Consider the following 57,095-nt stretch of genomic DNA (forward strand, 5'->3'; position numbering starts at 1 on the left):
GGCCAGGAATTCCTGGCCGGGGTTGTTTGCTTTGGGGCACGTCTGCCCACATCGCGGGCCAACTCTAGACTGGACGCGAAACCTTGGAGAGGGAGGCGGGGCGTTAGCCGTACCCCAGAATCTGCAAATCCCCCGACAGCAGGGGTTTTCCGCATCCAAAAGTGTTCTTAGATCTCGGAAAACTTAGGCTAAACGCTCGCGATGAGGCGTGGTCAGATCCAGCCGAGTGCCTTGGCTTCGCTATAAGCGGCTTTCCAGGCTTTCGCTGCAAATGTGGCCTCCGAGACGCTGATGTCTGGGGCAGTCAAGAGTTCACTGGACTCAAGCATTCGCCACTGAGGATTTCGTTGGTACGTCACAACATATGACGTTCCGGTCCGGGTCACACGAAGAGCGTTCTCGAGTACCTCTACGGCGATGTCGCCCATGGCGCACGCAATCCTTCTGACGCGATGAGGGTCGAAACCGACAGTTGCGTAGTGCATCTGCGCAGACAATGGGCTGGAAATCAAGCGCGCCTTTAGGCGTAGGCACCGCTACGAGAGGACTAATGTAGCTGGCCGTCTAACGCGTTGCCGGATGGCGAGTGTTCCACACCGATGCGAGCCCGGTCAAAGGTATTTCCTGTCGGAATCCTGTAGCCCCAGTCCCCTAAAGTCGATTAGAGATAGGGCGACCAAGGCGCTATGTTGATAGCCCCGTCCTATGGTCAGCACTGACAAGCATATAGGCACGCCAAAAGAATTTGAGGCCGAAAGTCGGAGAAGCGTCGAATGACTCATGTACTTAGAAGGCTCCCCCAAGCCAGACTACTGATAGCTGCGGCAGTGCTCTTATCCTTCACAGTCACCGCAGCGCCTGCCCTTGCGCAAGAAACCGGCGCCGGCAAGCCAAACATCCTCGTGATTTGGGGCGACGATATCGGGCAATCCAACATTAGTGCCTTCACAAACGGCCTGATGGGCTATCGGACACCGAACATCGACCGGATCGCCAATGAGGGGATGCTGTTCACGGATTACTACGGAGAGCAAAGCTGCACGGCGGGCCGCTCCTCGTTCATCACCGGCCAAAGCGTCTTCCGCACGGGCTTATCGAAGGTCGGCCTCCCAGGCGCGGAACTCGGCATGCAGGTGGAGGACCCAACAATTGCCAGCCTGCTGAAGGCTCAAGGCTATGCGACCGGGCAGTTTGGCAAGAACCATTTGGGCGACCGTGACGAACACCTTCCCACCAACCATGGTTTCGATGAGTTCCTGGGCAACCTCTATCATCTGAATGCAGAAGAAGAGCCGGAAAACGAGGACTACCCGAAGAACCCAAGCTTCCGCGAGAAATTCGGACCACGCGGGGTGATCCATTCATTCGCCCAGCCCGACGGCACGCAGAAGATTGAAGACACGGGCCCGCTTACCAAGAAGCGCATGGAGACGGTGGACGATGAAACATCGGATCGCGCGATCGAATTCATCAAGGAGCAGACGGAAGCTGGCAATCCTTGGTTCGTGTGGTGGAACGGAACCCGCATGCACTTCCGCACGCATGTTAAATCGGATTTGCGTGGCATTTCCGGTCAGGACGAATACTCCGACGGCATGGTCGAGCATGACATGCATGTCGGCAAGTTCCTCAAACTGCTCGATGAGCTAGGCATTGCTGACAACACCATCGTCTTCTACTCAACAGACAACGGGCCGCACTACAACACTTGGCCCGATGCTGCCGCGACACCGTTCCGCGGCGAGAAGAACACAAACTGGGAGGGCGGCTGGCGCGTGCCTGCGTTTGTTCGCTGGCCCGGCAAGATTGAGCCGGGCACCGTGACGAACGGCATTGCCCATCACATGGATTGGCTACCGACATTCCTCGCGGCGGCGGGCGAGCCGGACATTAAGGAGAAGCTTCTGAAGGGTGACGTCGAATCGCTTGGACGAACCTATCAGGTTCATCTGGACGGTTACAATATGCTGCCCATGCTGACGGGTGAGTCCGACGTCAGTCCCCGCAAGGAGATCTTTTACTTCTCCGATGACGGAGACATGACCGCTCTGCGGTATGAGGATTGGAAAATGATCTTCATGGAGCAGAAGTCGCCTGGCACGTTCCGGGTCTGGATGGAGCCCTTCGTCCCTCTTCGTGTGCCTCTGATATTCAACCTTCGCCGCGATCCATACGAGCGGGCATCAATCACGTCCAATACCTACTACGATTGGTTGATCGATCGCGCGTTCCTACTGGTGCCGGCGCAAGCCTATGTGGGCAATTTCCTTGAGACGTTCCAAGAGTACCCGCCGAGGCAGAAGCCGGCGAGCTTCAGTCTCGACCAGGTCATGGAAAAATTGTCCGCTCCAGGCGGCGCTCAGTAGCGACGGCTGTCAGACCAATGCTGTGTTGGCCAATGGATGGCGAGGGACGGTATCCCTCGCCATCCAAACACACTAGAGGATTGCCCTTGGCCTTTATTCGATTGTTGATTCTGCTTACGGCAATTCTTGCTCCCATCAATATGGCCCATGCGGCGGATGCGCTGCCGTCCTGGAACGACGGTCCCACCAAAAAAGCGATCATAACATTTGTGGAGAAGGTGACGGATAAGGGCAGTCCGGACTACGTCCCGCCTGCAGATCGCATTGCTGTGTTTGATAACGATGGGAATCTGTGGGCCGAGAAGCCCGTCTATTTTCAGTTGTTGTTTGCCATCGATAGGGTAAGGGCTTTGGCCCCAAAGCATCCGGAATGGCAAAATGAGCAACCGTTCAAGGCTGCGATCGAAGGGGACGTGAAGACGCTCTTGGCGTCGGGTAAGGAGGGTTTGCTAAAGCTGATTGCGGCGAGCCACGCCGGTATGTCGGCATCGGAGTTTCGAGAAACCGTTGCCGACTGGGTGGAGACAGCTAGACACCCGCGCTTCGATAAGAAGTACACGGAGCTTGTGTACCAGCCTATGTTGCAGTTGTTGGATTACCTGCGTTCCAACGGCTTTACGACCTATATCGTATCCGGGGGCGGTATCGAATTCCTGCGAACTTGGTCTGAGCGGGTCTACGGAATTCCGCCAGCGCAGGTCATCGGATCTAGTATCCAGACTGAGTATGACGTCGTCGATGGGCCGCCGATACTTTTTCGCCTACCGAAGACAAACTTCATCAACGACAAAGCTGGCAAGCCTATCGGAATCAATCAGCACATCGGAAAACGGCCGATCTTCGCCTCGGGCAACTCAGACGGCGATTTTGAGATGCTGGAATGGGTCACGTCGGGCGATGGCGCGCGCTTCGGTCTTATTCTTCATCACACAGACGTGGATCGGGAATACGCCTATGATCGCGAGTCGCACGTCGGGCGGCTCGACAAGGCGCTGGATGAAGCCGCTGATCGTGGCTGGACGGTTACCGACATGAAGAATGACTGGAAGGAGGTGTTTCCTGAAGTCAATTAGGGGGGCTAGGATATCGACACGTCCTAAGACTTCCTCAGAAAGATCCGTTGCTGAATGGTCCGGACTAGGCGATATAGCAGCGGTAGGGTTGGGCACCCGGGAACGGGTGGCCGAATATGGTGCCAGGCTGGTACTAAGTAACAAGGCGCCCCGGCGGCGCCACCCAAGGAGAGAGGATCTATGAAACGATTGAGCCACGTCTTGTGTGGTGCGGTGGTCATGCTGATGGCCGCGGGCACTGCCTCCGTCGCCAATGCTCAGGCATTGATGGTTTACAAGGAAGGTGCGTCCGACGCCCAAATCAGAAAGGATCGGGTCGCCTGCCACGAATGGGCTGTGCAGCAGACGAACTTCGATCCGACAGCAACCTTCAAAGCCCAACAAGCCGGAATCAGAACAAAGACGATTATGGAGGTCTCGACCGCACTGAACGAACAGGCCGGTGGAACAGATCCTCGTTGGACCGCAGGAGGCTTTGGCAATACGCGCACCTCCGCCGATGTGCGCAGGCTGAATGCTCTGTATGCGGACTATCTCAAGGCCGGGGCGCTATGCCTCGAAGGCCGCGGCTACGTTGTTACCCAATAGGAGCTCAGACTATGCGATCGATAATTTCAAAAGCGGGCCTCGGGCTCATTTGTCTGCTTGCGGCTCCGGCAACTGTTTCCGCCGCCGAGGGCACCTACTTGTGTGCCTTTACGGACGTTTACGAATGCACGGAGGTTGCGGGCTGTAAGCGTGTTTCGCTCGACTTCGCGAACCTGGCGCCGGTGCTAAAGTTGGACTTCGACAAGGATAGGATAACGTCGGACGACATCGGTAGCGAGCCGCGCGGAGTCGACCTGAAAAACGTACTGCAAAAGGGTGATATTATTCTCCTGCACGGCCTTGGTGACAACGACGAGTCGCCTCGCTCCTGGAGTGCAGCCATCTCGACGAAGACCGGAAAGATCCGCGGTGGTATCACGACGGGAGATGCGACTTTGTCGTTAACCGGAGACTGCGTGGATGGCTTTTAGCCCATGATAGTGTTGCTGGCGGTCATGCCGCTGACAACTGAAGCTTTTGATGTAATGGGCAGGTGCTCGCACCTGCCCGTTCTTCATCTGAGGGCCTTGTGATTGGGGGCCATGCCCAATCGAGAGAGCGGAGCTAGTTTGGACAGCCAACGTGAAACGCTCGGTTCGGATAAGCAGCCGCAAAATGCATCAAGGACTGCGGGCGCATCTCCGCTGCCGCAGCGTTCGAAGGTCTATTTGGTAGTTGGGTTCGCTGCGCTCGCGGCCACGCTCTTTCTCGCCGTGGGGCTCATCCTCAACGTCACTGGTTCACACCCGGCTGTACCGGCCGACCGTGCGGCGGACACCGGGGGCAAGTCTGCGACGGGACCAGGGCCAGCCACTCCACTAAGTTTTGTCGGCACCGAGACCTGTATCTCCTGCCACCAAGAAGTGGGAGAGAATTGGCAACCCTCGCAACATGCTCATGCGATGGCGCACGCCACGACTGACACGGTGCTCGCAGACTTCAACGACACGACTTTCGACTATTTCGGCATCACTTCTCGCTTCTTCAAAAAAGATGGCAAGTTTCTTGTCGAGACCGATGGTCCGGGTGGTGAGCTCGAGACCTTTGAGGTCAAGTACACGTTCGGTCTCGACCCGTTGCAGCAATATCTTATCGAGTTTCCCGATGGGCGCGTTCAGGCCCTGACGATTGCGTGGGATAGCCGGCCGGAAGAACAAGGGGGCCAGCGCTGGTTCCACCTCTATCCGTACGAGAAGATTGGTCATGACGATCCGCTTCATTGGACCAAGCTAAATCAAAACTGGAACTTCATGTGCGCCGAGTGCCATTCGACCGGCGTTGCCAAGGACTACGACCCGAAGACGAAACGCTATGACACGACCTGGAAAGAAATCACGGTTGGATGCGAGGCGTGTCACGGAGAAGGGTCCGCCCATGTCGCCTGGGCGGAGGGGGGCATGTCCCCAGCGGGCGACGACGCGCTGGGGCTTCTAGCTCGCTTCAACGAGCGAGAGGGAATTTCTTGGTCGCTAGATCCACAAACCAAGCAGCCCATCCGTAGTTCACCCCCTATGAGCGTCCGCAAGGAAGTCGAGATGTGCGGGCGCTGCCACGCGCGCCGGGGGATCCTGTCCGAAGCCTTCGTACCGGGCCGGCCACTGTCAGACAGTCACGACGTGTCGCTGATCTCGCAGGGCCTCTACCAGGCTGACGGACAAATGCTCGACGAAGTCTACAATTACGGTCAGTTTAAACAGTCCAAGATGTTTGAGGCAGGCGTCACATGCAGCGACTGTCACGAGCCGCACAGTGCCAAGCTGCTTGCGCCGGGCGCGAATGTCTGCATGCAGTGCCACGCCGGGACCTATCAAGATCCGAGCCACACACATCACCAAGGCGCCGATGCGCCCACGTGCATATCCTGTCATATGCCATCGCGTGAGTTCATGGTCATCGATACAAGGCACGACCATTCCTTCCGCGTGCCGCGGCCGGATCTGTCGATGACGCTAGGCGTCGACAATGCCTGCACAGATTGCCACACGGACAAAAGCGCTAAATGGGCGGCCGATGCCATCGAAGATTGGTACGGCCCGGAGCGTAAGGGTCATCAGAGATTTGGCCCGGCGTTCCACGCAGCGTGGACAGGCTCGCCCGACGCGGCTGCATTGCTAGCGGACGTCGCAAACGATGCCGCAACTCCGGCATTTGTGCGTGCGAGTGCTGTCGAAGCGCTGGCCGCTTATCCATCGCGGCAAACGGCGCGCATCGTTCGACAGGGACTGTCAGATCCTGACCCTCTCGTCCGGATCGCGTCGCTCGATCATTTGGAGGCGGCCCCCGGCGCGCAGCTCTGGCCGCTCATTGCGCAACTCTTGGACGATCCAGTGCGCGGTGTCCGTTCGAAGGTTGGCTTCCTGCTTGCTGGGACACCAGACGGAAATCTCTCAGCAAGCGATCGGAGCAGACTTGAGAAGGCCGAAGAGGAATTCGTGGCTGCGCAGCGACTCAATGCCGATCGGCCGGAATCACAGTCGCTTATGGCGCGATACCACCTTCGCAAGCGAGAACTCGATCAGGCTGAGGCCGCATATAAGACAGCTGTCGAACTCAGCCCCCATTTTGCGCCTGCTGCAGTAAATCTCGCAGATTTGTATCGCGCGCAAGGGCGCGATGAAGAGGGTGTCGATGTGCTTCGGGCTGCTTTGCGCTCTTCGCCGAATGATGGCGGGCTCCACCATGCTCTGGGCTTGGCCCTCGTTCGCCTAAACAAGACAGAAGAGGCTGTGACGGCTTTGGCGCGTGCGGCGGACTTGGAACCGGCGCGTGCGCGCTACCTCTATGTATATGCTGTTGGACTTGAGTCACTCGGAAAGCGCGCCGAAGCCATCGACGTTTTGAAATCGGGTCTGGAGCAGTACCCGAGCAATGTCGAGATATTGTCCATTCTCGTAAATCTTTCTCGTGATGACGGCGATCTGAAAGGCGCGTTGGACTATGCGCAGCGGCTTGCCAAAGCCGATCCCACAAATCCGCAGATCAAAACTCTCATCGAGGTGTTGACGAAGGAGCTGATGGAAGAGCAGGGCGCACGGTAGCGCTCAGGTCGACTGTGCCCCCATGATCATCCAAACGCCAAGAAGCACAACAAGCCCTGCACCGCCAATCTCCAAACCGCGTCCAAGCCACCGCCGGAGCCGCTCTGTCCGCGAAAAGAACGATAGGAGGCGCTCGCGGGAGACCGTCGCCAATACAGCCACGGCGGAAATGGTCAGCACCATCCCGGCCGCCATGGCGGCGGTGATCGCAAACCCTGCCGAAAGCAGACCGCGCGCTAGCGCGTAGCTCATGATGAAAGTCGTCAGCGGGCAGGGCACCAGACCCGTCACAAAAGCGAGGGTCCGGCCCTCTTGCGGGGGCGCCTTGTCCGCATCCAGCGTGGCCGCGCGTCCAACGGCCCGCCAGAGCAAATAAGCGCCGATGAGAACGACCAAGATACCGCTCGCGAGTTCCAACTGGGGTGTGCGCCCGCCATAGGCGAAGGCCCGTGAGAGAACAGCGAAGCCGGCAAGCACCAGCACTATGGCGATCCCAACATGGGTGAGCGCGAGGATGGCGCCATTCAGGATGCTGGACAGCAAGCTGTCTTTTTGACCGAGGTGATAGGAGAACAGAATGGTCTTGCCGTGGCCGGGCATCATCGCGTGAAGCACGCCAAAGAGCACCGCGGCGCCCATGGCGGCGATAAGCGCTGGAAAGCGCCCATCAGCGACATCGCTCAGTCCGCTCGCCATACCCTCGTAAAGCCAGCGCTGGAGGGCAATAAAGTCCTGCATCGTGCGGCTGTTTCACACAGGGGTGTGCGCGCAGCAAGTCACGTCCCCGTGGGACAACGCCAGCCCAGCAATACAGCTAAGAAAAATGGCCGACTAGCGGAAAAAGGGGCCAGAGCGCCACGCAGGCGTAGGTTGGCTGATCCCTGGGGCCGGAATGGCAATGGCATTGCCATAATCTGAGGCAAATTCCGAGGCTTCGCCGCTATTGGCAAAAGGCATTGCCAAGGAGCTGCCTTCGAACTGGGGCAAGGAATGCGTTGGCGAGAGGCCAAGATGCTCTGCCGTGCTTGTGGGAATCTCCGCGTTCTCGCCCTGGATCTCGAAAGCGCCAGCGCTGACGGGTGCAAGACCCAAGCTCGCCGAAGCTACGAGCGCAAAATAAGTAGCACGCATCTATCTTACCCCTCGTCTAGCGAGTCCCACCTCGCCAAGTCTGATCCAGAATCAGGACCGCTAACTTATTAATTCTAGCGCGATTTGCTCGTCGGCGCCAGATTCGCCCGCCAGTTCGGGCAATTTTTGAGTCAGAACCGTGACTCCGCCGTCACACGCCCCGGCACCAAAGAACCTAGGGGCACGGCGAAATTGCGGCGGGCTTCGTGAGCGGCTAAAGCATGGGCCATGGCGCGGCGTATCCTCTACATTGTTACGGAAGATTGGTATTTCCTATCGCACCGCCTGCCTATGGCGCGTGCGGCCCAATCGGCGGGTTTCGAGGTGCACGTGGCAGCCCGAATTCTTGATGGTGCGGCCGCAATTGAGGCAGAGGGCTTCGTCCCGCATCGATTGAGCTGGAACCGCGGCAGCATCTCAGCCTTTGACAGCCTATCGGCCGTGTTGCACTTACGCGGCCTCATGCGCGAGCTTGAGCCAGATATTGTTCACAACGTGGCTTTGAAGCCGGTCCTGCTGGGCACCATAGCGGGCTTCGGCCTCAATGAGACCGCGATCGTCAACAGTCTCACAGGCATGGGTGCGCTTTTCGTCCATGGCGGAGGCGCGAGCCAGGTCACACGAAAGCTTGTGGTAATGGCTCTAAGTCGGCTGTTGCGGCGAAACCGATCGATGGCAGTGGTGCAAAACCCAGAAGACCGAACCTTTGTTGCAAGTCTGGGTGTGCCCGAAGAGGCTATCAAAATCATCGCCGGCTCCGGTGTCGACATCGAGAAGTTCCAACCTCTCCCAGAGCCCGACGGTGTAGTCACGGCGGCCTTCGTCGGCCGGATGCTTCAGCACAAGGGCGTGCTGACATTGATCGATGCCTTCAGACAGGCAACCGACGGCATGTCCAGCGGCGAAACGCTGAGCCTGCATCTGCTGCTCGCGGGCGACTGCGATCCAGAGAATCCTGGGTCACTCGCGCCTGAACAGCTGCAAGAGCTTGCCTCTGCCTATGGCATTACTTGGCTAGGCCACGTGACGGACGTACGGGAGGTCTGGGAACGAGCACATTTTGCCGTGCAGCCTTCGCGCGGCGGTGAGGGTCTTCCCAAGAGCTTGCTGGAGGCCGCCGCGTGCGGCCGGCCCATGGTGGCCACGGACGTGCCCGGTTGCCGGGAAATCTCTATACCGGGAGAGACTGGTTTCTTGGTCCCTGTCGATGATGCGAGCGCGCTCGCGGAGGCTATGAGCAAGCTTGCGGCCGATCCAAGCCTTCGGCGTCGCTATGGGGCCGCGGCCCGGCGGCTCACCGAACAGAAGTTCTCCTCGCGAGCAATCGGTCAGGAGACGGCAGAACTCTATGCGAGTTTGATTGATCGCTAGGTCGCCTGGTCATGAGATAGGCGCATCATACGCTTGATGCCTTCCGCGCTTTCTATCTCGGGCTTCCAGCCCGTTGCCATAAGTTTCGATGGGTCGATCTCGAATGCTCCGCATACGCGTTCCCAGTCGTCTTCGCGTCCGAAAGATTTCATCAGTCGGCGGATGGCTCTGCTGGGCATCTTCACGAGCTGTGGCGGACGCCCAAGTCCTTCGCGCATGGCGCCGACGATCCCTGCGACGCTGATCGGGGCAGCATCGGCGACCAAGTAGGTCTCGTTGCGAGTCTGTTCGGATCGAAGAACATGGGTCACTGAAGAAATGAGGTTCTCGATCGCGACAAGGGACCGGCGATTGTCCAATCCGCCGAACGGTAGCGGCATCGGTGTCTTGGCTATGGTTGCGAGCGCGGCAATATTGCCTTTCACGCCAGGCCCGTAAACGACTGCAGGCCGAAGTACCGTAAAATCAACGCCGCTTGCAGCGAGTTGCCGTTCGGCCGCGAGCTTGGTGTAGCCGTAGATTTCCGTCGGCGAGGGCGTGTCGGCTTCGGTGATCGGGGTAGGCGACGAAAGCCCTGCCTGCGCGCGGACCGACGACATGAAAACGAAACGTTCGACATGTCCCTTTGCCTGCTCCGCAAGTTTGACCACAGAATCGGTGTTGATGCGGGAATAGACATGGTCTGGCAGCGCCCCCGGGGCGTGAGCAATGCCTGCGAGATGCACAACGTGCGTGACGCCGTCGAGTGTTTCGGACCAATCCGCCTTAGTCGATAGATCTGGCATCGCGACGGGTTCAATATTGGGGCCTGCCGCAAGACAGGAAAGATCGCGGGCGGCCGCTCGAACGAAATAGCCCTGTCTTGCCAATGCCGGTACGAGGCTCGAGCCAATGAACCCAGTGGCGCCCGTGACGAGAATTCGCATTTTTTTCTCAGCGTCCCCGCGCAAAACCGATCAGTACAAGCGCAACGCCGCCAGTGCCAAGCAAAAGCGCGAGCAAATCGGTAAAAAGAGACCGGCCCAGCGCCGCCGCGATCGCAAGAGCTGCGAGCCAACAGCACACTAGAAAGACGCGTGAACTGACCTCGGGTATACTGAATCCACCGGTCGTCGCTCTCTGGTAGAAGTGGGAGCGGTGAGCGTCCGTCACCTTGTCCCCGTCCCGCAAGCGTCGAAAGAACGTCAGCCCACTGTCGGCAACAGTGTAGAGGGCCAGCAAGACGGCGGAGACGAAATGCGCGTGTGCAACCCATATGAGCATTGTGGCCAAGAGCAGTCCGATGGGAAGGCTACCGGAGTCACCCAAGAAGATGCGGGCTGGATGCTTGTTGAAGATAGCGAAGCCGAGCATGGCGCCAAGCAGCGCAAGCGCCAAAAGGCCAATTCCCTCTGGGACGAACCCTAACCACCAGAGGATTGCTATGCCGAATGACATCGGGACGGCTTGAGCGACCGTCATCCAGTCTAGGCCGTCGAGAAAATTCACGACGTTCACGAAGCAAACGATGCCAAAGACTAGGAGCGCTCGTTCGGCACCGACGGGAAGCATGGTAGGCAAGACTCGAAAGTCCTGGGGCAAGGTGAGAACAATGCCAAGCGCCACGGCACCTTGGACCAGCAGCCGCCAGGCGATGGGTAGCGGCCGTGCATCGTCGAGCCCGCCGAGGATTGTGAGGACCGCGGCACCGACAAGAACCGGAACGAGCATCGGCTCCATTGGCAGCGTGCCGACGGCAAGCCCAAGACTCACCAGAAAGATCGCTCCCATCACGCCAAAGCCGGCTCCCTCTGGGGTCGCGCGGGCATGGGAAGAGCGTTCGTTTGGATGCGCCATTAAGTGGCGCAGCAGAAACGGCCTGAGTAAGAAAATGAGCGCTGCGCTCAAAATGGCGCTCGCGCCGACCACGACTGCGCTCAAAACAACGTTGGCGTCGTCCATAGGGTCAGTGCAGAGTTTGCGATTGCGGTTGCCATTCGTCGGTTCCGGGCGCTGTGGCGGCTGCAGCACTGCCTGGCGCGTAGCCTTCCACCGTGGCGCGCAGCATCGCCTGGACTTCAGTGAGATCGTTGCTCGCGATCGCCTTCTCGAACCGTTGCAGTGCGGCGACCAGGTCTTCATACGCAAGAACGGGTTCGGAGGTCTTGAAGATACGCGGGTGGTCAGTGCCCGTCGCGTCCTCGCCGATCAACAGCTCCTCAAAGAGTTTTTCGCCAGGGCGCAGTCCGATGTATCGAATCTCAACATCACCCTCCGGATGATCCTGATCCTTAACTTCAAGTCCCGATAAACGGATCATCGTGCGCGCTAGGTCGTCGACCTTGACCGGCGTTCCCATCTCCAGCACGAAAACCTCTCCCCCTTCGGCCATGGCCCCAGCCTGGATAACGAGCTGAGCGGCTTCGGGGATAGACATGAAGTATCGGATCACCTCGGGATGGGTGACGGTGACCGGTCCACCCGCTTTGATCTGGTTACGGAACAACCGAACGACGGAGCCGGATGAGTCAAGCACATTGCCAAAGCGTACCATTGTGAACGTCGTCTTGCTCGGATCCTCGGCGAGAGCTTGCAGAATAAGCTCAGCCAAGCGCTTGCTAGCCCCCATGACATTGGTGGGCCGAACGGCTTTGTCGCTTGAGATCAGTACAAACCGCTCCACGCCCGCATCTCGGGCGGCCTCGGCGACGACGAGTGTGCCGAACATATTGTTCCGCAAACCGACGGAAGGGTTCATTTCGACGATGGGCACATGCTTGTAAGCGGCAGCGTGATAGATGACCTCTACATCGTATTTGTCGATAATCCGGCGCACGAGGTCGCGGTCGAGCACCGAGCCAAGAACCTGAACGACCGTAGTCTGCTCGCCGGTGCTGCTAGAGCCGACCTGCATGCGTCGCTGCATCTCGCTAATTTCGAGCGATATATCGTACAGGGCCGGCTCCGAAACATCGAACAGCACGAGTTTCCTCGGTCGCAGCTGTAAGAGTTGCCTGGTGAGTTCAGAGCCGATAGAGCCGCCTGCGCCGGTGATGAGAACCGACTTGTCGCGAACTTGGGACGCCAAGAGAGCCGTATCCGGCGTCACTGGATCGCGGCCCAAGAGATCCTCCACATCGATTGGCCGCAAATCGCTCACCTCGACACGACCGGATGCGATCTCCTCCAGTGCAGGCAGTGTCTTTACTTCGACGGGATATTGTTCGAGCATTCTAAGTGCGACACGGCGCTCGCTGCGGAGAGCGGACGGTGCCGCAAGTAGGACCTCGTCGACATCTTCGTCCGCTATCACCTTGCCAACTTTTTCGGGCCGGATGACCTTGACCCCATGCACCACCTGGCCGGCCAGCGACGGGCTGGCGTCGATAAAGGCGACTGTGCGATGGGTGCCCACTTCGTTCAGCGCACGGAGAAGCTGAATGCCAGCGGAGCCTGCTCCGTAAATAATGACGTTCTTTTGGATGTCGGTTCGGATCGGCTGATACTGTGGCGCAGCCTTGAGCAGAGTGGAACCAGCCCATTGCCGGGTAAGGCGGATTAGTATTGCCGCGATCAAGGCGTAAATCACGACGACCGAACGCGGGTGATTCTTTACGCCGCTCAAGTAGACGATGAGCGCCCAAAGTACCGCGGCGATTATAACGGCGACGTAGATTTGCGTGGTGCCAGATGGGCCGATGAACCGAGTGACAAGTTTGTACAAGCCACGCCAATAAAAAACGAAGACGCCGATAACGGGCGCAGCGAGGAATAGCAGCAGGGTCTGCCAGGTTTCGGGGACATAGAAGCGGCCAAGCCGCAAGGAATAGGCTGCCCACAACGCAATGCCGAGCATCACGAAGTCATTTGCGATTAGGAGAATCCGCTTGAACCAGCGGGGGCGTTCGATGAGCCAAACGGCGAAGTTCATTGAACCCGTCCTGCGTCAGGCCCTCAAAAGCTTAGCCTAACGAGATGATACATGCCGGAAAATTGGACGAACCATAGCGGAAGCGCGATCTAAACGGAAGCAACGGGTTGAGGTCTTTCGATCTTGGGGCCAAGCTCCTTATGTAAGGAGGCCTAGCCGGCGGCGATTCGCGATGAGGTGTGCTGCATTTCAAGCATTGGTAGCAGGTGGCCTATGGCTCGCTCTATTGGCCGAAACGATCGCAGCGCCCGCCCAAACGGTCACGCTTGAGACGCCCGTAGCCTATGGAACGCATGTCCCGGGCCTTGGAACGCCTGCACGCGACCTGGCCCGGCTCCTGAGGGAGCGTTCTGACGGAGCCATACAGCTGGAATTGAAGGAACCCGGTGACGGCACGGCTCCATTCGAGATCTTGGGCAAGGTCTCAGACGGCAAAGTTGACGCTGGGTTCTCAACGGCCGGGTACTGGGCAGCAAAGCTGCCTGCGGCCAGCTTGTTCAGTGGCTATCCGTTCGGCCCTACGGCCAAAGAGTACCGAGATTGGTTCAACCGTGGCCATGGGCGTGCTCTCTATCAAGAAATGTACGATCAAGCCAAGGTCAAGGTTCATGTCATTCCGTGCGCATTCGGCGGCGCCGAGGCTGGCGGCTGGTTTGTGGATGAAATCACCTCCGTTGACGATCTGGACGGCCTGCGCATACGTATTTTTGGGCTGGGAGCTCGTGTGATGATGCGCCTGGGCGCCGTCCCGGTCTTGCTTCCAGGCAGCCAAATTGGAGAGGCTTTTTCAGAGGGGAAGATCGATGCTGCGGAGGCCTATACGCCAGCCGTGGATCGGGCTAACAGCCTTCAGGATTCTGCGAAGATTCTCTACCAGCCGGGTTGGATACAGCCCGCCACGGTCTTCGAATTCCTGATTAATAAGGATCGATGGGATTCTCTTGGTCCAGAGCGCCAGTCGCTTATCGAGCGGACCTGCGGCGAAATGCTTCAGAAGACATTGTCGGCAAGCACCAATCTCCAAGCGGCAGCGCTTACGGCGTTCGCCAATCAGGATAGTGTCAGAATCCTGAGCCTACCCGACGACGTTGAGGAAGCCTTGCGCGAGGGCTGGAAACAGGTGGCAGAGGAAGAGGGCGTTCGAGACTACCTGTTCAAGGAGGTACTTGAGGACATAGAGGCGTTTAGGTCGGGCGGCGTCGATGGCGAAAACGCAGTCAATCCGAAGGTCCGAAAGGCCGAGGAGGCGATACCACCCCCGCCGCCGCCTGGCGACGCCACGCCAGTGGGGCCCTGAGCGACTGGCCATGGACGGTTCCAGGCCCTGCCGCGTTTTGTTTGGGCCCATGCCTTGATACACTGCGAGCGCAGCTTGCTCTTCAGCCTCGGAAAATGCGAAGAGTTATGAGCATCCATCATCTCTGTTGCCCCTAGGCGGTTCGGAGCGTGCAGACATGTCCACTGTGACCCTTCCAGATCCCGATCGCGTCGTCATGGCTCGGCGGAACGAAGTGGTTAAACAACTCAAGAGATTGGCGCCCGAGGCGCTGATGATCGCCGATCTGGAAGGGCGGCGTACTTTTGAGTCTGATGCGCTCTCTGCTTATCGCCGGTTGCCGCTCGCGGTGGTTCTTCCTGCGAATACGGAGGAAGTCTCGGCAATCCTGCGCTTCTGCTATGAGAACCAGGTGAAAGTTGTGCCGCGCGGGGCGGGTACCTCGTTGTGCGGCGGCGCTACGCCGTTGGAAGACTCCATCGTTCTCTGCCTATCGCGTATGAGCAAAGTCCTGGAGATCGACACAGCCAACCGGGTCGCGCGCGTAGAGGCTGGCGTCACCAATCTTGCGATTACCCAGGCCGCCTCTGCCCAGGGCTTCTTCTATGCACCCGACCCGTCCAGCCAGATCGCCTGCACAGTCGGCGGCAACATCGCGACGAATTCCGGTGGAGCGCATTGCCTCAAATACGGAGTCACGGTCAACAACCTGCTCGCCGTGCGCATGGTTATGATTGATGGTGAGATCGTCGAATTCGGCGGGTCCCATCTTGATGCACCTAACTACGATTTTCTGCCCCTCATAACGGGCTCCGAAGGACAGCTGGGTGTCGTGACGGAGGCAACTGTCCGACTGCTTGCAGCGCCGGAGGGCGCGCGACCGGTGCTGATAGGCTTCGACTCCACCAGGGACGCCGCCTCCTGCGTTGCCGCGATTATCGGCTCAGGCATCCTCCCGGTGGCAATCGAATTCATGGACAGGCCGGCAATCCATGTTTGTGAACACTTTGTGCCTGCGGGCTACCCTCTCGATGCCGAAGCGGCGCTGATTGTCGAAGTTGAGGGGTCCGAAGATGAGATCGAGTATCTCTTGGAGAAGATCGAGGATATTGCGCAGGACCATAATCCGACCAGCATGAAGCGGAGCCAGTCCACTGAAGAGAGCGCTCTGATATGGAAGGGCCGCAAGGCGGCCTTCGGTGCGATCGGGCAAATCTCCGACTACATGTGTATGGACGGAGTCATTCCGCTGGCGGCGTTGCCGGAGGCCCTGGATGGCGTCAGCCTGATATGTCGTAAATACCGTTTCGACGTAGCCAATATCTTCCACGCAGGAGACGGCAATCTTCATCCCCTGATACTTTACGATGCCAACGACCCCGGTCAGCTTGAGCGGGCTGAGCTTTGTGGCGCTGAGATTTTGAAGCTTTGTGTCGAACTCGGCGGATGCCTCACAGGCGAACACGGTGTGGGCATCGAGAAGCGAGAGTTGATGTATGAACAGTATACAGACGAGGATATCGACCAGCAGGTTCGAATTAAGGAAGAACTGGACCCGGCCTGGCTTTTGAATCCGGGTAAAGTGTTTCCAATTCTCGGGCGCGATGCTGTGAAGCCGAGTCTGGAGCTGACTCGTCTTGACGCGGCTTCGGATGGCCTGCCTCCGGAGGATGACCTCTCGGACGACATACAGACTGTTGAAAGCGAGGGTCGGCTGTGACCGCCCATATGCGCCTTGGGTTCTATGCTCCGGAAACGGAGGATGAGCTGTCGCAGCTTGTAATCCAAGCCGCGGAATCGCGGACGCCGCTTGAGATTATGGGCAAAGGCACCAAGCGCGAGCTAGGTCACGTGGTTCGGGCGGGCGCGATCGTCAGCACCGAGAATATGAAGGGTATAAGCCTTTATGAGCCTACTGAGCTTGTCGTTGTAGCCAAGGCGGGCACGCCCTTGACCGAAATCGAGGCGGCTCTTGCAGAGAATGACCAGGAGCTTGCGTGTGAGCCTGTCGATCTCGCGCCGGTGCTCGGTTACAGCCCAGGCGATGGCACCTTTGGGGGCCTTGTTGCTTCGAACATTTCCGGCAGCCGCCGCATTCTGAAGGGTGCGGTACGCGATCACGTTCTTGGCCTTACGGCGGTGAACGGACGCGGCGAAATCGTAAAGTCAGGCGGCCGAGTCATGAAGAACGTCACCGGCTACGACGTGGCCCGCACACTTGTGGGATCCTGGGGCACGCTGGCCGTGATGTGCGAGATTGCCATGAAAGTACAACCTGCACAGAGAGATACGCGGACGCTTATCTTTTATGGGCTCGCAGACTACGCTGCCGTCGAAGCCCTCTGCCTGGCCATGGGAACGCCCTATGAGGTTTCAGGGACGGTGCATCTCCAGGGACCGCTGGCCGCAAGGTTGTCGGATACCGAGCTTGCAGGGAATGGCAGCGCTTTAACCGCTATACGAGTCGAAAGCTTTCCGGCCTCGGCGAGATACCGGACAAGCCGATTGCGCCAGGCTCTGCTGGCGTACGATCCGTCAGTCGAACTTGAGAGCGAACGCAGCCGGGCCTTTTGGAGAGACATTCGGTCTCTGAAAGTGTTTCAAGACACAAAATACCCGCTTTGGCGTGTCTCAACATCCCCCAGCAAAGCCGCGACGCTTGTGAGCAATCTCGCGCGCAAGATCGATGTTCGTGTTGCCTATGATTGGTCGGGCGGTCTCATGTGGATTGAAACACCATCTTTGACTGACGCCGCGGCAGTCGATATCCGTCGTCAGCTTGCGGAGTTTGGTGGACATGCCACGTTGATGAGAGCGGACAAGACAATTCGCGACGGGACGGATGTGTTTCAGCCTCTTGAGCGGCCGCACGATGCCCTAGCGGCAAAACTGAAGCATGCCTTCGATCCCATGGGGCTGTTCAATCCGGGCCGCATTTACCGGCAGATGTAACGATACACGATGCAAACGAATTTCAATCCGCTTCAGCTTGACGACCCGACGATTGCGCGCGCCGACGAAATTCTGCGCCGCTGCGTTCATTGTGGGCTGTGTACGGCGACTTGCCCGACTTATGTCCTGACAAGCGATGAGCGCGACAGTCCGCGCGGGCGCATTTATCTCATGAAGCAGATGTTTGAATCGCGCGATGTGCCAGCGACGACCGTACACCACATCGACCGCTGTCTGTCGTGTCTCGGCTGCATGACGGCTTGCCCAAGTGGCGTCAACTATATGCACCTCGTCGATCTAGCGCGGACCCGCATCGAACAACGCGGTCACCGCAGCCCAAATAAGAGCACGATGCGCGCCTTCTTGAGCCGGGTCTTGCCCTATCCAAGCCGCTTCAAGGCGATGCTGGTCTTGGGGTGGTTTGCTCGACCGTTCCGCGACCTGATCCGCAAGATCGGCATGAAACGTATCGCGGCGGCGTTGGATCTAGTCCCCCCCGATGCGCTGAAGCTTAAGATCCTCCGACCACGGTCGGCCTATAACCCAAAGTCGCCCCAGCCCAAGCGTGTGGCCATCATGTTGGGCTGCGTTCAAGAGGTGCTCGCCCCGCAGATCAACAAGGCGGCGATTCGCCTTCTGCGTCGGCACGGCGTGGACGTGATGGTGGTTAAGGACGAGGGGTGTTGCGGCGCGCTCCCGCACCATTTGGGCCGTGACGAGCAGGCACGCAGCCTCGCACGGCGGAATATCGATGCGCTGACAGCGGTAATGCGCGAGCGACTCCTGGATGCCATCATCCCGACGGCAAGTGGTTGTGGCACGATGCTCAAAGACTATGGCAATCTACTCGAGCGCGACCACGGGTATGCAGAACGCGCAGAATATGTGGCGGGGCTGGCGCGCGACGCGACAGAGTTCTTAAACGAGATTTCGCTCAATCCGCCCGTCATGTGGACGGGACTGAAAGTGGCTTATCACTCTGCCTGCTCCTTGGGGCACGGGCAGAAGCTCGATCAGTTGCCGCGACAGCTCCTGGAGCAAGCAGGCTATACCCTGACGGAGATTCCAGAGGGGCATCTATGTTGCGGCTCTGCAGGAACCTACAACATTGTAGAGCCGGAGCTGTCCGGGGAACTTCGAGACCGCAAAGTCAAGAACATCGAATCCATCGCGCCCGATGTTATTGTTACGGGCAATATCGGTTGCATGACCCAAATCAAGTCAGGGACGGACATCCCAATCGTCCATACCGTGGAGATGCTCGATTGGGCGACGGGTGGCCCATGCCCGCCGGCATTGTCTAAGTTGCGCCGAAGCGCCCATCCCATCGAAGCGCTGGTTGAGATGGCCAAGGTCTCGGCCAAGGAAAAAGCCCTAGCCGATTAAGGTGCGGTTGCTTGCTGGCTGGCAGGTGATGGGCTAGAACGCGGCGGCTAGAGCCATTGGAAACAGCCGCATCCCTCATGAGTAAGAAAGCCGATAAGCCCGGGCAGGGTTCAGAGAGCACTCGTCCCCGCGACTCTCGTCCCGAAGCGCGCTTGCCGAAAGGCCTCCAGGACTCTGCGGCACAAGAGATTCGCGCGACCGAGGCGATGCTCGGGACGATCAAATCCGTGTTCGAACTCTACGGATTTGAGCCATTGTCGACGCCGGCGATTGAGTACACCGATGCGCTCGGGAAGTTTCTGCCCGACCAAGATCGCCCAAACGCGGGCGTCTTTTCGTTTCAGGACGACGACGATCAATGGCTATCGCTGCGCTATGACTTGACCGCGCCGCTAGCCCGCTACTTTGCCGAGAACTTTCGGCAGCTTCCAAAGCCCTTCCGCCGCTATCAGACGGGCCTCGTCTGGCGCAACGAGAAGCCGGGGCCAGGCCGCTTTCGCCAGTTCATGCAGTTCGATGCGGACACAGTCGGCGCGCCGTCATTCGCCGCAGATGCCGAGCTTTGCATGCTCGCGGCCGATACTATGGAAGCGCTTGGCGTGCCGCGTGGCGACTATGTGGTGAAGGTCAACAGCCGCAAGGTGCTCGACGGGGTAATGGAGGCAATCGGACTTCAGGGAGAAGCGTATGCCTCTAAACGCTTGATCGCATTCAGGGCGATGGACAAGCTTGATCGGTTGGGAATTGACGGAGTTCGAGACCTGCTTGGACCAGGTCGAAAAGATGAAAGTGGTGACTTCACTAAAGGCGCGCTTTTAACTGACGACCAGATTGATGCTATTGTTGCGGTCCTTAAGTCCACGGACTTCAAGTCGCTTGGACCGATTCTCGACCAGATCACTATGAACTCGGGCGGGGTTCCTGACGAACACGGCGGATTGGCGCACCTCCCGTATGAGGACGCGCTGAATGAGATGATTGAGCAGGTGGAGCGACCGGTCCGGTTAGCAGGCTACGGTCCTGATCGCATTTGCTTCGATCCGTCCATCGTCCGAGGCCTTGAGTATTACACGGGCCCTGTTTTCGAGACCGAGCTGACCTCGACCATCAAGGATGAACGTGGGCAGGAGATCCGGCTCGGTTCGGTCATGAGCGGCGGTCGTTATGACGGCCTCGTGGAGCGTTTCACGGGCGAGCGTGTGCCAGCGACCGGCATCTCGGTCGGCGTGTCGCGACTTCTTTTCGGGCTTCAGCTTCTCGGCAAGTACAAGGGCGATGACGTTCCCGGGCCGGTGGTCGTGTTGGTTTTCGACAAAGACCGCCTCAGCGACTATCAGCGAATGGTTCAGACGCTTCGTGATGCAGACATTCGTGCAGAACTATATCTCGGGTCGTCTGGTATGAAGGCGCAGATGAAGTACGCCGACAAGCGCGGCGGCCCTTGCGTTGTCCTTCAAGGTGGCGACGAAAAGGAACGCGACGAAGTTCAGATCAAGGATCTGAAGCTCGGCGCCACACTCACGGCGATTGAAGATCGCGATGAGTACCTGAAGAAACAGGCAGAGGCTCAGTTTGCTGTGCCGGAGGCCGAACTCGTCGCCGGCGTGCGCAAAGTCCTCGATCGATACAAGGCGTAACGTCATGACCGCCGAGCCCGCCAAAGCATTCGAGGCCCTGGAGGGCCAGGCGCGCGATCTCGTGGCGCTGTTCGGTGAGGCGGGGTACGAGTTCGTTGCCCCTGCAATCATACAACCCGCAAGCGTTTTCCTAGATCAGATCGGCGAGCAGGTCCGAGCCCGCTCTTATGTCTTCACCGATCTTGCAGGCGAAGAACTGTGCTTACGCCCCGACCTCACAGTGCCCGTCTCGCGTCTGTACCTGGAGCGCCACCCACGCGCGGACGAGGAAGCCCGTTATTGCTACAATGGCCCCGCGTTCCGCTTTCAGCCGCTCGGCCCTAGTGCTGTACACCCGCGGGAGTTTCGCCAAGCGGGTGTCGAGTGTTTCGGTGCGCGAGAGAAGGCTGCCGCCGATGTTGAAGTCCTCTTGCTCGCCGTGGAAGCGGTACGAAGCGCGGGTCTGTCTGAATACAAGGTCTGCTTTGGAGACATTGCTCTCTTCTATGCGTTGATCGATGCGTTGGATCTGCCAGAGCGCTGGCGGCTTAAGCTCCGGCACTATTTCTGGCGCCCGCCGAGTTTCCATTCGCTTGTGGATCGGCTGGCGAAAGGCGAGCGCGTTGAGCCTGACCGTATCCTGTCGGCGCTCGGCGAGAAACTTGCCGGCAAGAGCCAGAAGGAAGCGGAGGATATCGTCTCCACCTATCTTGAGGCACAAGGGGTCCCGATTTCGGGTAACAGGAGCCTTCGGGAGATCGCCGCCCGCCTGCGCGATAAGGCGGCCGATCTCTATGCAGATACGCTGCCGAGAGAAGTCGCAACTGTCATCGAGTACTATCTCGGCGTGGACGCGCCGCCGCGCGAAGCTGTCGACAAAGTTGCCATGATCGCGCACGGCGCCGGGCTCGATATCGATGCCGCTCTGTATGCTGTTGCCGGCCGTTTCGATTTGCTGGAACAGCAGGGCGTCGACTTGTCCAATGCCATCTTCACAACGGAGTTCGGCCGCAAGCTTGAGTACTATTCCGGCCTGGTCTTTCAGATCGAGGCGCCGGGCATGGACCAAACCGAGCCTGTGGCTGGCGGGGGTCGATACGACAACTTGTTGAGCGCACTTGGTGCGCCACACCCGGTGCCGGCCGTTGGTGCTGCCATTCACACCGAGCGCCTATTGGCCGCCGTGGGAAGGACGCCGTCATGAGCGCGCCATCGCTTGTCATAGCAGTCCCTTCAAAAGGACGGCTCAAAGAGAAGGCCGCGAGCCTGTTCAAGGCTGCCGGTTTTCAGCTTCGCGTGAAGGGACACGAGCGCGGCTATCGCGGCCAGCTCGAAGGATTGCCGGATGTGGAGGTGGAGTACACATCCGCTGCGGAAATCGTACACCAACTGCGCTCAGGCCGCGTGCATCTCGGCATTACGGGCGAGGATCTTGTGCGCGAAAGCGTGCACGACGTGGAGAGTCATGTCGAGTTCCTCACGCCTCTGAACTTCGGCCACGCCGACGTCATTGTGGCTGTGCCGCAATGCTGGCTCGACGTATCGCGAATGGCAGACCTGGAGGATGTGGCCGAGCAGTTTGCCCGTGGCCACGGCCGGGGACTGCGTGTCGCCACCAAATACATGAATCTCACACGGCGGTTCTTCGCGCAGAAGGGCGTCACGGGGTACCGTATTGTCGAAAGCGTTGGGGCGACGGAGGCGACGCCGACGATCGGTACGTCCGAGCTCATTGTCGACATCACCAGCACCGGCACGACGTTGAAGGCAAACAATCTGAAAGTTCTTGAGGACGGTCTGATTCTGAAATCGCAGGCGCATCTCTTAGCGGCGAAGCGTGCAATTTGGGACGGCCGGGCCAATGAGCTCAGGTCGGCGATCTTCGCGGCGCTGTCGACTTAATCACGTTTTCGTTGGAGTGCCTGGCAGCATGCCAAGGGGGCGGCTACGCTTCGTCGGTCATGCAGATCACGTTCGAAAATCAGATCACCGCGCCGGTGCCCGTCGCTTGGTCTTTTCTGTACGACGATACCAAATTGCCGCTTTGGATGACGGAAGTGGTCGATATCTCTTACCCTGACGGTCGGAACAGCGAAGATCCCGTCGGCACGCGCTTCCGTCAGACGTTGAAGGAGGGCGGGCATGAGAAGACATATGACGGATTGATCACGGCATATGATCCCGAGCGTTTGCTCGGCGTGCGTTTAACGGATGGCCGGTTCGGCGTCGACGTGCGCTACAAGCTAGCTCCGACTGAACGAGGAACACAGCTCGACTACACGGCCGACCTTACCTTGCAGTCGCTGCTCGCGAAGGTCCTCGGCTTTCTATTCAAGCCGCTGACCATGAGTATTCTCAGGCGCCAAATGGCCAATCTAAAGCGCGTCGCCGAGCAGGCTGCGTCGTGAGCATTCTGCATCGCTACGAAAGGTGGGTCTTCTGATGCTTCGTATTCTTGCAGCCAGCGTCATTGTTTTCGCAACAACCGCTATAGCCGCGGCCGCGCCCGCGCGTATCGTGATCCTCACAAGCGCCGAAGCGGCAGATGACTGGCGGCTCTGCGAAGTCGGGAGTCAGCGAGCGCAGGGGCTGCGCTACAACTACCTCGGAGACAAAGCCGCGAAGTCGTTCTTTTCCGAAGAGGCGCCGCCTGCGTATTTCTTTGCTGTAACGCCCACGACAGTTGCCACGGCAACGCCCGCCTCTTGGAGCTGGCGCAAGCCGATCATTAACTATTCAGTGCTGCCACAAAGCGACCCGAAGAAGCTCGAGGAAGCATTGCACGCCCGTACGCGCGAGGCCGCAGGCAACATCCTCAACAATCCCGCGCTCAGGGATAAGACGATCGTGATGGTTTGGGACCGCCGGCACATCGCCGATCCCGAGTACGAGGCGAGATTCGAGCGGGAGGCCGCGGTGACACTCCGACAGCTGTTTCGCCTCGACATTCTACCGGGCGTGCCGCTCGAGTGGCCCGCAGACAATAACGACTACTTTTGGATTATCGATTTTCCGAAGAACTCTAACGTCCCACTCAAGTTCGAGATGGTGAAGCAGGACTTTGGAAAGTCGTTCCCAAAAGTGCCGGCCAATGAGTGGGGCGAGTCGTCGAACCTGCCCGCTGATAGTGGTTGTCGAGCCACGCGCTAACTTCGCTTAGACGAAAAAAGGGCCGCCCCATCGGGACGGCCCTTTCGTTTCTTAACCTCGATGGCGTGGACTACATCATGCCCATGCCGTCCATGCCGCCCGGAGGCATTGGCATGGGCTCATCCTTCTTCGGTGTCTCGGCAACGCCGGCCTCCGTCGTGATGAGAAGTCCCGCGACGGACGCCGCATCCTGCAGCGCGGTGCGGACGACCTTGGCGGGGTCAATGATGCCTTTGGCGATCAGATCGACATAGGTATCGTTTTGGGCGTCGTAGCCGAAGGTCGGCGACTTCTGCTCGATAACCTTCCCGACAACGATAGAGCCTTCGACACCCGCATTCTCGGCGATCTGTCGAATTGGTGCCTGGAGCGCGCGGCGAACGATGTTGACGCCGGCTTCCTGGTCGTCGTTCTCTCCTTTGGCCTTCAACGACTTTGACGCATGAAGCAGAGCGACGCCGCCGCCGGGCACAATGCCTTCCTCGACGGCTGCGCGGGTTGCGTTCAGCGCATCGTCAACGCGGTCCTTCTTTTCCTTCACTTCAATCTCGGTGGCGCCGCCGACCTTGATCACCGCAACACCGCCTGCCAGCTTAGCGAGACGCTCTTGCAGCTTTTCACGGTCGTAGTCCGACGTGGTGTCTTCGATCTGTTGACGGATTTGAGACACGCGTGCCTCGATAGCGTCCTTCTTGCCGCCGCCACGAACAATAGTCGTATCGTCCTTGGTGATGCTGACGCGCTTGGCCTTGCCCAGCATGTCGACTGTGACGTTTTCAAGCTTGATCCCCAAATCCTCGGAAATCATTTCACCACCGGTCAGGATGGCGATGTCCTGCAACATCGCCTTCCGGCGATCGCCGAAGCCTGGCGCCTTTACAGCCGCGACCTTCAGACCACCGCGCAGCTTGTTGACCACCAGTGTGGCGAGCGCTTCACCTTCGACGTCTTCGGCGATGATGAGAAGCGGACGGCCCGACTGCACAACCGACTCAAGCAGCGGCAGCATGGCCTGTAACCCCGATAGCTTCTTTTCGTAAATGAGAATGTATGGGTTCTCGAGTTCCGTCGTCATCTTCTCGGCATTTGTGACGAAGTAGGGCGAGATGTAGCCACGATCGAACTGCATGCCTTCGACAACCTCGAGCTCGGAGTCCAAGCTCTTGGCTTCCTCGACGGTGATGACACCCTCATTCCCAACTCTCTTCATCGCCTGGGCGATCATGTCGCCAATGGCTTTCTCGCCATTGGCAGAGATGGTGCCGACCTGCGCGATTTCCGAGGAGCCCGAGACTTCTTGCGACTTCTTCTGGATGGTGCCGACGACCTCGGCGACGGCCTTGTCGATTCCGCGCTTGAGATCCATTGGGTTCATCCCCGCGGCTACCGCCTTCAAGCCTTCACGCACGATCGCCTGGGCAAGAACGGTCGCCGTTGTCGTGCCGTCACCAGCCGTCTCGTTTGTTTTGGACGCGACTTCCTTAAGCATCTGCGCGCCCATGTTCTCGAACTTGTCCTCGAGCTCGATCTCCTTGGCCACGGTGACACCGTCTTTGGTGGTGCGTGGGGCGCCGAACGACTTGTCCAGGATAACGTTGCGGCCCTTGGGGCCCAGCGTCACCTTCACAGCGTCAGCAAGCACATCGACACCCTTGAGCATGCGCTCACGGGCCTCGGCGGCAAATACAACGTCTTTTGCTGCCATTGAACTACTCTCCGTTCTGGATCAATCCTCCGCGGCGCCGACTCATCGGCGTTTCCGCAAGTGGACCAACTAATTTGATTGGGTCTTGGGTTAGCTAAGAACGCCCATGATGTCCGACTCCTTCATGATGAGAAGGTCATCGCCATCGATCTTGACTTCGGTTCCCGACCACTTGCCGAACAGCACTTTGTCGCCCTTCTTGACGTCAAGGGGGTGCACTTTGCCATCGTCACCGATGGCGCCGGGGCCTGCTGCGACGACTTTGCCGGTCTGCGGCTTCTCTGCCGCCGTATCCGGAATGATGATCCCGCCTTTGGTCTTTTGCTCTTCCTCAAGCCGCTTGACCACCACGCGGTCATGCAAGGGACGGAATTTCATGACTATACGCTCCTATCCTCTGGAAATGTGCGAATTAGCACTCAGGCCTCCCGAGTGCCAGCGGTTCCGCTTGTACGCAGGCCTCTGTCACGCGTCAAGGCACGCAAAGTCTGTTGTGCGCAAGGATTTGCACAAGACTTACGCCCCTCCTGGCGTCAGCCGCTAGCCGACCAGATAGGGGCTCTGCCGACCGGTTGCAATGTGATCCTTATAGCGACCTGTGACGCGGGACAGCCTTTGTGCCGCTGCCGCGCGCGTTCCGCATTTGCACAATGCGGGCGAGTCTCCTAGGGGCGCAGCAGCCAATTTGATGTTGCTTTGCAATAGCCTCTCACTCATGCTTTTTTAGTTGGGGGCGCATGAGAAGCCAGGACCGACCGGAACGCCGAGGCCATCTCTTCGTTGGAATCTTGTCCGGTTGAGCGGGTTTTGACGGCATCCCGTGCCGCTTGAGGAGGGCCCGCAATGCTCAATGTGATCGTTCTCGTGGCAATGGCCGTGACGGCGGCTGCCTTTGGCGCCGGCCTGACCATGCAGGCCGGATTGCCGCTGCTGCCGGTTCTTATCGGCGCCACCGCCTTGTTCTTGGTGATGGCGACGACGTTTCTGCGCGGTGGACGTGGCGGCGGGGCCGTTAGTAGTGACCGCCTTGATGATCTGGAGCAGGCGCTAGAGGTGATCGACATCGACCTCCAGCGTCTCGATCGCGTTGAAGACGGGATGACCCGGGTCAATGCGCTGAACGATAAAGTCGAAAAGCTCGATAAGCACGTGGCGAGCGGCGCGGGCTCCGCGGATCTCCAGCAGGTTTACGATCGGATTGAGACGGTTCGTGCGGAAGTGACGAATGAGAGCCGTGCGCAGCGCCAAAAAATCATCAACGACCTGGGCGCCTTGGAAAATCTTATCGCCCAGACGGTCGGTCGTGCACCGGCAGCCGCTGCTGTCGCGGCGCCCGCAATGGCGGCAATGACTGCTGCAGATAGGGAGCCGGAACTCGAGCCGGCGTCTCCCACCCTTTTCGAGCCAGCGCCCGTGGAAGAACCTGAGCTCGTGATCGAACCTGAGGCCGAGCCCGAACAGATCGCCGAGCTGGAACCGGAGCTCATCGCCGAGCCTGAAGCAGAGGTTATTGCGGAGCCGGAAGCGGAGTTGGTCGTTGAACGCGAAGTCGTTGCTGAAGTTTCTGAAAACGCCGCGGAAAGCGTGGTCGAGCCCACGTCGCAAGAGCCATCACAGCCCGAGCAGGACGAGGCCGCCGAAATCGAGACCGCCGAGGCAGAAGAACTCGTCGATGTCATGGAAGCCGCCGATGCCGAAATCAGCGCCGAGCTCGACGAGGGCGACGGTGTAGACAAACCTGATTCCGAAGCCATCAACGATCCGGGTGCTGAAACCAGCCTTAAGGAGGGCTCGCTGGCTGCGGCGCTTGCTGGTGTGCAGGCCGAGGCAGGGTTGGAGCTAGCACCTGAGCCGGAGTCTGCATCTGAACCAGAATCTGCGCCTGAGCCAGAGCCTCAACCGGAAGAAGACTCTGATGCGACAGAGTATGACTTCGCGGATGAGGATGATGATGACGCGATGCTTGAGATCATTCGACATGGTATCGAGCAGGGCAGGGTAGACCTCTATTTGCAGCCCACGCTGACACTGCCTGGGCGCAAGGTTCGCTTCTTCGAAGGCCTGACACGCATCCGCAAAAGCGACGGCGAGATCGTTATGCCTGGCGATTACATGCCGGTGGCGAAGCGTTCGGCGCTGATGCCGCTAATCGACAACGTGCTGGTCGTCCGTGCTGTTCAGGTTTTGCGGCGTCTTGGCCCCGACGCGCCGATCGAACGCGTCTTCGCCAATATCTCCATGCACTCGCTGTTGGATGTCGACTATTTCCCTGAACTGGTCGAATTCATGGAAGAGAACGCCGGTTTAAGCGAACGCTTGGTTTTCGAGATCAACCAGGCCGAGATGCAAGGGCTGAGCGAAAAGGAACTTAGCTGTCTCGATCCATTGAGCGCTCTGGGCTTCGGTTTCTGCCTCGACAACGTCGTCGATCTGGAGGCAGGCTTGGACGGGTTGGCCGATCGTAATTTCCGGTTCGTAAAAATCAGCGCGGCCGAATTCTTGGAAGGACCTGGACGCAAAGCCGCCGAGCTCAAGCGGCGCCTCGATTCCGCGGGCGTCCAACTGATTATCGAGAAGGTCGAGAATGAGGGCGACGTTGCGACCCTCGTCGACCAGGGCATAGCGCTCGCCCAAGGCCATCTGTTCGCTGAACCAGCGCCCATGAACGCAGCGCTCTCTCGCGAGCTCTCGAATGCTGGCGCGAGCTAGCATCTAGAGCGCGTCGGCATTCCGGTGCGACGGAGATGCGACGGCACTACTGCGACCCGCTTATTCACCTGTCTCCAGGTCGCGCTTCAATTCTTCGTCTTCCACGTCGTCGCCATCGGTAATTGCGCGATCTGGCACCGGGATCATCTCCCCTCCAGATTTGGTCTTCGGGACCTCGTCAGGCTCCAGGTCCTTCTCGATAGCGCTGTCTTCCTCATCCATGATCGGCACAACCAGTGACAGACCGGACACAGCGGGCTGCGGCCCGAAAGCCAGGGCCGAGCTGCCGGAGAGCGCGAAAACACCAAGCCCCCCTGTGGCGACAAATCCTGCAATCAACACGGTCCGATTAAAACGGAACATCTGACTCTCCTTGCGGTGGTTGGTTGTTTCCTCAGGGCAAGCATAGCACTGGCGCGTCAATGGTTGGAGCGCTTCGACAGGCCGCATCCGCAATCCTTGACCCGCAGGCGCCAAGCCTCTAACCGAGCGCTATGGACGCTTCTCTAAAGATTCCCGTGATCGACTCCATTCGCGAAATTGGCGGCAGCCGCCGAGCCTGGTTCGTCGATATCTGGGGTGTCATGCACAATGGGCGCGATGCCTTCACAGATGCTTCCGTTGCGACCCGGGCTTTTCGGGATAGCGGCGGCGTGGTCGTGCTGCTCTCCAATTCGCCGCGGCCGAGTCCGGCTCTGCAGGACCAGCTGCGCCTTATCGGCGTTCCGGACGACGCTTATGACGCCACCGTGTCATCGGGCGACCTGACGCGTCACGAGCTGGGTAAGCACAAGGACGCACGCGTCTTCCATCTCGGTCCGGCCCGTGATTTGCCGATCTTCGATCAGGCGGCGGTGTCGTTGACGAGCCCGGAGGAGGCGGAGCTGATCGTGTGCTCCGGTCTGTTTGACGACCAGGTCGAGACGCCGGAGGACTATGTGGACCTGCTGTCGAGCCTTGCTGCGCGCAACCTGCCGATGATCTGCGCCAACCCGGACCACAAAGTCGAAAGCGGCCATCGTCTCATCTACTGCGCGGGCGCTCTTGCCGCAGCCTATGAGAGCCTGGGTGGGGACGTCATCTATGCGGGCAAGCCGCATTTGCCGGTCTATGAATTGGCCTTCGAGACCGCTTCTCAAATAGCTGCGGCCCGCGGCGAAACGATTACGAAATCCGACGTTCTGGCAATTGGCGACGGCGCCAAGACCGACATCATTGGCGCAGGCGTTTTCGGCGTGCCGTCTGTCTTCGTGGCAAGCAAGCTCCATGCGCCCGACGAAAGCGTCGGGCTCCTAGACTCCGAGCACTTGGCGGCACTCTTTGCGGAGGAGCCAAGCCCGCCGATCGCGGCAACCCATGGGCTGCGGTGGTAGGTCAAACATGCTGATCGAGCTAAACTGCGCGGCCGTTCGCTTTGGGGCTAGGATCGTGCGTCGAAAGCGGATTCAATCTTCGACTTCAAAGCGCCCGCGTTGAACGGCTTCAGGAGATAGTCGTCCACGCCGGCGCGCTTCGCGGCGACTTCGTGTTCGGACGTGCCGTCTGCCGTGACCATGATGAAAGGTGTGCGAGACAGATCGCCATCCGCGCGGACCTCCCGCAAGAGATCGTAGCCGGTCATCGGTTCCATATTCCAATCGGAGATGATGAGGCCGTAATGCCGTTCGCGCATCATTTCGAGCGCCTCGCCTCCGTCGCTTGCGCCGTCCACGTCGATGAAACCGAGCTGTCTGAGGCAGTTGCGGATGATCCGGAGCATCATGTTGTAGTCGTCGACGACCAGCACAGGCATATTGAAATCGAGGGCCATTGCCGTCCTCCGTCAGCCTGGATCAAGCCTAGGAACTATCGATTAAGAATGTATTAAGCTACTGTTTTTCATAAACTTTCTTTGGATTCTGTCTGTCGGTCGAGACGTATTGCGGTGCGGCAAGGCCTTCGCTATTTTGCGCCCCTCTTAAGAACACCGACACCGCAGGGAGTACATCGAATGAGCCTCGATCACGGCTATTATCTGGAAGATTTGTCCCCCGGAATGGAGGCTAGTGTCTCCAAGACCGTGACGAACGAGGACATTACAAAGTTTGCGGAGCTCTCTGGCGACATCAATCCCGTTCACCTGAACGAGGAGTTTGCGGCCGGAACGATCTTCAAGAAGCGCATCGCGCACGGCTTCCTGACCGGCTCTTTGTTCTCGACGGTGCTTGGCACCAAGCTGCCAGGGCCCGGTTGTGTGTATATGTCTCAGACCATGAAATTCAAAGGTCCCGTCTTCATTGGTGATGAACTCGTCGCCACCTGCACCGTGACCAATGTGGATACGGAAAAGGGGCGCGTCTCCTTCGATTGTGTCTGTGCGGCTAACGGGAAGCCCGTCCTGGTGGGCGAGGCGCTAATGATGGTCTCGCGCAGGCCTACTGGCGACTAGGCTACCGCAAGCAGAAGGGTTTCCGATGGACATCGTCCGCTCCTGGCGGGAAACACCGCCTGACGTGCAAGGCGCGGTCCTGGCCATCGGAAATTTCGACGGGGTTCATCGCGGCCACCAGGCCGTGCTCGGCGTTGCCAAAGCGATCGCCGCTGCTGAGGGCCGAAAGGCAGGGGCAGTGGTTTTCGAGCCGCATCCGTGGGAGTTTTTCGCTCCGAGCCGGCCGTTCTTCCGGCTAACACCGTTGCCAGTGAAGTTGGAATTGCTCGAGGCTCTCGACCTCGACGTTGTTTTCGCCCTGCCATTCGATCGAGCGCTCGCGGATCTCTCGGCCGATGACTTCGCAGAGGGTGTTCTGGGTAAGGCATTCGGAGCCCGTCATGTGGTGGTCGGGTATGACTTCGTTTACGGCAAAGGAAGGACGGGCACGGTCACGCACCTTGCGGCCTCGGGCGAGGCGGCCGGCTATGGCGTCGACGTGGTCGAGCCTGTTCAGCTTGGGGATGCGACGGTTTTCTCATCCAGCGCTATCCGTGACCATCTGTCCAAAGGGCGCGTCCGGGAAGCCGCCGAACAGCTGGGCTACTGGTGGCGCGCGCGTGGTTCGGTCGCGCATGGCGCAGGGCGAGGCCATGGGCTTGGCTTCCCAACAGTGAATTTCAAGCTTCTGCCAGGCCAAGATGTCTGTCACGGGATCTATGCCATGCGCGTGCACCACGCAGGAGGGCGGCACGATGCTGCGGGCTATGTCGGCCCTCGGCCCACATTCGGCGTAGGCGAACCGGCACTAGAGGCATTTTTGTTCGACTTCTCGGGCGATCTCTACGATCAGACCATCGAGGTGGAATTCATCGATTTCATCCGTCCGGATGAGGTCTTTCCCTCCGGCGAGGCTCTTGCGGCACAGATGGCAAAAGACTGTGAGGCCGCGCGCACAGTCTTGGCAAGCGTGGAGGCGCACGATCCCATGCGGCAGTTCCCCCTTGGCGCCGCTCTGGCCACGCGGACACTGGATTGTCTCTAGCCCCGTTGCTAGAACGCCTCGCACATCGAATCGCGCCTGCGCGATCCAACTCTGGCGGAATTAGGAATTATGGTGACCAAGTCGAAAAGCGGTAAGAGCGCCGCCAGCCCCGCGCCCCATGCGTCGGGTTCGCCGCAGACGGATCGGGATTGGAGCGAAACGCTATTTCTTCCCAAGACTGATTTTCCGATGAAGGCGGGATTGCCTAAGCGTGAGCCAGAGTTGCTGCAACGTTGGGCCGAGATGGGACTCTATGAGCGGCTGCGCGAGAAAGGCCGGGGTCAGGAGATGTTTGTCCTGCATGATGGACCGCCTTACGCGAACGGCCATCTTCACATCGGCCACGCGCTCAACAAGATTCTGAAAGACGTGATCTGTCGGTCCCAGTCCATGATGGGCAAGGATGCCAACTACGTGCCCGGCTGGGACTGTCACGGCCTTCCTATCGAGTGGAAGGTCGAAGAAGAGAAGTACCGTTCAAAGGGCAAGGCCAAACCAGACTTCAGCGACTCCGAAGCCATTGTCGCGTTTCGCCGCGAGTGCCGCGCATACGCAGCGCACTGGCTGGACGTTCAGCGAGATGAGTTCAAACGTCTCGGCATCGAAGGCGATTGGGACGATCCGTACACCACAATGAACTATGGGGCGGAGTCCACCATTGCGCGCGAGCTGATGAAGTTCGCCATGAATGGGCTACTGTATCGCGGCTCGAAACCTGTGATGTGGTCCGTGGTGGAGCGGACGGCCCTCGCGGAGGCCGAGGTCGAGTATCAGGAGATCGAGAGCCCGGCGATCTACGTGAAGTTCCCGGTCATGTCTGGGCCCAAAGGCAGTTCGATTGCTGGTCCCTTGGGTGAGGCGTCGGTCGTGATCTGGACCACGACGCCGTGGACGATTCCGGGCAACCGCGCCATTTCCTTTTCGCCGTCCATCGCTCACGGCCTCTATGAGGTTACTGAAGCGCCCGAGGACAATTGGGCCAAGGTCGGTGAGAAGCTGATCCTGGCCGACGCGTTGGCAGAAACGATCAAGGGCGCCGCGCGCATCGAGGAATGGACGAGGCTGCAAGATGTCACGCCGGATGTCTTGATTGAGGTCGAGTGCGCGCACCCGTTGCGAGATGAAGACACCTACCTGTTCAAAGTACCTCTGCTCGCAGGCGATCATGTCACGGAGGATGCCGGCACCGGCTTTGTGCACACAGCGCCGGGCCATGGCGCGGACGACTACAATATTTGGGTCGAAAGCGAAGGGCTTCTCCGAGATCGCGGCATCGATAAAACAATTCCGTTTACTGTCGACGAGGCCGGTTTCTTCACGAGCGATGCACCTCGCTTCGAGGGTAAGCGCGTCGTCAACGACAAGGGCAAATTCGGCGACGCCAATGAGACGGTCATCCGTGCGCTTGTAGAGGCCAAAGCGTTGTTGGCTCGCGCCCGCTATCGCCACGACTACCCGCATTCCTGGCGGTCCAAAAAGCCCATCATCTACCGTGCGACGCCCCAATGGTTCATTGCCGTGGACGAGGGATTTGACTTGGGTGGCACGTTGCGGTCGCGCGCGATGGACGCCATTGAGAAGACGCGTTTCGTCCCGCCGCAGGGTGAGAAGCGGATCAAGGGTATGGTGGAAACGCGGCCCGACTGGGTGGTCTCGCGCCAGCGCGCGTGGGGCGTGCCCATTACCGTCTTCGTGCACAAGGAGACCGGCGAGGTAATCCCACGCCGAGACTTCAATGCATCGGGCGAGCTTATCGATCGGATCGCGACCGCTTTCGAGTCCGAGGGTGCCGACGCGTGGTTCGTCGAGGGTGCGAAGAAGCGCTTCCTAGAAGGACTCGTTGATGACCCAGAAGCCTGGGACAAAGTCGGAGATATTTTGGACGTTTGGTTCGACTCTGGATCGACCCACGCGTTCGTGCTCGAGCAGCGCCCGGATCTGAAATGGCCCGCCTCGCTCTATCTTGAAGGGTCCGACCAGCATCGCGGTTGGTTCCAGTCGGCGCTGCTGGAAGCGTGCGGCACGCGCGGTCGGGCGCCATTTGACGAGGTTCTTACCCATGGTTTCGTCAACGATGAAGACGGGCGGAAGATGTCCAAGTCGCTTGGGAACGTGGTTTCGCCCCAAGACGTGATTCGCCAGTCCGGTGCGGAAATCCTTCGGCTGTGGGCCATGAGTTCCGACTACGCCGACGACTTGCGTATCGGGCCCGACATCATCAAAGCGAATGTCGACTCATACCGCCGTATACGGAACACTTTGCGATTCCTTTTGGGCAATCTGGCCCACTATCGCGAGGACTCCACGGTTGCGTATAAGGAGATGCCGGAGCTTGAACGCTACTTGCTCTCTCGCATCGCCGAACTCGACGTCTTGGTGCGTGAGGGCTACATCGCGTACGATTTCAAGAGGGTCTTCCACGCGCTTTTGAATTTCTGCGTCAACGATCTCTCGGCGTTCTACTTCGATATACGTAAAGACGCGCTCTACTGTGATCCGATCAACAGCCTGCAACGGCGTGCATCGCTGACCGTCCTCGATCGGCTCTTCTCCGCGCTGACTGCTTGGTTTGCGCCCATGCTGTGCTTTACGATGGACGAGGCATGGATGACGCGTTTTCCAAACGACTCGGGGTCTGTGCATCTGCGTGACTTTCCCAATGTGCCGGACGACTGGGACAACCAGGCGCTTGGCGCAAAGTGGAACAAGGTTCGTCAAGTCCGGCGCGTTGTCACCGGCGCGCTGGAGGTCGAGAGACGAGAAGGCCGTATCGGATCAAGCTTGGAGGCCGCACCAAAAATCCATGTTTCGGACGACGAGCTAATGAGCGCAGTCGACGAGCTCGATCTGGCAGAGATTGCAATCACGAGTGCGGCAAGTCTCATAGCGGGCGAGGGGCCTGCAGATGCTTTCCGCCTTGAGGACGTGCCGGGCGTAGCCGTGGTTTTTACGCGCGCTGAAGGCACGAAATGTGCACGTTCCTGGAAGATCCTTCCTGAAGTGGGGACGGATCCAGAATTCCCGACACTGTCGCCGAGGGATGCAGAAGCCGTGCGTCAGTTCGACCAAGTCCTTCGGAAGGCGGGTTAGCGCCATGGTTCGTCACTGGCTGTGGGGGACTTACTCGCCGTTCGGATTTGTGGTCGCTGCCTTGGTCATTTTGGCAGACCAGGGTTCCAAACTCTGGCTGTTGCATGTGTATGACATTGCGGGGCGCACCAAAAATGGTCCCGTCGAACCGTTCCCCTATTTTCAGCTTCACATGGTGTGGAACCCCGGCGTGAGCCTTGGGCTGATGCCCCAAGATACGACCATGGGTCGTATCGGACTTCTGTTATTTTCTTTGGTTGTCTCAGTGGCGCTTGTCATCTGGCTGGCGCGTGCGACATCGACCCTGACAGCGCTTTCTCTCGGCCTTATCCTTGGCGGTGCTATCGGGAATGCAATTGACCGGGCTTCGTACGGAAGGGTTGCGGACTTTTTCTATATCGACATCCGCTGGATCGACATTTGGCCAATCAAATACATGTTCGACTACGTATTTAACGTTGCGGACGTTGCCATCGTTGTCGGGGTGATCGGACTCCTGTATGAATCGCTGTTCGGGGGTCACAAAAAGGCCGGAAACCCCTCTAAAATGTAAGCAAATCCGGGTTTTGCCGGATTTGAGGGGAGCTTGTGGGGTACATCATAGCCACAAACGCCAGACGCGGGCTTGGAAACATCGCGGCAGCTGTTGCGTGCGCGGTGCTTCTTGGCGGTTGTGGCGGCGTCGAGCTCGAAGGCAAGGTCTTCGACTATGCGGGGCTTTCCGGCACAGTCGGTGGCCAGAAGCCCGACCCCACCATGAACACGCGGGCGCCATTGATGGTCCCCCCGAATACGCAAAGGCTTCCCGCTCCGACGGAAAGCCGGTCCGTGGCAGCGAGCCGGCAGGATTGGCCGGACGACCCGGAAAAGGTTCGAGTGCGTGAGGTCGAACAGCAAAAGGCCGCAGCTGCCGAGGTGGAAGCAAAGGCTGATCCGCTGAACGCGTACGCAGGCAAGGAAACGTTGCTCGACAAGCTTTTCAGTGGCGGAAAGAAGAAGACGGTAGAGGAACCCGTCCCCGACGTGCCGGAACCCGATGCGTCGGATGCCATACCGGGTACGTCCGTCGTGACGACACAGCGGGGCATCACGCCGCATCAATCACAGGCGCCGCTTCCAAATCAGAATACAGAAGCGTTCCAGCCCGCGGTGCCGAACAGCTACAAGACGGAGTCCAACAACAATCGGGCGCTCTACTAGCCCGCACCTTATTCTTCGCGCCTATCGATCGGTTCGGCCCACAAAGTCCGCTCGGGCCTAAGAAACCTTGCAAATCTGTAAGTTTAGCCGCTGCGAATTGGCGATTAGACTAGGCTGAAGCGACACGTCATAAGACCGACATAGTAGGGTGATGCTCAGACGGCGTCGCGAGCGCGATGGCACTTATGCGTCATCTGATCAAGCCTTCCTTCAAAGGTGCGATAAATGTTTGAACAATGGATCGCCGCGTCCCGCTTGAGGGCCGGTCTGGTCGTAACCCTGGTGAGCCTATCAATGCCAGTTGCCACCGTTGCTGCTCAGGCGGAAAAGACTTCTCCGCCGGCTCCTTCATCTCACACGGCTGCCAAGAAGGCCTTCGAATACACACTCGAAAATGGGCTAGACGTCGTTGTCATTCCGGACCACCGCGCCCCCGTCGTCACGCAAATGGTCTGGTACAAAGTCGGCGCAGCCGACGAGCCGCCTGGTGTCTCCGGCATCGCGCACTTCCTCGAACATCTCATGTTCAAAGGGACCGAAAAGATCCCTGCGGGTGAATTCTCAAAGATCGTGGCCCGCAAAGGGGGGGACGATAATGCGTTCACGAGCCAAGACGTGACCGCCTATCACCAACGCGTAGCCAGCGATCGGCTCGCCTCGGTGATGGAGATGGAGGCGGATCGCATGGCCAATCTGCGTCTGAGTCAGAACGATGTGAACACCGAACGCGACGTGATTCTCGAGGAGCGCCGCTCGCGGGTCGACAACGATCCGAGCAGTCTACTCCAGGAGCAGATGATGGCTGCCCTGTACCGGAACCATCCCTACGGCATTCCGGTCATCGGCTGGGAGCACGAAATTCGGCAACTCGATCGAGAGGACGCGCTCGCCTTCTACGACCGGTTTTATGCACCGCATAATGCCATTTTGGTGGTTGCTGGTGATGTGGAGCCGGATGAGGTTTTTGCTCTCGCCAAAGAGACCTTTGGAAAAATACCGCGCGGCGACAAGTCGATCGTGCGCGAGCGCCCCACTGAGCCCGACCATGAGTCGTCGGTAACGGTTACGCTTGAGGACCCCCGGGCGGGACGCACCACGTTGCAGCGTTACTATATCGCTCCAGGATATGCTTCGGCGAAGCCCGGCGAAGCCGAGGCGCTCGACCTACTCGCTCGGATCATGACTCATGGAAGCACGAGCCGTGTCTACCAGAGCTTGGTCGTTAAAGAGAAAGCTGCTGCTTCCGCCGGTGGTTGGTACTCGGACACTGGATTAGATTCCGGGCGCATTGGCTTTTACGCGATTGCTGGAGAGGACGACACGCCTGAGCAGATGGAAGCTGCAATCGAACAGGTCATCGAAGACATACGGAAAAATGGTGTGACCCAAGAGGAGTTGGACCGGGCGCGCGCCGGACTATTGGCCGAGTACGTTTATTCATCGGACTCAATTTCGCGCATGGCGAGACAGTATGGCTGGCGCTTGAGCACGGGGCTCTCCATCGAGGACATCGAGGACTGGCCGAACCGCATCAAGGCTGTGACGGTCGACGATTGTCTCAAGGTCGCGCGGGAGTATCTTGTAGATGAGAACTCAGTGACCGGTATTCTGAAGCCGTCGCAAGAGCAAAGCAGCCGCATTGAAGAAAAACCCCTACCTGCAGCCAGTAATGATAAGTCGTAAGGTGCCGATAACGATCCGCAAATCGCTTGTGGGGGTGTGCTTGACCTTAGCTCTAGCGGCTCAAGGTGCGCTTTCACCCTCGGCCATGGCACAAAAGGCGTTGCAAGACCCGACCGTGCCGGCGGCCGAAGAGACCTCTCAAGGAAAGATGATGAACATCCAAGAAGTCACGAGTCCGGGCGGCATCAAGGCCTGGCTCGTGGAAAGTCATGCGAATCCATTGATCGCGATCCGTTTCGCGTTTATCGGCGGCGCGGCTCAGGATGCTCCGGACAAGGAGGGACAAGCGTACTTTGTGACCTCCATGCTCGACGAGGGCGCAGGTGATCTCGACGCCACCGCATTCCAGGAGCGTGCGCAGTCGCTTGCCATGCGCCTGGACTTCGATGCCAGTCGCGACGTGATGCTCGGCTCTCTTCAGACCCTCACCGAGAACAAGGACGAGGTGTTTGAACTTGCTCGTCTCGCGATGACAGAGCCGCGCTTCGACGAAGGCGCAATGGCGCGCGTGAGAGCGCAGATCTTGGCCGGCCTGAAATACGACGAAAATGATCCATCCACGGTTGCCTCCTTGGCCTGGGACCGTATTGCGTTCCGCGACCATCCATATGGCCGCCCCGTTAAGGGCACACGCTCTTCGGTTGGTGCAATGTCCACGGACGACTTGCGCGACTATGTTCGCCGTGTCTTTGCGCGGGATAAACTTATTGTGTCGGCCGTTGGAGACATCACGCCAGAGGAGCTCGGCGAAGCGCTAGACACGCTGTTTGGCGATCTCCCTCAGCAGTCTGATTTGCGCGACATAGAAGATGCCCAGCCGCCTCTCGGCCCCACGCGCGAGGTCATCCAAATGGAGGTTCCGCAGTCCGTTGCGCAGTTCGGTTTTCGCGGTATACCACGGCACGACGACGACTTTATCGCGGCATACATCCTGAACTACATCATCGGCGGCGGTGGTTTTTCGTCACGTCTCATGGAAGAAGTCCGGGAAAAACGGGGTCTCGCCTATTCGGTGAACTCTCACCTTTTCCCGTACCGCCACGGGTCGGTGTTCGTTGGCAACGTCGCGACGAAGAACGAAGCGGTGGGGCAGTCCTTGGATGTAATCCGGGCTGAGCTGGAGGATGTGGCTGAGAACGGCCTCACAGAGGCCCAGTTAAACGATGCGCAGTCCTATCTGACCGGGGCCTATGCATTGCGGTTTGAATCGTCTAGCAGCATCGCCAACCAGCTCCTATGGATCCAGATCGAGAATCTCGGCATCGACTATGTTGCGAAGCGCAACGGGCTAATCGAGGCCGTGACCCTAGAGGATATCAAGCGCGTTGCTGCTCGGCTTCTCGCACCGGACCAGCTGATCACAACAATCGTCGGTCAGCCTGTTGAAGAACCCGTGCCAGAGGGCGCGCCGGGCTAGGCTCCCCAGCACACGAATCGGCTAAGCTACGGCTCGCGACCGGTGGAGCTTTCCCCCCGGGCGGATCGAGGCCGGGCCTTTGGGTCGAGACATCTGGGTCAACACATGGCCATTCGTCAGCTGCCGCCGAACCTCATTAATCGCATTGCTGCGGGCGAGGTGGTCGAGCGGCCCGCGAGCGTCGTCAAGGAATTGGTGGAGAACGCGATCGATGCTGGTGCGTCCAGCATCGATGTAACGGTGAACGGTGGGGGCCTCCAGCTTATCCGGGTCGCCGACGATGGCAGCGGCATGGGCCAGGGCGACTTGGCGCTTGCCATCGAGCGGCACGCGACGTCGAAGCTCAAAGACGACGATCTATCCCATATTCTGACGCTGGGCTTCCGGGGAGAGGCCTTGCCGTCTATCGGCGCTGTCGCGAGGCTTCGCATCACCAGCCGCGAGCAAGGAGAGGGCGAGGCTTACACAATCGAAGTGGACGGCGGCAGAAGTGCGCCGCTCAAGCCTGCCGCCCGAGCCGCCGGCACAGATGTAGAAGTGCGCGACCTCTTCTACGCCACGCCCGCGCGGCTCAAATTCATGAAGTCCGAACGCGCCGAAACCGCAGCCATTGCCGATGCTGTGAAGCGTCTGGCTCTTGCCCATCCTGAGGTCGCCTTCTCGCTGTCGAATGGCGCGCGCACTACTTTGCGTATGGAGGCATGTCCGCCTGGGCTCCTCGATCATACCTTGTCGCGTCTCGGGCGCATTCTCGGTACCGAGTTTGTGGATGACGCGCTTCCTGTTTCCGCGGCGCGTGGCAATGTCGCAGTTGAGGGATACGCGGGGCTGCCCACTCTCCACCGGCCGAATGGGCTAAGTATCTATCTTGTGGTGAATGGACGTCCTGTTCGCGATCGTCTGATCGCCGGAACGGTTCGCGCGGCCTATGGGGACCTTGTGCCCCGTGGACGATATCCCATGGTGGCGCTCTTCTTGGAGCTCCCGCCTGAGGAAGTCGACGTCAACGTGCATCCCGCCAAGACCGAGCTGAGATTTCGCGATTCCAACGGTATCCGATCCCTGCTGATTGGCGCGATACGAGAGGCTCTATCAGAGGCAGGGCATCGGGCAACGGGAAGTCTGGCCCAGGAAGCCCTGCAGCGCATGCGCCCAGCTATGGGCAGTCCAGCGTCAGAGAACGAGGGTTTGCGGGTCTATCAGAGTAGGCCTCAGACCTATGTTCAGCCGGTAGTGCCGTCCTATCCATCCTCGCGGGGCACCGCCTTCAGCGAGCAGGCGCAAGCGCCTCTTGCGGGCGTCTCGTCTCCTTCGGCCGACATGCGCCGGAGCGCGGCATTCGACGAGCCAGGCCGCGCGTACCCGCTCGGCGCGGCACGCGCCCAAGTGCAGGACACGTTTATCATCGCCCAGACGGACGATGCGCTCGTCATTGTCGACCAACACGCCGCCCATGAACGGTTGGTCTACGAGCGTTTGAAGAGCAGCTTTGAGAATGGCGGCGTGGCGCGGCAGATGCTGTTGATTCCAGACATTGTGGAACTTGCCCCGGAGGCCGTCGACAGCTTGCTCGGCGTACGGGACGAGCTAGAAAGCTTCGGTCTCGTCATTGAGAGCTTCGGCCCGCAGGCTCTTGCGGTTCGCGAAGTGCCTGCCTTGCTTGGCACATTCGATACCCGAACCCTGCTCACGGATCTCGCAGGGATCTTGATGGACGCGGAGGACGGAAGCGGCGCACAGGCGTTGCGGGATAGGCTTGACCACGTTCTATCCACCATGGCCTGTCATGGCAGCGTTCGGGCTGGCAGGCGCTTGTCGCCTGAGGAGATGAACGCTCTATTGCGCGACATGGAAAAGACGCCGTTCTCAGGTCAGTGCAACCACGGACGTCCCACCTATGTGGAGCTGAAGCTCACCGATATCGAAAAGCTGTTCCAGCGCCGATAGGCGAACTTTAAAGCTCGATGCGCTTCTTCCCACGGTGGGTCTCGACGCATGTTTTCAGGGTCTTGAGGGCTTCGCGCGTATCCGAAAGCTGAAGGTTGAGTTCCTTCTCCCGCACGGTGACGCGAAACTCTTTGTCCTGCTCAATATTGCGGACTAGCGCGCCATCGATCTCAAGTGGAACAAGGACGCCGGTCTCTGCGACGACGTCGGACATCGCCGCGAATGAGTCGAGCCCGTCCATATGAATGATGACCGGCTTTTTGGTGCCGGGCTTCATGTTCAGTGCCGAGTTAGCGACGATCATCCCCAGGTTGCCGCCATGAGTCATGACGAAGCCAATCGTCGTGCCTTCGGGATCGGCCAGTAGGACGGTGCAATCGGTGAAGGCTCCCTCGCTATTGAAATTGGCGCGCCCTTTCCAGTCGCCCGTCTGGAATGTCTCGGTTCGAGGCTCAGCAGCCGCCAGGACCAAGGCGAAGTATGTGAGTGCCCATAGTTGCATCGATTTCTCCATCAACGCTCGTATCGAGCGATCGCGATTTCTGTGTCGCTATAGCGGCGCCGGTCGATCTCTATCAGACGTTGAGGCCAATGTAGGACTTTTCCCGCCTGTTCTTCCAAAACCGTGATTGCATTTTCGGCAAGCCAGCCACCCTCGATCGCTGCCTTTAAGGCGCGCGTGCCAAGTTCCCTGCCATACGGTGGGTCGCAGAACACGAGATCAAAAGGCTTCATCGTTCCCACAGGGCCCAATCGGGTTGCGTCGCGTCTCCAAATCTTTGTAGTGCCTGTAAGGCCCAATGCTTCCACGTTGCGGCGGATCGTAGCGCGTGCGGCAGCATTTTCGTCGATGAAAAGGCAGTAGCGTGCGCCGCGCGAGAGCGCTTCCAGCCCCAACGCGCCGGAGCCAGCGAAGAGGTCAAGCGCGCGAACGTCCTCGAAGGCGATTTGTGGTTCGCCATGAGTGAGTACGTTGAACAAAGCTTCGCGGACACGATCCGTGGTTGGACGGGTGTTTAGGCCTTTGGGGGCAGCGAGCGACTTGCCCTTGAAGCGTCCGGCGACTACGCGCATCAGCTCCTCACGCCCAGCGTACGAGACACCGTGCCGCCGAGTTGTTCGGCAATCACCTTTTGTTTGATTTCATCTACGGCCCCGACTTTGAGGTCTCCCAATGCAAAGGGGCCAAACGACGTTCGGATCAGCCGGTTCACGCTCAGGCCAAGGTTAGCGGCGATTCGTTTCACCTCGCGGTTCTTGCCCTCACGCAAACTAATTGTGAGCCAAACGTTGCGACCTTGCGTTCGCTCGAGTTTTGCCTCGATGGGGCCAAAGCGAATGCCATCGACGCTGAGGCCACGTTTGAGCGCGTCAAGCGACCGTTGAGTGATTGCGCTGTGACTTCCCATGTGAGCACGCACGCGATAGCGGCGAAGCCACCCCGTACTCGGGAGCTCCAGGTGCCGCGCCAAGGCGCCGTCCGTCGTGAGGAGCAACAGACCCTCCGTATTGATGTCAAGCCGTCCAACAGAGACGACTCGCGGCAAGGAGTCTGGCAGGTTGGCAAAAACTGTCGGGCGGCCCTGCGGGTCCTTGTGGCTTGTCACGAGCCCCTTTGGCTTGTGGTAGCGCCAAAGCCGCGGTGCTTGAGCGGTCGGGAGCAGTTCCCCGTCCACAAGGATCGTATCGCCGCTACTCACGACGTGTGCGGGCGTTTTCAGGATGACACCATTCACGCACACACGGCCGTCTTCAATCCATTTTTCCGCGTCACGTCTTGAGCAGAGACCTGCCTGCGCGATGGCCTTGGCGATGCGCATGGGCTCCATGTCTCGCTTCGGCGCGGCAGGGTGTGCGCGTCCCCGCTTCCGGGGTGCTTGACCGGAGGACGCCTGCTCGTTCACTTTGGCTTTCATGACGGCGAAGCTTGCAGAAGATCGAGCCTCCGGCAAGCACTCCAGATCGACACCCATGGATGCGGCCTTGGACGAAGCACGCCTTGCTGCGGAGCGTGGCGAGGTGCCTGTCGGGGCGGTTGTTGTTGGTGCGAATGGTGTGGTGCTGGCGCGAGAGGGGAATCGCACCATAGAGCTACGCGATCCCACGGCGCATGCAGAGATTCTTGCCCTCCGTTCTGCCGCGGCGCTACTCGGCAGCGAGCGGCTGATCGGATGCGATCTCTACGTGACGCTTGAGCCCTGCGTCATGTGTGCAGGCGCTATTTCTTTTGCTCGGATACGGCGGCTTTATTTCGGTGCGAGCGATCCCAAAGGAGGGGCGTTGGAGCATGGGCCACGTTTCTTTGGCCAAACCACCTGTCACCATGCTCCCGAAGTCTATGGAGGCATTGGCGAGGGCGCTGCATCATCGCTGCTTAAGCGGTTCTTCGCCGTGCGCCGTTAAATGCGCCAACTTCAGAGTGGATCAAACCTAAGCTGAGTGCGGATAGAGCCTAACGATAAGGCCGCGGGATAGGCGCGTTCTTGTCATGCGGCCACGTGCGCGAGGGATTTACACTTCGCTGTATCGCCTCGTTCGCCACGTTGCCCCAGCTGTACGGCACAAACCCGATATAGGATGACCAGCCTTTCGGCCCCGGACCCTTTGCGGAGTAGGGATAAATGGGCGTGCGATCGCGTTTAAAGATCCTCCGGACCTCGTGGACCTGAAGGCCGGGAGCTTCTGGCTGGGCTATCACGCCGCCCATCGCGTTCGCGGGCGCTGACCAAGTCAGAAGCCACAGATAGAAGAGAATCGCCATGACGCCCACTACGCCGGATACGGTCTTCTTCGAAAGGGGCCGTTGGAGTGTCATGAGCAAATCTCAATAAGTGAACGAGTTGCTAATTCATCTGCAAATAGTGACGTCAACGTGAAAAGGCAACGGTTCACGGCGAAAAATGAACGCGCAACGGGCTGTTGCTGGCGTCATAGCGCGTTTAGGTGAATTTCTTACTAAGCCATCTTCTGGAGAGAAGGCCCTATGCGTCGCACGTGAGAGCACGCCATCCGATGTCCCGGCGGCAAAATCCTTGGGGCCAGTTGATTGCATCTACGGCTTCATAGGCGCGCGCTTGGGCCTGCGCGATGTCGCTACCGAGGGCCGTGACCCCAAGGACGCGGCCGCCGGTTGCAACGATTCGCGTCCCGTCACGTGCGGTGCCGGCATGAAAAACAGTGGATTGCGGTACCGTACGCGCCGCATCGAGCCCTTTGATCTCAGTTCCCTTGTCGTAGGCGCCCGGATAGCCCTTCGAAGCCATAACGACACACAGCGCGGCGTTCGCCTCCCACTCCAGCGTCAGCCCCGAAAGTCGTCCCTTGGCGGTCGCGACGAGCACAGGCAAGAGATCCGACTTGAGCCGCATCATTAGAGGCTGGGCCTCGGGATCGCCGAAGCGCACGTTGTATTCGATGAGCTTCGGGGCAGCAGCATCGATCATAAGCCCTGCATAGAGAACACCCTTGAACGGGGTCCCACGCCGCTTCATGGCTGCGACGGTCGGCAGGATGATCTCATTCATTGTCCGGTCGCAAAGCGCTTGGGTCATGATGGGGGCTGGCGAGTAGGCGCCCATCCCGCCTGTATTTGGGCCGCGATCACCGTCATGGACGCGTTTGTGGTCCTGCGCCGTCGCTAGCGGTAGAACCGTGTCACCGTCGACAAGGGCGAAAAAACTCGCCTCCTCACCATCTAAGAACTCTTCGATCACAACTTCGGCGCCGGCCGCGCCAAAGCTGCCCTGGAAGCAGGCATCGACGGCAGCGTTCGCCTCGTCGCGGGTTTGGGCGATAACGACGCCCTTTCCGGCGGCAAGACCATCCGCCTTGACGACGATCGGCATCGCCTGGCTCTGAAGATAGGCCCTGGCGGACGCCGCGTCGGTAAAGCGCCTATATGCAGCAGTGGGGATGTCAAACTCGGTGCACAGATCCTTGGTGAAGCCCTTAGAGCCCTCAAGCGACGAGGCTGCCTTCGATGGGCCGAATACGAGAAGCCCTTGCGCTTCCAGATCGTCGGCGATACCCGCCACAAGCGGCGCCTCAGGACCTACGACCACAAGCCCAATCTGTTTGTCGAGGCAGAATGCGGCGACCGCGTCGTGGTCGGTGACGTCAAGCGCGGTCAGTTCGGCGACTTCCTCAATGCCCGCGTTCCCAGGCGCACAATAGAGCCTCTCGAGGAGAGGACTTTGCGCTATTTTCCAGGCCAACGCGTGTTCGCGACCGCCGCCGCCGACAAGAAGAACGTTCACGACTACCGTGCCCCGCTTGTTCCGCAAATCCCAGGCTTGTATGCCCTTCTATTGAGGATTCGCAGCATGATGAAAGTCGCGCTCTTAGCACGAGAATAGCGAGTTAAGAAAAAGAGACGGAAGGAATGGCACCCCGCAATCCACAACCTGAGCCTACCAATATCACCGAATATTCGGTGTCAGAGCTGGCTTTCGCCCTTAAGCGGACTGTGGAAGACGCCTATGGGCTTGTCCGCCTTCGTGGCGAAGTGTCGGGCTATCGCGGGCCACACGCCTCGGGTCACTGCTATTTCCGGCTGAAAGATGAAAACGCGGCGATCGAGGCAGTGGTCTGGCGTGGCGTATTTGGTCGGCTGAAATTCAAACCGGAGGAAGGTTTGGAGATCATTGCCAAGGGCAAGATCACGACCTACCCCAGCGGATCGAAATACCAAATCGTGATCGACGACCTGGAGCCGGCGGGCGCTGGCGCGCTCATGGCGCTCTTGGAGCAGCGCAAGAAACAGCTCGCGGCAGAGGGCCTGTTCGATGAAGACCGCAAACAGCCCCTGCCGTTTTTGCCCGACGTAATCGGCGTGGTCACCTCGCCGACGGGCGCGGTTATACGCGACATCCTTCATCGGCTCGGCGATCGTTTCCCTTCTCATGTGATCGTCTGGCCTGTGCGGGTGCAAGGCGAGACCTGCGCGGCGGAGGTCGCCGCGGCCATCGCGGGTTTCAACACAGGTGAGGCCACAGAGGGCATTCTCGCGGACCTGATAATCGTGGCGCGCGGGGGCGGCAGCCTGGAAGATCTTTGGGGCTTCAACGAAGAAATTGTCGCTAGGGCAGCGGCGGCAAGCGCGATTCCTTTAATATCGGCTGTTGGGCATGAGACGGACTGGACGCTCATCGATCTGGTAGCCGACTATCGCGCGCCGACTCCGACGGCCGCCGCTGAGCGTGCGGTGCCGGTTCGCTCGGAGCTTATGAACGCGGTGCGGACACATAGTGTGCGCATGGCTGGAACAATACGCCGGGTGCTGGAGAGCTGGCGCAGTCGCGTCCATGCGTCCGCCAGGGGGTTGCCTCGCCGGGAAGCTATACTGGGACTGCCACGGCAAAGGCTCGATACAGCGAGCGGCCGGCTTCTCCAGGCCCTGCGCGCAAATACGCAGAGCCACCGCGCCATATTGGCCCGCCTATCAGCCCCGTTGCGGCCCGGGCTCGTCGCCCGTCGCGCCGCAGCGGCCCGCGACGTCCTGACGCGTCTCGACCGGGATCGCGCCCGCGCGATTAGTGCGCGGATGGATCGGGCGCGCCAGCGGCTCGACGCCCAGACGAAGCTTCTCCATACGCTTGGCTATGAGAATGTTCTCGCGCGTGGCTTCGCGCTGGTTCGTGACGCTAAAGGCGCGATGGTGCGCAGCGCCGCCATTGTGCAATTGGGTGAGGCTCTCGACATTCAGTTCTCAGATGGCCATATCGTGACCGAGGCAACGGCTACGTCCAAAGCTGTCGGTGCAGCGAATCCCAAGGTCGACAGATCGAAGACCCCGAGGAAGGCTAAGCCCAAACCCGATCCCAATGGGGATCAGGGAAGCTTGCTCTAACTCTAGCGGTTCGTTTTGCCTGACGCTAAGCTGCCAAAAAAGCATGAGAGATCAAAAATCACCATGAATCGATTTGAACGAAATTTTGGGTTCAAGGGCGAAGCCAAGCTCCGCTATCTCGATGGCGAGGTGCAAGTCATCACACCAGGCGAGTTCGTCCGCTGTGCCGTGACCGGCCAAACTATTCCAATCGACGAGCTGCGCTATTGGAGCGTTTCCCTGCAAGAGCCCTATGTCGACGCCGCTGCGTCTCTCAAGCGCGTGCGCGAGAATTCCGAAAAGTCTTAACTAGTCGCTGCTGTGTTCTTGGCGCCGAGGGCATTGCGAAGCAATGCGTTCACCGCGTCCTCGTCATCGAACGCAATGACAATCGGGAACGGGCGCGAGCGCTTCTTCAATTCAGCTAGCGCGCTTTCGTCTTCTTCGTTGGTGAGGCGCGCCCAGTCCTTTTCAGTGGTAACGAGCATGGCCTTCTTGGCTTCCGCTTCGTCGAGTAGCCGCCGTGCTTCCTTTTCGGTGAAGCGATGATGGTCGCCAAATCCATAGCTAGAGATCAGGCGCGCGCCATTTGACTGCAAAGTATAGAAGAACTTTGAAGGCCGCGCGATACCCGCAAAGCCAATCGTCGGCAGGACGCTCAGCCAGCGCGCATCGCAATTGGGGGTAATCGTAGCTCGCAAGGCGGGCTTACCGGCGGCCTCGAATTGTTCGATGAGCTTGTCGCCTTTCTGGCCGTCGCCGATCACGAGGAGAGCGTTTGCAAGCGGCATTTGCGACGCGAGTGGCGCTCGCAACGGGCCGGCGGGAATCACCTGGCCGTTTCCAAGCCCCGCTGCGGCGTCGGCGACGATAAGTGACAGGTCCTTCGCGAGTCCTGGGTTCTGAAAGCCGTCGTCCATAACGATGACATCGGCTTCCGTCTGTTCAATCGCTCTTGCTCCGGCTGCCCTGTCCGCTGATATGAAGGTCGGCGCCGCCTCAGCGAGGAGGAGGGCTTCGTCGCCAACTTCCGTGGCATCTTGACCGGCGGCACGGACGGTCTCTTTAGCGCTTCCGCCATAGCCGCGCGTGAGGAAGGCCGGAGTCTTGCCCATTGATTTAAGCAGGGTTGCGACGGCGATCGCAGTTGGGGTCTTTCCACCGCCACCTGATGTGAAATTCCCGATACAGATTACGGGCAACCGCGAGCGATAGGTCGGGCTTTGCGCCAGTCGCGACGCTGCGGCACGACCGTAGAGCGCTGCAAGCGGGGCTAGCAGGGGGGGCATCAGCTTGGCTGCACCCGCGCGCTTGCCGTACCACCAGGACGGGGTCTCAAGAGGCATGTTGCAGTGACACCTTATCCGGGAAGTACGCCTCGATCGCCGCCAAGGTTTTTGGTAAGGCGCCGGTCATTGCTGCAACGCATGTCGTCGCCTGCGCATGGGCTTCCTTGCGGGCAACCTCGTTCTGAAGCAATTCGAGCACCGCATCGGCGAGACTATCCGCATCGTCGACTTTCCGAGCGCCGCCTGTCTTCAAAAGGTCCGCATACATCTCTCGGAAATTATGGACGTGAGGCCCCGCCAACACAGCCGCTCCCAGCTTGATGGCTTCCACCGGATTTTGGCCTCCATGTTTGACGAGCGAACCGCCGATGAAGGCGACTGGCGTTAAGGCGTAAAAGAGGCCGAGCTCGCCGATCGTATCGGCCACGTAGATATCGGTCTTGGCATCGATTCCGCCACCTTCGGACCGAAGCGTAACTTTCAATCCTCTGGTGCGGAGCATCTCGGCAATAGCCGGACCGCGCTCAGGATGGCGCGGCACAACGATGGTTGCGATGCCTGGAAGGGCCGCCTTAATCTTGGCATGCGCCGCGCCGACGATTTCGTCCTCGCCAGGATGAGTGCTGGCTGCGAGCCAAATCGGCCGTCCCCAGAATGCTGCCGACATGTCCGCCTTCGCCGCTTCGTCTACGGGTGGCGGCGGCGCATCCGCTTTCAAATTTCCTGCGGACAGGGACTGGGGTGCGCCAAGTTGAGAGAACTGCTCTGCGAGCCGTTCATTCTGAGCCAAGACAAGGTCGAACGCGGAAAAGACTGGCCGGCTCATACCAGGCCGGCGCCGCCATCGTTTGTAGGACGGTCCTGACATGCGCGCGTTGATCAAAAGAAGCGGAGTCCCCGCTTGTTTGGTTTCCAGCACAAGGTTTGGCCAGATCTCCGACTCCACCAAGACCGCGAGATCGGGACGCCAATGGTTCAGAAAGCGCCTGAGATAGCTGCTGCGGTCCAGAGGGATGTATTGATGGATCGCGCCTTCAGGCAAACGCGCGCGCGCATGGCGCGCCGATGTCACCGTTGCAGTCGTCAGAAGAAGACGAATGTCGGGCCGCGCCCGCGCAATGTGGTCGATGACGGGGAGCGCGGCATTCGTCTCGCCGACAGAGGCTGCGTGTAACCAGACAAGGAAGCCGGAGGGCCGCGCGGCACTTGCGTTCCCGTAGCGCTCAGGGCGGCGGTTGGGCTCTTCCTTACCCTTTTGGGTACGCCAAGCCAGCAACAACGGGGCGATTGGTGCTGCAAGCTGCGTTGCAAGTCTATAGGTCTTGAGCGCCGTGCCGGGTTTTGCCTTCTCCTCGGGGCTCAGCGGATCACGTGCACCCGCGAGCGCATAGGCGCGCTCGGTCGTCTCAGCGAGGGCATCTTCGATAGCGTTTCGACCGGCTTCGAGCTGGTCGGGCGTCTCGGAAGAAGGTGCCGTCACCGGATCGCCTATAACGATCGCGAGTTTCGAGAAGGGAAGGTTGATCGTAAAGGCACTCCATGTTGCAAGCTTCAAGGAGCGGCTTGTCGCGATCGCGAATGGAACGACAGGGCGTCCGGATTTGGCTGACAAGGTCGCGATGCCGATGCCGGCCCGCCGTGCCGGCCCAGGGGGCACATCCGCTGTCATTGCAACGGTCGCGCCCGCCTCAAGCGCACGCAAGGACTCACGCATTGCCGTTGCCCCGCCGCGATTACGCTTTCGTTTCCCTGCGCCAGCGCCTCGAATGAGATCCATGCCGAATCGCTGCAGGACATCGCCGATCAGCTCGGCATCGCCATGGCGCGAGACCATGGCTTTGACGTCCGCCGGCCGTTTCGGTTTCAGGTTCGGCAGTAGCATGAACTGACCATGCCACATGGCCAGAATTTGCGGATGTTGGTCGAAAAGCTTCGCATCGGTGTCAGCGGGCTCTCGTATGACCGTGCTCGTTGCATAGACGAGCCGGATATAGCCGGATGCGAATTTGCTTAGGATGGCGGTGCCCGGCTCCGATCCAAAGAAACGCTTCAACATCGCCTCGCGCGGTTACTCGCCAGGAACGGCGATAGCATGCAGCTCGTCAGCAGACGCCTGGTCCGGCGCGCCAGCGATGCCGAACTGGTTTCGGTGCAGACGGGTGTAAAGGCCTCCGCGTGAAACGAGTTCATCGTGGCGCCCCGTCTCGACGATGCGCCCCTTGTCCAGCACACAGATCAGATCGGCTTTCTTCACTGTGGAGAGCCGATGCGCGATCATCAACACAGACCGGCCTTGCATGAGTTTCTCAAGCGCCGCCTGAACCTTGGCTTCCGACTCAGAATCGAGCGAACTTGTCGGCTCATCCAGCATGAGGATCGGTGCATCTTTATAGATCGCACGAGCGATGGCGATGCGTTGTCTTTCGCCACCTGAAAGGAGTCCGCCGGCCTCGCCGACCCGTGTTTCATAACCGCGGGGCAGGCTCATGATGAAGTCGTGTGCCGCCGCGGCCTTTGCCGCTGCGATCATTTCGTCCTCATCGAGGGGTTTCGCGCCATAAGCGATATTGGCGCGGATCGTATCGTCGAACAGAACCGGGTCTTGTGTCACAAGACCGATGGCATCGCGCAAGGACGACACAGTCACGCCCTTTATGTCCTGGCCGTCGATCAGAACCGCTCCCTCTTGGGGATCGAAGAAGCGCAGGGCGAGGTTAACAAGCGTGCTTTTGCCGGACCCTGAGGGCCCAACAAGAGCAACGGTTTTTCCCGGAGGCACGGTCAGCGTCACGCCTTTCAGGACGACGTTCTCGGGATCGTAGGCAAAGCTTACATCGCGAAACTCAATCTGGCCGTCAGTGAGCTCAAGCGGTTTGGCATCCTTTGCTTCGACGAGCTTGCTGGGACGGTCAATGATCCCGAACACGCGGGTCGCTGCGGCGACACCTTCCTGCAACTGCGTTTGGAGCGTGGCGAGGCTCTTGAGCGGCGCATAGATCAGAAGCGCCGCCGTTGTGAATCCCATGAAATGGCCGAGAGAGGAGTCGCCCCGAATACCGTTCGTACCCGCCACATAGATCGCGACGGCAAAGCCAAGGCCAACCAACAATTCCATGGCAGGACTGGACAGAGCCCGAGCGCGCATGCCGCGCATTGTGTATTCGAGCGCCCGGTTGACCGCCTCGCTCGCGCGCTTCTCTTCTTGAGCTTCCTGCTTATAGGCACGCACGACGCGCATTCCTTGCAGGGTCTGAGTAACGAGTGCGGACAAATCGCCGGTTTCCTGCAGCGACTTTGTTGTCGATTTTCGCATCTTGCGCCGCTGGCGGGATAGCATCAGCCACGCGAACGGCATGAAGAGCAGCACAAGTATCGAGAGGCGTGGGGCCATATAAATCATGGAGCCAACGAGTATGACGACCTTGAGCAGGTTCTCGCCGAGGGTCACAATCGTGCGGCTAGCTGTGGCCCGCATCAGAGTTGCGTCGTTCAAGAACCCTGAGAGAATGCGACCGGAATGGACGGTCTGTATCCAGCCGAGATCCGCTTCGGCGAGCTTCCCGAACATCTGCAAGCGCAAGTCTGCGATGAAGCGGTGCCCGAGATAACCGATAGTCACATTCGCCACATATTCCGAAACGGCCTTCAGGGTCGTGATGACAACAACAGCAAGCGTGATCCATAGGACCATGTCGGCATTCTTATCGACGAAGATATCGTCGGCCGTCCGCTGAATAAGAAAGGGGATCGCTCCGGTTGTGACGGCCGTGAGCAACATGGCCAGAATGCCAAAACCCAGAAGTACGCCATGAGGCCGAAGATTCTCATGCCAGATTCGCTCGACAATCTGACGTGTCGTATAGCGCTCGGCCGTGAGCTCATCACCACCGCGAGCGGCCACGCGGGCATCTATGAAGACGTTGTCTTTCAAGGGTTATCCCGAATCTTGCGGGGCACGGCTGGCGTGCCCAAGCTCCTGTATCCCTTGTCTAGCACGAGAGCCATGGGACCTTTAAGGCGAAATCCCGTTAAGGACCAGCCCTCTCGGGGGCTTAGACGGGGTGGCGCGTCATTCAGCTAAGCTGCATCGGGGTCGAGAAGCCGATGAAGGTGTACGATGAAGTAGCGCATATGAGCGTCGTCCACTGAGCGCTGCGCGGCGTCTTTCCATGCGTCATAGGCGGTCGCGTAGTTGGGATAAATGCCGACGACGTCCAATTTGCTCAGATCGTCGAAATGCACCCTGTCCAATTCGGTTAGGTGCCCGCCGAAGACGAGGTGAAGCAGTTGCTTGTCGTCCTCTGCTTTTGCCGGCGCATTGCTGTTTGCAGACATGCGAAATCCCCCTCGCTGACTTGTTCGCCAAGGCAATGTGCCGAATTGTGCTTTAAAGGTCCACGCGGCTTGTGCGCTCGATCAGCGCAGGGTGCAAGGCCTTGCCGCTGGCGACCAGGCTAGGAAACTTGGGATTTTCGCTATTGTATTTGTGCAAATTCCCAAGGTGATCGGTGATTACGCCTCCGGCTTCTTCGACAATCACCGCCGCCGCGGCCAGATCCCATTCCGCTTTGGGTGTCAATGAAATCGTGGCGTCGCCTGTCCCATCAGCTACGAGCGCGAGGCGATAGGCGACGGAATTCACCCACCGCGCGGTAACGTCGGGCCAAGGGTTCTCCCAAATCTTCTTCCGAAAAAGCCCGCCGCTTGCGATTACCTTCGTACCTTCCAACGTCGCCTTGTCAGTTGTGCGGATCGGCGCGTCATTGAGAAAGGCGCCGGCCCCGCGGATGGCATGAAAAAACTCGCCGCTTTCCGGGTTGTAAACGACCCCGATAACCGGGGTCCCATTCTCAACCAGGGCAACGGAAATCGTCCATTCAGGGATTTCCCGCAAGAACGCGCCTGTCCCGTCAATAGGATCGACCATCCAGACCCGCGAATGTTTAAGGCGTGAGCGATCGTCGGGGCTTTCTTCCGATAGCCAACCGTAATCCTTGCGCCGCGTCGTCAAGTCGAGTTTTAGGGCCGCATCCACCGCCAAGTCAGCCTCGCTAACCTGTGAACCATCCGACTTTGTGAAGGCTTTTGGGGACTCCTTGAAGTAGCTCGACGCTAACGCGCCAGCTTCCCGGACGGCGCGGCGGAGGATCTCGAAGTCTTCTTCACGGCTCGGCAATGAGGTATGTGCCTCTTCGGAAGTCTTATCGTGGGTTATCGCGGTCATCAGTCGGTGGGAACACTCTCTAAACCATGCTGGAAGCTACCGGTCGTTAATGACGTCTATTAAGCGTCCGGGAAACGTTCCGTGGCACCATCCTGGCAATCAAGGCTACCTCAAGGCAGCCAATAAGGAAGCTAACAGCAAGGCGTCACACGGGCCTCGGTTGCGATACGCACCGGGGCCCACTTGCGTCGTGCTTCGGAACGCGCGCAAGTCACCCATGGGTGTCTAGGCTGATTTGCTTGTACCCGACACATCGTCCCTTCAGAGGGAAGATGCAAGCGTCATATCCAACAGAATCGCGAAAAAAACAATCAAACCAAAGTCTCGATTGGATCTAAATCGGGCGAGGCAGTTGCTGGCATCGTCGATGTCGAGTGTCGCGATTTGCCAAATGAGCTGGCCGCACGCGAGAGCGAGGCCGGCGAAGAAAACGGGACCCGCCCCTGCAAGCACTCCCGCAAGTCCCATGGCCGACCCTGTCACCGTGTAAAAAACTGTTAGCCAAGACTTCGTGTTGGCGCCGAATCTCAGCGCAGTGGATTTCATCCCGATCAGGGCATCGTCCTCGCGGTCCTGATGGGCGTAAATGGTGTCGTATCCGATGGTCCAGGCGACGGAGCCCACGTAGAGGGCGACAGGCGCCCAATCAAGACCACCCGTAACGGCAGCCCAGCCCATGAGCGCACCCCAGTTGAAGGCGAGGCCCAGGACGGCTTGCGGCCAATGGCTAACACGCTTCATGAACGGGTAGAGAGCCACAATCGGAACGACAGCAAATCCCAACCAAATCGAAAAGCCATTGAGGCTGAGAAGCACGGCGAGGCCAACGAGGCACTGAGCAACCAAGAAAACGATGGCACTGCTCAACGAGACCTGCCCACTCGGGATGGGCCGCGAGCGCGTGCGCGCCACTTTAGCGTCGATATCGCGATCGACGATATCGTTGTACGTGCATCCGGCGCCGCGCATGGCAATGGCGCCGATCGCAAACAGCACCAGCAGCCGGAGATCGGGATAGACTGCGCTCGTGTGAATGCCTGCCAAGCCCACAGACCAGAAGCAGGGCAGCGCCAACAGGTAGAAGCCGACGGGACGATCTACGCGGGCAAGCCGTAGATAGGGCAGCGCCCATGCCGGCGCATAGCGGTCCACCCAGTTCTGTGCGCGCGCATCGGCAACGGGTGCCGATGCCGAATCGCTAGCTTTGCCTTCATTGTCCGGACGTGTCATGTGTCCTGCCGTTTCGCTTGTACTGCGGCTTGCTGACTATGCCCTCTAAACTGCCACGGCTGTTCGTCAAGTCCCCGCTCGGTTCGGGTACGGAGGTTGTGCTCGATCGAGATCAAACGCACTACCTCGCGAATGTGCTTCGATTAAAGCCTGACTCGTACGTCTTGCTCTTTAACGGCCGCGACGGTGAGTGGTGCGCCCGCATTTGTAAGGCTGGCAAGAAGGCCATGAACCTGGAGGCAGAGCACCAGACCCGGCCTCAAGAAGATGGGCCCGATCTGCATTATCTTTTCGCGCCCATCAAGCGCGCGCGTGTCGACTATGTGGCGCAGAAGGCAACGGAGATGGGCGCGAGCGTCTTGCGGCCCGTCATCACGCGCCGAACCGTCGCTGAACGGGTCAAGGTCGAACGCCTTGAAGTGAACGCGGTAGAGGCTGCTGAGCAATGCGGCATCTTGCGGGTGCCTCGAGTGGATGCCCCGCAGAAGCTCGAAGACATTCTGTCGACATGGGACGCCACCCGGCTTCTTGTTGTGGCCGATGAGACTGCGGCGGTCGCGTCGCCCCTCGAGGCATTGGCATCGGAGGCGGCTCGTCCGCATGCCGTCTTGATCGGGCCCGAAGGCGGCTTCGACCCCGAGGAACGCGATCTATTGCTGCGGCAAGAATTTGTGCTGCCAATCTCGCTGGGCCCCCGTGTGATGCGTGCGGACACGGCTGCTGTCGCGTGCCTTGCGCTCGTTAATGCCGTCTGGGGTGACTGGCGTTAGACACTTCGGCAAAACTCTTCGGCCCTGTGACTCGATTGTCACAGGTTATGCGAGAAGCTTGGTCTATCCTCGCAAAGGTGGCCATAAGCCGTTACGGTTACTGACCACGACACACATCATCCTGGGATCGAAGCAGCGAAGACATGATCGTCGAATACGCGCGCTCACGTCCATGGAAATCTAGTGCATCGGTCGCAATCGCCGTTGCAAGCCTGTCTCTGCTGTGTTCCGGTTGTAGCGTTGCGGAGGGGCCTGTCCTGGATCCTAAGGGGCCGATCGCGCTAACCGAGCGTGACCTACTCTTCCGGGCGACCGCGATTATGATGATCGTGATCATACCGGTCTTCATCATGGCGGCATGGTTCACCGTCCGGTATCGCGGGACGAACCGAAAAGCGCGCTACGCCCCAAATTTTGATTTCTATTGGCCTGCGGAGATTGTGGTTTGGAGCGTCCCTGCCGCGATCGTCGTTTGGCTTGCGTTTCATTTGTGGGAGTACACCTACAAGCTCGATCCGTATACGGAGATCGATCCGAGTGTGAAACCGCTTCAGGTCCAGGCAATCGCGCAGGACTGGAAATGGCTGTTCGTCTACCCGGAGCAAAACATTGCCGTCGTCAATGAGCTCGCCGTGCCCGTCGGGAGGCCGGTAAGCATCGACATCACGTCCGACACGGTCATGAACTCGCTCGTGATCCCCGCGCTCGGGGGGCAGATCTACGCGATGGCCGGCATGCAGACGCGGCTTAACCTGCTTGCCGACGAGGAGGGCACATTCTGGGGTCGAAATGTCCAGTACAGCGGACGCGGGTTTGCAGATCAGCAGTTCCAGACTCTTGCAATGCCTCAAGAAGCTTTCGATTCCTGGGTGCAGAAGGCCAAGGACTCAAGTAACGCGCTGGACGCAGCAACGTATGAGGTGCTCGCCAAGCCGAGCGAAAAAGTCCCAGTAACGTACTACTCAGGCGTCGAGCCCAATCTCTTCGAGTGCATTATCGGAAAGTATTCTCACGGCGATGCAGATCGCATGCCGCGATCGTCAAAAGCTCAACTGACGGAATAGGTCACGTGGATATCTTCGGACGACTGACGATCGATTCCTTGCCGTTCTACAGCGCTGTCGCTGCATCGGGCGCGGCGGTGACAGTACTCGGCGGGCTCGCCGTCGCCGGCGCCATCACCTATTTCGGCGCCTGGCGCATGGTTATGACCCGATGGGTCTCAAGCCTCGATCACAAGAAGATCGGCATCATGTACATCATGCTTGCGCTTGTGATGCTGGTGCGCGGCTTCGTCGATGCCGCCATGATGCGGAGCCAGCAGGCCATCGCCTACAACAACGAGGGCTATCTGCCGCCTGACCATTTCGATCAGATCTTCTCGTCCCACGGCACGATTATGATCTTCTTCATGGCCATGCCTTTTCTATCGGGACTTGCGAATCTCATCGTACCCCAGCAGATCGGCTCGCGGGATGTGGCCTTTCCATTCATGAACTCCGTTAGCTTGTGGCTGACCACGGCCGGGGCGGGGCTCATGCTGATCTCGTTGGTCGTCGGCAAATTCTCTACGGCGGGCTGGACGGCCTATCCGCCGTACTCCGGCGTCGAATACACGCCCGGCGTGGGTGTCGACTATTGGCTTTGGATGGTCTTCATATCCGGTTTTGCCACCACCATGACCGGCATCAATTT

General features: G+C 59.2%; 52 protein-coding genes (1 of these 52 running past the window's edge). 31 read left to right on the forward strand and 21 right to left on the reverse strand.

The window, feature by feature from the left end:
- Positions 1-212: 212 nt before the first annotated feature.
- Positions 213-428, reverse strand: a complete 216-nt coding sequence (locus AC33YF_RS02450) for a hypothetical protein (RefSeq protein WP_491775610.1) — start codon at positions 426-428, stop codon at positions 213-215.
- Between the two features lie 345 nt (positions 429-773).
- On the opposite strand from AC33YF_RS02450, the gene AC33YF_RS02455 reads away from it, so the two are divergent.
- From AC33YF_RS02455 to AC33YF_RS02475, 5 genes are all read left to right on the forward strand, one after another.
- On the forward strand, positions 774-2,366 hold the full coding sequence (locus tag AC33YF_RS02455; RefSeq protein ID WP_491775611.1) for an arylsulfatase: 1,593 nt from the start codon (positions 774-776) through the stop codon (positions 2,364-2,366).
- A gap of 140 nt (positions 2,367-2,506) precedes the next feature.
- Positions 2,507-3,439: an HAD family hydrolase gene (locus tag AC33YF_RS02460; protein ID WP_491775674.1), complete on the forward strand. Its 933-nt coding sequence runs from the start codon at positions 2,507-2,509 to the stop codon at positions 3,437-3,439.
- A 180-nt stretch (positions 3,440-3,619) separates the two neighbouring features.
- Positions 3,620-4,027 carry a hypothetical protein gene (locus AC33YF_RS02465; protein ID WP_491775612.1) on the forward strand — a complete coding sequence of 136 codons (408 nt, stop codon included), beginning with the start codon at positions 3,620-3,622 and terminating at the stop codon, positions 4,025-4,027.
- Between the two features lie 11 nt (positions 4,028-4,038).
- Entirely contained in the window at positions 4,039-4,458 is a 420-nt protein-coding gene (locus tag AC33YF_RS02470; protein ID WP_491775613.1) for a hypothetical protein, read from the forward strand.
- Between the two features lie 138 nt (positions 4,459-4,596).
- Positions 4,597-7,065 carry a tetratricopeptide repeat protein gene (locus AC33YF_RS02475; RefSeq protein WP_491775614.1) on the forward strand — a complete coding sequence of 823 codons (2,469 nt, stop codon included), beginning with the start codon at positions 4,597-4,599 and terminating at the stop codon, positions 7,063-7,065.
- Between the two features lie 3 nt (positions 7,066-7,068).
- On the opposite strand, the gene AC33YF_RS02480 is transcribed toward AC33YF_RS02475, so the two are convergent.
- Both AC33YF_RS02480 and AC33YF_RS02485 read right to left on the reverse strand, forming a co-directional pair.
- A complete protein-coding gene (locus AC33YF_RS02480; RefSeq protein WP_491775615.1) occupies positions 7,069-7,803 on the reverse strand; it encodes a nickel/cobalt transporter in 735 nt (244 codons plus the stop codon).
- 93 nt (positions 7,804-7,896) lie between these two features.
- The gene (locus tag AC33YF_RS02485) at positions 7,897-8,196 is read right to left on the reverse strand and encodes a hypothetical protein (RefSeq protein ID WP_491775616.1); all 300 of its coding nucleotides are present in this window, start codon (positions 8,194-8,196) and stop codon (positions 7,897-7,899) included.
- Positions 8,197-8,424: 228 nt separating this feature from the next.
- Here AC33YF_RS02485 and AC33YF_RS02490 point away from each other — a divergent pair, with 228 nt between their 5' ends.
- Positions 8,425-9,567: a glycosyltransferase family 4 protein gene (locus tag AC33YF_RS02490; protein ID WP_491775617.1), complete on the forward strand. Its 1,143-nt coding sequence runs from the start codon at positions 8,425-8,427 to the stop codon at positions 9,565-9,567.
- Here the strand turns inward: AC33YF_RS02490 and AC33YF_RS02495 are convergent.
- Genes AC33YF_RS02495 through AC33YF_RS02505 form a run of 3 tightly spaced genes read right to left on the reverse strand, consistent with a single transcriptional unit; the run spans position 9,564 to position 13,477 of the window.
- Positions 9,564-10,493 (reverse strand): NAD-dependent epimerase/dehydratase family protein, encoded by a 930-nt coding sequence (locus AC33YF_RS02495; RefSeq protein WP_491775618.1) that lies wholly within the window; start codon positions 10,491-10,493, stop codon positions 9,564-9,566. The genes AC33YF_RS02490 and AC33YF_RS02495 overlap by 4 nt on opposite strands.
- Before the next feature lie 7 nt (positions 10,494-10,500).
- Positions 10,501-11,508 carry an MraY family glycosyltransferase gene (locus AC33YF_RS02500; protein WP_491775619.1) on the reverse strand — a complete coding sequence of 336 codons (1,008 nt, stop codon included), beginning with the start codon at positions 11,506-11,508 and terminating at the stop codon, positions 10,501-10,503.
- Between the two features lie 4 nt (positions 11,509-11,512).
- Complete coding sequence (locus tag AC33YF_RS02505) at positions 11,513-13,477, reverse strand: polysaccharide biosynthesis protein (protein ID WP_491775620.1); 1,965 nt, start codon at positions 13,475-13,477, stop codon at positions 11,513-11,515.
- A gap of 226 nt (positions 13,478-13,703) precedes the next feature.
- Between AC33YF_RS02505 and AC33YF_RS02510 the strand changes: the two genes are divergently transcribed.
- The 9 genes from AC33YF_RS02510 to AC33YF_RS02550 all read left to right on the forward strand — a co-directional run bounded on the left by AC33YF_RS02510 (position 13,704) and on the right by AC33YF_RS02550 (position 23,857).
- Positions 13,704-14,774: a TRAP transporter substrate-binding protein gene (locus tag AC33YF_RS02510; protein WP_491775621.1), complete on the forward strand. Its 1,071-nt coding sequence runs from the start codon at positions 13,704-13,706 to the stop codon at positions 14,772-14,774.
- A 157-nt stretch (positions 14,775-14,931) separates the two neighbouring features.
- A complete protein-coding gene (locus AC33YF_RS02515; protein ID WP_491775622.1) occupies positions 14,932-16,473 on the forward strand; it encodes an FAD-binding oxidoreductase in 1,542 nt (513 codons plus the stop codon).
- The gene (gene glcE, locus AC33YF_RS02520; RefSeq protein WP_491775623.1) at positions 16,470-17,705 is read left to right on the forward strand and encodes a glycolate oxidase subunit GlcE; all 1,236 of its coding nucleotides are present in this window, start codon (positions 16,470-16,472) and stop codon (positions 17,703-17,705) included. Before AC33YF_RS02515 ends, glcE begins: the two co-directional genes overlap by 4 nt.
- A 9-nt stretch (positions 17,706-17,714) precedes the next feature.
- Positions 17,715-19,091 carry a glycolate oxidase subunit GlcF gene (gene glcF, locus AC33YF_RS02525; RefSeq protein ID WP_491775624.1) on the forward strand — a complete coding sequence of 459 codons (1,377 nt, stop codon included), beginning with the start codon at positions 17,715-17,717 and terminating at the stop codon, positions 19,089-19,091.
- A 77-nt stretch (positions 19,092-19,168) separates the two neighbouring features.
- On the forward strand, positions 19,169-20,728 hold the full coding sequence (hisS, locus tag AC33YF_RS02530; protein WP_491775625.1) for a histidine--tRNA ligase: 1,560 nt from the start codon (positions 19,169-19,171) through the stop codon (positions 20,726-20,728).
- A 4-nt stretch (positions 20,729-20,732) separates the two neighbouring features.
- Positions 20,733-21,911, forward strand: a complete 1,179-nt coding sequence (locus AC33YF_RS02535) for an ATP phosphoribosyltransferase regulatory subunit (RefSeq protein ID WP_491775626.1) — start codon at positions 20,733-20,735, stop codon at positions 21,909-21,911.
- Positions 21,908-22,609: an ATP phosphoribosyltransferase gene (gene hisG, locus AC33YF_RS02540; RefSeq protein WP_491775627.1), complete on the forward strand. Its 702-nt coding sequence runs from the start codon at positions 21,908-21,910 to the stop codon at positions 22,607-22,609. The genes AC33YF_RS02535 and hisG overlap by 4 nt, the downstream gene beginning before the upstream one ends.
- A gap of 59 nt (positions 22,610-22,668) precedes the next feature.
- Positions 22,669-23,115, forward strand: a complete 447-nt coding sequence (locus AC33YF_RS02545; protein ID WP_491775628.1) for an SRPBCC family protein — start codon at positions 22,669-22,671, stop codon at positions 23,113-23,115.
- Between the two features lie 34 nt (positions 23,116-23,149).
- A complete protein-coding gene (locus tag AC33YF_RS02550; RefSeq protein WP_491775629.1) occupies positions 23,150-23,857 on the forward strand; it encodes a hypothetical protein in 708 nt (235 codons plus the stop codon).
- 70 nt (positions 23,858-23,927) lie between these two features.
- On the opposite strand, the gene groL is transcribed toward AC33YF_RS02550, so the two are convergent.
- Complete coding sequence (gene groL / locus AC33YF_RS02555) at positions 23,928-25,562, reverse strand: chaperonin GroEL (protein WP_491775630.1); 1,635 nt, start codon at positions 25,560-25,562, stop codon at positions 23,928-23,930.
- A gap of 90 nt (positions 25,563-25,652) precedes the next feature.
- On the reverse strand, positions 25,653-25,940 hold the full coding sequence (gene groES / locus AC33YF_RS02560; RefSeq protein WP_491775631.1) for a co-chaperone GroES: 288 nt from the start codon (positions 25,938-25,940) through the stop codon (positions 25,653-25,655).
- 465 nt (positions 25,941-26,405) lie between these two features.
- Here groES and AC33YF_RS02565 point away from each other — a divergent pair, with 465 nt between their 5' ends.
- Complete coding sequence (locus AC33YF_RS02565) at positions 26,406-28,271, forward strand: EAL domain-containing protein (protein WP_491775632.1); 1,866 nt, start codon at positions 26,406-26,408, stop codon at positions 28,269-28,271.
- A 60-nt stretch (positions 28,272-28,331) separates the two neighbouring features.
- Here the strand turns inward: AC33YF_RS02565 and AC33YF_RS02570 are convergent, their stop codons facing one another.
- A complete protein-coding gene (locus AC33YF_RS02570; RefSeq protein ID WP_491775633.1) occupies positions 28,332-28,634 on the reverse strand; it encodes a hypothetical protein in 303 nt (100 codons plus the stop codon).
- Positions 28,635-28,765: 131 nt separating this feature from the next.
- On the opposite strand from AC33YF_RS02570, the gene AC33YF_RS02575 reads away from it, so the two are divergent.
- Positions 28,766-29,644 (forward strand): TIGR01459 family HAD-type hydrolase, encoded by an 879-nt coding sequence (locus AC33YF_RS02575; protein WP_491775634.1) that lies wholly within the window; start codon positions 28,766-28,768, stop codon positions 29,642-29,644.
- 47 nt (positions 29,645-29,691) lie between these two features.
- On the opposite strand, the gene AC33YF_RS02580 is transcribed toward AC33YF_RS02575, so the two are convergent.
- The gene (locus AC33YF_RS02580) at positions 29,692-30,081 is read right to left on the reverse strand and encodes a response regulator (RefSeq protein ID WP_491775635.1); all 390 of its coding nucleotides are present in this window, start codon (positions 30,079-30,081) and stop codon (positions 29,692-29,694) included.
- Between the two features lie 180 nt (positions 30,082-30,261).
- On the opposite strand from AC33YF_RS02580, the gene AC33YF_RS02585 reads away from it, so the two are divergent.
- From AC33YF_RS02585 to mutL, 8 genes are all read left to right on the forward strand, one after another.
- Positions 30,262-30,699 (forward strand): MaoC family dehydratase, encoded by a 438-nt coding sequence (locus tag AC33YF_RS02585; RefSeq protein WP_491775636.1) that lies wholly within the window; start codon positions 30,262-30,264, stop codon positions 30,697-30,699.
- Positions 30,700-30,724: 25 nt separating this feature from the next.
- Positions 30,725-31,723: a bifunctional riboflavin kinase/FAD synthetase gene (locus AC33YF_RS02590; protein ID WP_491775637.1), complete on the forward strand. Its 999-nt coding sequence runs from the start codon at positions 30,725-30,727 to the stop codon at positions 31,721-31,723.
- A 69-nt stretch (positions 31,724-31,792) separates the two neighbouring features.
- Positions 31,793-34,813, forward strand: a complete 3,021-nt coding sequence (gene ileS / locus AC33YF_RS02595) for an isoleucine--tRNA ligase (protein WP_491775638.1) — start codon at positions 31,793-31,795, stop codon at positions 34,811-34,813.
- A 4-nt stretch (positions 34,814-34,817) separates the two neighbouring features.
- Positions 34,818-35,366 (forward strand): signal peptidase II, encoded by a 549-nt coding sequence (gene lspA, locus AC33YF_RS02600; RefSeq protein WP_491775639.1) that lies wholly within the window; start codon positions 34,818-34,820, stop codon positions 35,364-35,366.
- A gap of 35 nt (positions 35,367-35,401) precedes the next feature.
- Positions 35,402-36,013: a hypothetical protein gene (locus AC33YF_RS02605; RefSeq protein ID WP_491775640.1), complete on the forward strand. Its 612-nt coding sequence runs from the start codon at positions 35,402-35,404 to the stop codon at positions 36,011-36,013.
- A gap of 225 nt (positions 36,014-36,238) precedes the next feature.
- Positions 36,239-37,696 carry a M16 family metallopeptidase gene (locus AC33YF_RS02610; protein ID WP_491775641.1) on the forward strand — a complete coding sequence of 486 codons (1,458 nt, stop codon included), beginning with the start codon at positions 36,239-36,241 and terminating at the stop codon, positions 37,694-37,696.
- Complete coding sequence (locus AC33YF_RS02615; RefSeq protein WP_491775642.1) at positions 37,683-39,113, forward strand: M16 family metallopeptidase; 1,431 nt, start codon at positions 37,683-37,685, stop codon at positions 39,111-39,113. The genes AC33YF_RS02610 and AC33YF_RS02615 overlap by 14 nt, the downstream gene beginning before the upstream one ends.
- 105 nt (positions 39,114-39,218) lie before the next feature.
- Entirely contained in the window at positions 39,219-41,060 is a 1,842-nt protein-coding gene (gene mutL, locus AC33YF_RS02620) for a DNA mismatch repair endonuclease MutL (protein WP_491775643.1), read from the forward strand.
- A 7-nt stretch (positions 41,061-41,067) separates the two neighbouring features.
- On the opposite strand, the gene AC33YF_RS02625 is transcribed toward mutL, so the two are convergent.
- Genes AC33YF_RS02625 through AC33YF_RS02635 form a run of 3 tightly spaced genes read right to left on the reverse strand, consistent with a single transcriptional unit; the run spans position 41,068 to position 43,033 of the window.
- Positions 41,068-41,562 (reverse strand): hypothetical protein, encoded by a 495-nt coding sequence (locus tag AC33YF_RS02625; protein ID WP_491775644.1) that lies wholly within the window; start codon positions 41,560-41,562, stop codon positions 41,068-41,070.
- An 11-nt stretch (positions 41,563-41,573) separates the two neighbouring features.
- Positions 41,574-42,134, reverse strand: coding sequence for a 16S rRNA (guanine(966)-N(2))-methyltransferase RsmD (rsmD, locus tag AC33YF_RS02630; RefSeq protein WP_491775645.1), 561 nt, complete (start codon positions 42,132-42,134; stop codon positions 41,574-41,576).
- Positions 42,134-43,033, reverse strand: a complete 900-nt coding sequence (locus AC33YF_RS02635; RefSeq protein ID WP_491775646.1) for a pseudouridine synthase — start codon at positions 43,031-43,033, stop codon at positions 42,134-42,136. Before AC33YF_RS02635 ends, rsmD begins: the two co-directional genes overlap by 1 nt.
- On the opposite strand from AC33YF_RS02635, the gene AC33YF_RS02640 reads away from it, so the two are divergent.
- On the forward strand, positions 43,032-43,463 hold the full coding sequence (locus AC33YF_RS02640; RefSeq protein ID WP_491775647.1) for a nucleoside deaminase: 432 nt from the start codon (positions 43,032-43,034) through the stop codon (positions 43,461-43,463). The two genes, AC33YF_RS02635 and AC33YF_RS02640, sit on opposite strands and share 2 nt — an antisense overlap.
- A 49-nt stretch (positions 43,464-43,512) precedes the next feature.
- Here AC33YF_RS02640 and AC33YF_RS02645 read toward each other — a convergent pair whose 3' ends face one another.
- Both AC33YF_RS02645 and purD read right to left on the reverse strand, forming a co-directional pair.
- Positions 43,513-43,875 carry a hypothetical protein gene (locus AC33YF_RS02645; protein ID WP_491775648.1) on the reverse strand — a complete coding sequence of 121 codons (363 nt, stop codon included), beginning with the start codon at positions 43,873-43,875 and terminating at the stop codon, positions 43,513-43,515.
- A 166-nt stretch (positions 43,876-44,041) separates the two neighbouring features.
- On the reverse strand, positions 44,042-45,316 hold the full coding sequence (purD, locus tag AC33YF_RS02650; protein ID WP_491775649.1) for a phosphoribosylamine--glycine ligase: 1,275 nt from the start codon (positions 45,314-45,316) through the stop codon (positions 44,042-44,044).
- A gap of 125 nt (positions 45,317-45,441) precedes the next feature.
- Between purD and xseA the strand changes: the two genes are divergently transcribed.
- Together xseA and AC33YF_RS02660 are read left to right on the forward strand one after the other, a co-directional pair.
- Complete coding sequence (xseA, locus tag AC33YF_RS02655; protein ID WP_491775650.1) at positions 45,442-46,908, forward strand: exodeoxyribonuclease VII large subunit; 1,467 nt, start codon at positions 45,442-45,444, stop codon at positions 46,906-46,908.
- Positions 46,909-46,971: 63 nt separating this feature from the next.
- Entirely contained in the window at positions 46,972-47,196 is a 225-nt protein-coding gene (locus AC33YF_RS02660) for a DUF2093 domain-containing protein (RefSeq protein WP_491775651.1), read from the forward strand.
- Here the strand turns inward: AC33YF_RS02660 and lpxK are convergent.
- The 6 genes from lpxK to ubiA all read right to left on the reverse strand — a co-directional run bounded on the left by lpxK (position 47,193) and on the right by ubiA (position 54,630).
- Positions 47,193-48,233 carry a tetraacyldisaccharide 4'-kinase gene (gene lpxK / locus AC33YF_RS02665; protein ID WP_491775652.1) on the reverse strand — a complete coding sequence of 347 codons (1,041 nt, stop codon included), beginning with the start codon at positions 48,231-48,233 and terminating at the stop codon, positions 47,193-47,195. The two genes, AC33YF_RS02660 and lpxK, sit on opposite strands and share 4 nt — an antisense overlap.
- A complete protein-coding gene (locus tag AC33YF_RS02670; RefSeq protein WP_491775653.1) occupies positions 48,223-50,232 on the reverse strand; it encodes a glycosyltransferase N-terminal domain-containing protein in 2,010 nt (669 codons plus the stop codon). Before AC33YF_RS02670 ends, lpxK begins: the two co-directional genes overlap by 11 nt.
- 12 nt (positions 50,233-50,244) lie before the next feature.
- Entirely contained in the window at positions 50,245-52,107 is a 1,863-nt protein-coding gene (locus AC33YF_RS02675; RefSeq protein WP_491775654.1) for an ABC transporter ATP-binding protein, read from the reverse strand.
- A 146-nt stretch (positions 52,108-52,253) separates the two neighbouring features.
- Positions 52,254-52,511: a DUF4170 domain-containing protein gene (locus AC33YF_RS02680; RefSeq protein ID WP_491775655.1), complete on the reverse strand. Its 258-nt coding sequence runs from the start codon at positions 52,509-52,511 to the stop codon at positions 52,254-52,256.
- A 52-nt stretch (positions 52,512-52,563) separates the two neighbouring features.
- Complete coding sequence (locus tag AC33YF_RS02685) at positions 52,564-53,400, reverse strand: 3'(2'),5'-bisphosphate nucleotidase CysQ (RefSeq protein WP_491775656.1); 837 nt, start codon at positions 53,398-53,400, stop codon at positions 52,564-52,566.
- 261 nt (positions 53,401-53,661) lie between these two features.
- Positions 53,662-54,630 carry a 4-hydroxybenzoate octaprenyltransferase gene (ubiA, locus tag AC33YF_RS02690; RefSeq protein WP_491775657.1) on the reverse strand — a complete coding sequence of 323 codons (969 nt, stop codon included), beginning with the start codon at positions 54,628-54,630 and terminating at the stop codon, positions 53,662-53,664.
- A gap of 38 nt (positions 54,631-54,668) precedes the next feature.
- Between ubiA and AC33YF_RS02695 the strand changes: the two genes are divergently transcribed.
- From AC33YF_RS02695 to AC33YF_RS02705, 3 genes are all read left to right on the forward strand, one after another.
- The gene (locus AC33YF_RS02695) at positions 54,669-55,400 is read left to right on the forward strand and encodes a 16S rRNA (uracil(1498)-N(3))-methyltransferase (RefSeq protein WP_491775658.1); all 732 of its coding nucleotides are present in this window, start codon (positions 54,669-54,671) and stop codon (positions 55,398-55,400) included.
- Between the two features lie 143 nt (positions 55,401-55,543).
- Positions 55,544-56,464, forward strand: coding sequence for a ubiquinol oxidase subunit II (gene cyoA / locus AC33YF_RS02700; RefSeq protein ID WP_491775659.1), 921 nt, complete (start codon positions 55,544-55,546; stop codon positions 56,462-56,464).
- Positions 56,465-56,475: 11 nt separating this feature from the next.
- Positions 56,476-57,095: the beginning of a cbb3-type cytochrome c oxidase subunit I gene (locus tag AC33YF_RS02705; RefSeq protein WP_491775675.1), read on the forward strand. 1,414 nt of this gene lie beyond the right edge of the window; the window shows 620 of its 2,034 coding nt (coding positions 1-620); the start codon lies at positions 56,476-56,478; the stop codon falls past the right edge of the window.

The sequence above is a fragment of the Methyloceanibacter sp. genome (assembly GCF_058506495.1).

Excerpts from the sequence above, each read along its gene's own strand:
- xseA (WP_491775650.1), top strand. The coding sequence starts at position 45,442 with ATGGCACCCCGCAATCCACAACCTGAGCCTACCAATATCACCGAATAT.
- AC33YF_RS02670 (WP_491775653.1), bottom strand. The coding sequence starts at position 50,232 with ATGTTGAAGCGTTTCTTTGGATCGGAGCCGGGCACCGCCATCCTAAGC.
- AC33YF_RS02485 (WP_491775616.1), bottom strand. The coding sequence starts at position 8,196 with ATGCGTGCTACTTATTTTGCGCTCGTAGCTTCGGCGAGCTTGGGTCTT.
- groL (WP_491775630.1), bottom strand. The coding sequence starts at position 25,562 with ATGGCAGCAAAAGACGTTGTATTTGCCGCCGAGGCCCGTGAGCGCATG.
- AC33YF_RS02570 (WP_491775633.1), bottom strand. The coding sequence starts at position 28,634 with ATGTTCCGTTTTAATCGGACCGTGTTGATTGCAGGATTTGTCGCCACA.
- ileS (WP_491775638.1), top strand. The coding sequence starts at position 31,793 with ATGGTGACCAAGTCGAAAAGCGGTAAGAGCGCCGCCAGCCCCGCGCCC.
- AC33YF_RS02575 (WP_491775634.1), top strand. The coding sequence starts at position 28,766 with ATGGACGCTTCTCTAAAGATTCCCGTGATCGACTCCATTCGCGAAATT.
- AC33YF_RS02480 (WP_491775615.1), bottom strand. The coding sequence starts at position 7,803 with ATGCAGGACTTTATTGCCCTCCAGCGCTGGCTTTACGAGGGTATGGCG.
- lpxK (WP_491775652.1), bottom strand. The coding sequence starts at position 48,233 with ATGCCTCTTGAGACCCCGTCCTGGTGGTACGGCAAGCGCGCGGGTGCA.
- AC33YF_RS02580 (WP_491775635.1), bottom strand. The coding sequence starts at position 30,081 with ATGGCCCTCGATTTCAATATGCCTGTGCTGGTCGTCGACGACTACAAC.
- AC33YF_RS02590 (WP_491775637.1), top strand. The coding sequence starts at position 30,725 with ATGGACATCGTCCGCTCCTGGCGGGAAACACCGCCTGACGTGCAAGGC.
- groES (WP_491775631.1), bottom strand. The coding sequence starts at position 25,940 with ATGAAATTCCGTCCCTTGCATGACCGCGTGGTGGTCAAGCGGCTTGAG.
- AC33YF_RS02645 (WP_491775648.1), bottom strand. The coding sequence starts at position 43,875 with ATGACACTCCAACGGCCCCTTTCGAAGAAGACCGTATCCGGCGTAGTG.
- cyoA (WP_491775659.1), top strand. The coding sequence starts at position 55,544 with ATGATCGTCGAATACGCGCGCTCACGTCCATGGAAATCTAGTGCATCG.
- AC33YF_RS02490 (WP_491775617.1), top strand. The coding sequence starts at position 8,425 with ATGGCGCGGCGTATCCTCTACATTGTTACGGAAGATTGGTATTTCCTA.
- ubiA (WP_491775657.1), bottom strand. The coding sequence starts at position 54,630 with ATGACACGTCCGGACAATGAAGGCAAAGCTAGCGATTCGGCATCGGCA.
- AC33YF_RS02470 (WP_491775613.1), top strand. The coding sequence starts at position 4,039 with ATGCGATCGATAATTTCAAAAGCGGGCCTCGGGCTCATTTGTCTGCTT.
- AC33YF_RS02615 (WP_491775642.1), top strand. The coding sequence starts at position 37,683 with ATGATAAGTCGTAAGGTGCCGATAACGATCCGCAAATCGCTTGTGGGG.
- AC33YF_RS02695 (WP_491775658.1), top strand. The coding sequence starts at position 54,669 with ATGCCCTCTAAACTGCCACGGCTGTTCGTCAAGTCCCCGCTCGGTTCG.
- AC33YF_RS02500 (WP_491775619.1), bottom strand. The coding sequence starts at position 11,508 with ATGGACGACGCCAACGTTGTTTTGAGCGCAGTCGTGGTCGGCGCGAGC.
- AC33YF_RS02640 (WP_491775647.1), top strand. The coding sequence starts at position 43,032 with ATGGATGCGGCCTTGGACGAAGCACGCCTTGCTGCGGAGCGTGGCGAG.
- AC33YF_RS02635 (WP_491775646.1), bottom strand. The coding sequence starts at position 43,033 with ATGGGTGTCGATCTGGAGTGCTTGCCGGAGGCTCGATCTTCTGCAAGC.
- AC33YF_RS02460 (WP_491775674.1), top strand. The coding sequence starts at position 2,507 with ATGGCCCATGCGGCGGATGCGCTGCCGTCCTGGAACGACGGTCCCACC.
- lspA (WP_491775639.1), top strand. The coding sequence starts at position 34,818 with ATGGTTCGTCACTGGCTGTGGGGGACTTACTCGCCGTTCGGATTTGTG.
- AC33YF_RS02680 (WP_491775655.1), bottom strand. The coding sequence starts at position 52,511 with ATGTCTGCAAACAGCAATGCGCCGGCAAAAGCAGAGGACGACAAGCAA.
- mutL (WP_491775643.1), top strand. The coding sequence starts at position 39,219 with ATGGCCATTCGTCAGCTGCCGCCGAACCTCATTAATCGCATTGCTGCG.
- AC33YF_RS02550 (WP_491775629.1), top strand. The coding sequence starts at position 23,150 with ATGCTTCGTATTCTTGCAGCCAGCGTCATTGTTTTCGCAACAACCGCT.
- hisG (WP_491775627.1), top strand. The coding sequence starts at position 21,908 with ATGAGCGCGCCATCGCTTGTCATAGCAGTCCCTTCAAAAGGACGGCTC.
- AC33YF_RS02515 (WP_491775622.1), top strand. The coding sequence starts at position 14,932 with ATGTCCACTGTGACCCTTCCAGATCCCGATCGCGTCGTCATGGCTCGG.
- AC33YF_RS02450 (WP_491775610.1), bottom strand. The coding sequence starts at position 428 with ATGGGCGACATCGCCGTAGAGGTACTCGAGAACGCTCTTCGTGTGACC.
- AC33YF_RS02495 (WP_491775618.1), bottom strand. The coding sequence starts at position 10,493 with ATGCGAATTCTCGTCACGGGCGCCACTGGGTTCATTGGCTCGAGCCTC.
- AC33YF_RS02505 (WP_491775620.1), bottom strand. The coding sequence starts at position 13,477 with ATGAACTTCGCCGTTTGGCTCATCGAACGCCCCCGCTGGTTCAAGCGG.
- AC33YF_RS02545 (WP_491775628.1), top strand. The coding sequence starts at position 22,669 with ATGCAGATCACGTTCGAAAATCAGATCACCGCGCCGGTGCCCGTCGCT.
- AC33YF_RS02660 (WP_491775651.1), top strand. The coding sequence starts at position 46,972 with ATGAATCGATTTGAACGAAATTTTGGGTTCAAGGGCGAAGCCAAGCTC.
- AC33YF_RS02455 (WP_491775611.1), top strand. The coding sequence starts at position 774 with ATGACTCATGTACTTAGAAGGCTCCCCCAAGCCAGACTACTGATAGCT.
- AC33YF_RS02685 (WP_491775656.1), bottom strand. The coding sequence starts at position 53,400 with ATGACCGCGATAACCCACGATAAGACTTCCGAAGAGGCACATACCTCA.
- AC33YF_RS02625 (WP_491775644.1), bottom strand. The coding sequence starts at position 41,562 with ATGCAACTATGGGCACTCACATACTTCGCCTTGGTCCTGGCGGCTGCT.
- hisS (WP_491775625.1), top strand. The coding sequence starts at position 19,169 with ATGAGTAAGAAAGCCGATAAGCCCGGGCAGGGTTCAGAGAGCACTCGT.
- AC33YF_RS02610 (WP_491775641.1), top strand. The coding sequence starts at position 36,239 with ATGTTTGAACAATGGATCGCCGCGTCCCGCTTGAGGGCCGGTCTGGTC.
- glcF (WP_491775624.1), top strand. The coding sequence starts at position 17,715 with ATGCAAACGAATTTCAATCCGCTTCAGCTTGACGACCCGACGATTGCG.
- AC33YF_RS02565 (WP_491775632.1), top strand. The coding sequence starts at position 26,406 with ATGCTCAATGTGATCGTTCTCGTGGCAATGGCCGTGACGGCGGCTGCC.
- AC33YF_RS02465 (WP_491775612.1), top strand. The coding sequence starts at position 3,620 with ATGAAACGATTGAGCCACGTCTTGTGTGGTGCGGTGGTCATGCTGATG.
- rsmD (WP_491775645.1), bottom strand. The coding sequence starts at position 42,134 with ATGCGCGTAGTCGCCGGACGCTTCAAGGGCAAGTCGCTCGCTGCCCCC.
- AC33YF_RS02585 (WP_491775636.1), top strand. The coding sequence starts at position 30,262 with ATGAGCCTCGATCACGGCTATTATCTGGAAGATTTGTCCCCCGGAATG.
- AC33YF_RS02535 (WP_491775626.1), top strand. The coding sequence starts at position 20,733 with ATGACCGCCGAGCCCGCCAAAGCATTCGAGGCCCTGGAGGGCCAGGCG.